We start from the raw sequence: 57,671 nt of genomic DNA, 5'->3' as shown, positions 1-57,671 counted from the left end.
AGCGAAACTGCTCGCCGGGACGAATCCGACGCTGGCACCGGATATGAAAGGTGATTTGCTGAAGTTGATCGCGCAACTGACACCGGGGTTGCCGGCCAACACCAATCTCAATGCGATCATCGCTGCCAACACGCTGGCCCAGACCATGCCTAGCTTTGTGCGTAGCGCCTTGGGCATGCTCGGCCAGGTCAGCGCCAAACCGCAGCCGACCAGCTTTCCTTTGCCGGAGCGCTTCCTGCAGAGCGCGGACGGCGAAGGTGATCTGGAGCACTTGCTGCGTCTGGCGGCAGCGGCGGTTTCACGCCTGCAAAGCCATCAGCTGTCGAGCCTGGAGCAAACCGGCGTCACAGACGACGGTCGGCTGATGAGCACCTGGCAGCTGGAAATCCCGATGCGCAATATGCAGGACATCGTGCCGTTGCAGGTCAAGTTCCAGCGCGAGGAAGCACCGGAGAAAGAACACCCCAATGAACGCCGTGACGAACGCGAGCCCAAGCAACAACTGTGGCGCGTCGAGTTGGCGTTCGACATGGAGCCGTTGGGGCCGTTGCAGATTCAGGCGCAGTTGATCAACGGCAGCCTGTCCAGCCAGCTGTGGGCCGAGCGGCCGTACACCGCGAGTCTGATCGAGAGCAATCTTGTCGGGCTGCGCGAACGCTTGCTGGCATCTGGCCTGAATGTCGGCGATCTCGATTGCCACCTTGGCACACCGCCGCAAGGTCCTCAAACCCGTCTGGAACAACGCTGGGTCGACGAAACCGCATGAGAAATCCCGATACTCCACGCCAGGCCATCGCCCTCAAGTACGACGGCACCCACGCCCCTACCCTCACGGCCAAGGGCGACGAGGAACTGGCGGAAGAAATCCTCAAGATTGCCCGCGATTATGAAGTACCGATCTACGAAAACGCCGAGCTGGTGAAATTGCTCGCGAGGATGGAGCTTGGGGACAGCATTCCGGAGGAGTTGTATCGCACGATCGCCGAGATCATTGCGTTTGCCTGGAATCTGAAAGGCAAGTTTCCGGCGGGGCATGACCCGAATGCGCCGATGATCGAGAAGGACATCACCGATCGCGGGGATGATTACTGAGGTTTCGAAGACGCCATCGCCAGCAAGCCGGCTCCTACAATTTTTTGTGGTGTAGCACGAACCTGTGAACACCACTGACCTGTAGGAGCCGGCTTGCTGGCGAGGTGCCCCTGAGGCTTGCACCGCCCTTTCGGACGCCATCGCTCGCAAGCCAGCTCCTACAGTTTCTTGTGGTGTAGCACGAACCTGTGAACACCACTGACCTGTAGGAGCCGGCTTGCTGGCGAGACGGTCCTGAGGCTTGCACCACCCTTTCGGACGCCATCGCTGGCAAGCCAGCTCCTACAAGTGCGCTGTCGTGTGAAAAATCCGGGAACACACCAAATTCTGTAGGAGCCGGCTTGCCGGCGAAGCGGCCTTGAGTCTTGCAGCGCCCTTTGGCCACCATCGCCAGCAAGCCGGCTCCTACAAAAGCTATGTCAGTTCTTGTGCAGCTTGCTCATCAACTCCGCCTCAGCCTGGGTCAAGCCGCAGGACTGAGTCAGTTCATCGACGCTCGCGCCCATTCCGACCAGGCGCGCTGCCTGGGCAAACGACAGGCTCGACGGGTCGCGCTGTTCAAGCTGAGCCAGCTTGTCCGGCAACGGCCCGACCACCGCGCGCAGCTCGTGCAGGTCTTCACCCATGCGCACGCTGCCGTTCTGGTAGTTGTCAACGCGTTTGCCCAGGTCCTTGATGCGCTGATCGCGCAGCGCATCGCCCTCGGCCTGTTGCGCAGCGATCCGCCGCTGAGCGCGAATGTACGCCAGAAACATTGCCAGCGTGCCTGCCCAGAAGAGGAACAGGACAATGACCGCAACCTCAAGAATCAATCAGATACTCTCCAGTTCCGACCATTCTTCTTCGCTCATCATCTTGTCCAGCTCGACCAGGATCAGCAATTCGTTGTTCTTGTTGCACACGCCTTGAATGAACTTGGCGGACTCTTCGTTACCCACGTTCGGCGCGGTTTCGATTTCCGACTGACGCAGGTAAACCACTTCAGCCACGCTGTCGACCATGATCCCGACCACTTGCTTGTCGGCTTCGATGATAACGATCCGGGTGTTGTCGCTGATCTCGGCATTCATCAGGCCGAAGCGCTGACGAGTGTCGATTACGGTCACCACATTGCCGCGCAGGTTGATGATGCCCAGCACGTAGCTCGGGGCACCCGGGACCGGGGCGATTTCGGTGTAGCGCAGGACTTCCTGAACGCGCATCACGTTGATGCCGTAGGTTTCATTGTCCAGCTTGAAGGTTACCCATTGCAGGATCGGATCTTCGGAACCTTTTGCAGACGACGCCTTATCATTCATACCCTGACCCCTCGAAAAACCGCCCTAGCGGTGTGTGTTCAGTGCGATGGCAAGTCACTTGCCCCGCGTGTTTTTTATGTCGGTTTGTGGGACGGCTTGCCGCCGCCCATGTGCTTCGCCCCACCGCTGGCGATCAGCTCGGCCAGTTCGGAAACGTCGAGCAACGCACACATGTGTTCAATCACCGTGCCCGCCAGCCATGGTCGTTGACCCCGGTGGGTGCGCCATTTGATTTCGTTCGGGTCCAGGCGCAACGAGCGGCTGACCTGATGCACGGCCAGCCCCCACTCGTAGCCCTGAACCGAAATAACGTATTGCAGGCCCTGACGGAAGTCATCGCGATAGCGGTCGGGCATGACCCAACGGGCGGTATCGAGCACTTTCAGGTTGCCGGCCTGGCTCGGCAGGATTCCGAGGAACCATTCCGGCTGACCGAACAGCGGTGTCAGTTCCTGACCGGCCAGGGAATAAATCGAGCCCAGGCACACCAGCGGCACCGCCAGGGTCAACCCGGCGACATCGAACAACAGGCATTCGAACGGCTCGGCGGCCCACGCAGGACGGCCGTTGGTTTCCACTGGCGGCGGCGTGTTGCTCGGCGGCAGATGGACTTCGACGATCGGCGGCACGAGCGCTTGCAGCTGCGGTGCTGTCGGCGGTACCAGCTCTTGCAGCAGCGGAGCGGTCGGCGGTACCAGCGCTTGCAGCAGCGGAGCGATGGTCGATACCGGCGCCAGAGCCGGCGCTTCCATCAGCGCCACCGGGGTTTTCACCACAGGTGCGGTGACCGGCGCGGCAACGGCTGGCGGTTTCTCGGCCGGCTTCTGCGCATCGCGCGCCTGCTCTTCAAGCACCGCGGCCTGGAATTCGTCCAGCGCCGCTTCAACCTCGACCACCTCGGGAATCGCTTCGATTTCCGGCGGCAACTCTTCGGTCGCGTCCATCAACAAGCTGTCCAGATAGGACTGGAGCGCAAGTTGCGGACGGGAAGTGATTTTTACCGGGCGATTCATCTCACGCCACCTGCGCAACGGATTGCTGCGTCAGCAAGTGCTTGAGCAGTGCGCGATAGGCCAGCACGCCGCGGCTCTTGCCGTCGAATTGCGAAGGCGTCACGCCGGCACGGCTGGCGTCGCGCAAACGCGTATCGACCGGGATGTAGCCTTGCCAGATTTCTTCCGGGTACTTGTCGCGCAACACCCGCAAGGTCCCGAGCGACGCCTGCGTGCGCCGGTCGAACAGGGTCGGCACGATGTTGAATGCCAATGGCTGCTTGCGCGAACGGTTGATCATCGCCAGCGTATTGACCATGCGCTCCAGGCCTTTGACTGCCAGGTGCTCGGTCTGCACCGGAATCACCAATTGCTGACTGGCCGCCAAGGCATTGACCATCAGCACGCCGAGCAACGGCGGGCTGTCGATCACCGCGTAATCGAAGTCCTGCCACAATTGCGCCAGGCTCTTGGCAATCACCAGGCCCAAACCACTCTGCCCCGGCGACTGGCGCTCAAGCGTCGCCAGCGCAGTGCTCGACGGCAACAGGGAAATACTCGCGTGACTGGTGGGCAACAGCAACTGACCGGGCAAGCCTTGCGGCACGCTGCCCCGGTGCAGGAACAGGTCGTAGCTGCTGTGTTCCAGGCTGTCGGGGTCGTAACCGAAGTAGCTGGTCATCGAGCCGTGGGGATCGAGATCGACCACGACCACGCGCTTGCCCGCCTCAGCCAGCAACCCGGCTAAAGCGATAGAGGAAGTGGTTTTACCAACACCACCCTTTTGATTGGCAACGGCCCAGACTCTCATTCGGATTGTTCCTCCCGGTCGATTCGACCGGGAAATAGCTCAACGTGTTAATGCGGGTGACGGAGAATTGACGGCGCTCTCTCGTCCCGGCGACTTGACTGGTGCAGGTGCAGTTTGTGTGCCAGCACGCTTCAACGCGGCATCCGGTTGCGCATGAGCGGTTCCGGTGCCTGTGAGGCTGCGACGGACATCAAGATTTCGCGACACCACCAACACCACACGACGGTTGCGCGCACGGCCTTCGGCGGTCGCGTTGTTGGCCACCGGCTGGAATTCGCCGTAACCCACCGATGCCAACCGACCAGGATTTACCCCCTGCATCGCCAGCATCCGCACGATGCTCGCCGAACGGGCCGAGGACAGCTCCCAGTTGGTCGGGTATTGCGCGGTGCGGATCGGTTGATCGTCGGTGAAACCTTCGACGTGAATCGGGTTGTCGAACGGCCTCAGGATCACTGCGACCTTATCGATGATGTTGAATGCCATGTCGCTGGGCATGGCGTCGCCGCTGCCGAACAACAGGCTGGAATTGAGTTCGATCTCGACCCACAACTCGTTGCCGCGAACGGTCATCTGGTTGGAGCTGATCAAGTCGCCGAACGCGGCGCTGATGTCATCGGCAATGCTTTTCAGCGGATCGCTGGCACCGGCGATGCCGGCGTCGACCTGTTCGCTGTCCTTGACCAGCGGCTTGGCCGGGGTCACGGTTTTCGGACGCTCTTCACCGATAGGGATCGGCTGGAGCGAACGATCCGAATCGGTGAACACGCCGATCAACGCTTGCGAGATGATCTTGTACTTGCCTTCGTTGATCGAAGAGATCGAGTACATCACCACGAAAAAGGCGAACAGCAACGTAATGAAGTCGGCATAGGAAACGAGCCAGCGTTCATGGTTTACATGTTCTTCAGGTTGTCGACGGCGTGCCATAGTCCATGTCTCCCATCAATCCATGAAGCCCTGAAGCTTCAACTCAATAGAGCGAGGGTTTTCACCTTCGGCGATCGACAGGATGCCTTCCAGCAACATTTCGCGATAACGCGACTGACGCATTGCAACGGATTTGAGTTTGGCGGCAATCGGCAACAGCACCAGGTTGGCACTGGCGACGCCGTAGATCGTGGCGACGAAGGCCACGGCGATGCCGCTGCCCAGTTGCGACGGATCGGCCAGGTTGCCCATGACGTGGATCAGGCCCATCACCGCACCGATGATGCCGATGGTCGGCGCGTAGCCGCCCATGCTTTCGAAGACTTTGGCGGCTTCGATGTCGCGGCTTTCCTGTGTGTAGAAATCCACTTCCAGAATGCTGCGAATCGCTTCCGGCTCAGCGCCGTCCACCAACAGTTGCAGGCCTTTGCGCGAGTAGGCGTCGGGTTCGGCGTCGGCGATACCTTCCAGACCGAGCAGACCTTCCTTGCGGGCGGTCAGGCTCCAGTTCACCACGCGGTCAACACCGCCGGCCAGGTCCACGCGCGGCGGGAACAGGATCCAGCCAACAATCTGCATGGCGCGCTTGAACGCGCTCATCGGCGATTGCAGCAGCGCCGCGCCGACGGTCCCGCCGAGCACGATCAACGCTGCCGGACCGTTGGCCAGCGCGCCGAGATGGCCGCCTTCAAGGAAGTTGCCACCGATGATGGCGACGAACGCCATGATGATCCCGATAAGGCTGAGTACGTCCATCAGATGCACGCCTCGACCAGGTGCTTGCCAATGTCATCGAGACCGTACACCGCATCGGCGAGTTCGGCTTTGACGATGGCCATCGGCATGCCGTAGATCACGCAGCTGGCTTCATCCTGAGCCCAGATCGAGCTGCCGCCCTGCTTGAGCAGGCGCGCGCCTTCACGACCGTCGGCGCCCATGCCGGTCAGTACCACCGCCAGAACTTTGTCACCGTAGGACTTGGCAGCCGAACCGAACGTGATGTCCACGCACGGCTTGTAGTTCAGACGCTCGTCGCCCGGCAGGATTTTCACCGCGCCACGGCCGTCGATCATCATTTGCTTGCCACCCGGCGCCAGCAGCGCCAGGCCCGGACGCAGGATGTCGCCATCCTCGGCTTCCTTGACGCTGATGCGGCAGAGCTTGTCCAGACGCTCGGCGAACGCCTTGGTGAAGGCGGCCGGCATGTGCTGGATCAACACGATCGGGGCCGGGAAATTGGCCGGCAACTGGGTCAGAACCCGTTGCAGGGCAACCGGGCCGCCCGTGGACGTACCGATGGCAACCAGTTTGTAGGCTTTGCGTTTCGGCGCTGGCGACGACGGGCTGGCTGCGAATGTGCGAGCCGGGATCGGTGCCGGTGCCGGACGAGCAGGTGCGCTGCTGCCATAACTGCCGATGCTGGAAGGCGCAGGTGTCGGCGCGGGGGCTGCGACCGGTGCCGGCGCGCTGTAGGCGCTGACACGACGGTTACTGCGCGAGATGCTGAGAATCTTCTCGCACAGCAGTTGCTTGACCTTCTCGGGATTGCGCGAGATGTCTTCGAAATTCTTCGGCAGGAAATCCACCGCGCCGGCATCCAGCGCGTCCAGGGTGACCCGGGCGCCTTCGTGCGTCAGCGAGGAGAACATCAACACCGGGGTCGGGCAGCGCTGCATGATGTGCCGCACTGCCGTGATGCCATCCATCATCGGCATCTCGTAGTCCATGGTGATCACGTCCGGCTTGAGGGCCAGGGCCTGATCGATCGCCTCTTTTCCGTTGGTCGCCGTACCGACGACCTGGATATTCGAATCCGCTGAAAGAATTTCCGAGACGCGGCGGCGGAAAAACCCCGAATCGTCCACCACCAGGACTTTGACTACCATAAACACTCCGTTAGGCGGGGGCGAGGCTTCGTCGCCCCGCTCCCCCAGAATCAAATACGCCGTGCGGCGTAACGCTTGAGCATGCTCGGAACATCGAGAATCAGCGCAATGCGACCGTCACCGGTGATGGTGGCGCCCGACATGCCCGGGGTTCCCTGGAGCATTTTGCCCAATGGCTTGATGACCACTTCTTCCTGGCCGACCAGTTGATCGACAACGAAGCCGATCCGCTGGGTGCCCACCGAAAGGATCACCACATGGCCTTCGCGCTGCTCTTCGTGAGCGGCGGAGCTGACCAGCCAGCGCTTGAGGTAGAACAGTGGCAGCGCCTTGTCCCGCACGATCACCACTTCCTGGCCGTCCACCACGTTGGTGGTCGACAGGTCGAGGTGGAAGATCTCGTTGACGTTCACCAGCGGGAACGCGAACGCCTGGTTGCCGAGCATGACCATCAGCGTCGGCATGATCGCCAGGGTCAACGGGACCTTGATGACGATCTTCGAGCCCTTGCCCTTGGTCGAGTAGATATTGATGGTGCCGTTGAGCTGGGCGATCTTGGTTTTCACCACGTCCATGCCCACGCCACGACCCGACACGTCGGAGATCTCGGTCTTGGTCGAGAAACCCGGTGCGAAGATCAGGTTGAAGCAGTCGGACTCGCTGAGGCGGTCCGCCGCATCCTTGTCCATCAAACCTTTCTTCACCGCGATGCCGCGCAACACGTCGGCGTCCATGCCCTTGCCGTCATCGGAGATGGACAGCAGGATGTGGTCGCCTTCCTGTTCAGCGGACAAAATCACTTTGCCGCTGCGCGGTTTGCCCATCGCTTCGCGATCGGCCGGCTCTTCGATACCGTGGTCGACCGAGTTGCGCACCAAGTGGACCAGCGGGTCGGCCAGGGCCTCGACAAGGTTTTTGTCGAGGTCGGTTTCTTCGCCGACCAGCTCCAGGTTGATCTCTTTCTTGAGCTGGCGAGCCAGGTCGCGAACCAGACGCGGGAAGCGCCCGAAGACTTTCTTGATCGGTTGCATCCGGGTCTTCATGACCGCGGTTTGCAAGTCGGCCGTGACCACGTCGAGGTTCGACACGGCTTTGGACATGGCTTCATCGGCGCTGTTGGCACCCAGGCGAACCAGGCGGTTACGCACCAGTACCAACTCGCCGACCATGTTCATGATTTCGTCGAGACGCGCGGTGTCGACCCGCACGGTGGTCTCGGCTTCGCTGGCCGGTTTTTCCGCAGGCGGCGCGGCCGCTGCACGGGCAGGTGCCGGTGCAGCAGCGGCGGCGGCAGGTTTCGGTGCAGCGGCGGCAGCAGGCTTCGCTGCTTCGGCTTTTGGTTCGGGCGCCTTGGCGACAGGTGCCGAGGCCTTGGCGACGGGCGTTGCTACCGAAGAGGCGGCGGAACCGGTGCCGACTTCAGTGAACTTGCCTTTGCCATGCAATTCGTCGAGCAGCGATTCGAACTCGTGATCCGAGATCAGATCGCCGCCAGCCGCTGCTGCGGTTGGCGCAGCCGGGGTCGGTACCGAGGCAATGGCCGATTCCAGCGCGTCGACGGCAAAGTTGCCCTTGCCGTGCAGCTGATCGAGCAGTGCTTCGAACTCGTCGTCGGTAATGTCGGAACTGTCACCTGGCGCTTTCGGCGCAGCCGGTGCGGCAGGCGCAGCGGGTGTTGCCACCGCGTCGACGGCGAACTGGCCTTTGCCGTGCAACTGATCGAGCAACGACTCGAACTCGGCATCGGTGATTTCATCGCTGGTCGCGGCATCGCCGGCCGGCAGCGGAGCAGCGGCCGGGGCCTCAGCCTGAGCCTTGACGGCGTTCAGCGAGTCCAGCAGTTGTTCGAATTCGTTATCGGTGATGTCGCCTGATTCGGCTTCGGCAGCCGGCTCTTCCACCACTTCAGCCACAGGTGCGGCTTGATCGGCGGTTTGCGGCTCGGCCAGACGGGCCAGGGCTGCAAGCAATTCAGGCGTGGCAGCCGTTATCGGGCCACGCTCGCGGACTTCGCTGAACATGCCGTTCACCGCGTCCAGCGCTTCGAGAACCACGTCCATCAATTCCGAATCGACGCGACGTTCACCCTTGCGCAGGATGTCAAACACGTTCTCGGCGATGTGACAGCACTCCACCAGCTCGTTGAGCTGGAGGAAGCCGGCGCCCCCTTTTACAGTGTGAAAACCGCGAAAAATTGCATTGAGCAAGTCCGCATCATCCGGTCGGCTTTCAAGCTCGACCAGCTGTTCGGACAGTTGCTCTAGAATCTCGCCGGCCTCAACCAGGAAATCCTGAAGGATCTCTTCATCGGCGCCGAAGCTCATTAAGGGGGTGCTCCTAAAGGTCTAAAAACCTAAAAAACCTAAAATGCTAAAAAATCTAAAATCCTAGGCTGGATAACAAATCGTCCACATCGTCCTGACCGGACACAACGTCTTCTCTTTTATCGGCATGAATCTGCGGACCTTCACCCTGAGAGAGATGTTTTTGCGGATCTTTTTCTGCAAGCATCGCTTCACGGTCATGTTCGATGCCCGCAAAGCGGTCCACCTGACTGGCCATAAGCACGAGCTTGAGCAGGTTGCTTTCAACTTCGGTGACCAATTGGGTCACACGCTTGATCACCTGACCGGTGAGGTCCTGGTAATCCTGAGCGAGCAGAATGTCGTTGAGGTTGCTCGACACCGCACGGTTGTCCGCGCTGCTGCGTGCCAGGAAACCATCGACACGCCGTGCCAGTTCACGAAACTCCTCAGCCCCGACTTCGCGACGCATGAACCGCCCCCAGTCCGTGCTCAGCGCCTGAGCTTCATCGCTCAGGCTGTTGACCAGCGGCGTGGAGTTTTCGACCAGATCCATGGTGCGGTTGGCTGCGGCCTCTGTCAGCTTGACAACGTAACCCAGACGCTCGGTGGCATCTGTGATCTGGGACACTTCCTCGGCTTGCGGCATGTGCGGGTCAATCTGAAAATTGACGATCGCACTGTGCAGCTCGCGGGTGAGCTTGCCCACTTCCTGATACAGGCCGCGGTCACGGGTCTGGTTGAGCTCATGGATCAGTTGCACAGCGTCGCCGAACTTGCCTTTCTCAAGGCTTTCGACCAGTTCGACCGCGTGTTTTTTCAGGGTCGATTCAAAATCGCCCTGTGAAGATTCGTTTTGGTCCATAGCTTCCCCGTGGCGCAGTTTCTCAACCGATGCGTTCGAAAATCTTCTCGATTTTTTCTTTCAACGCCTGGGCCGTGAAGGGTTTGACCACATAGCCGTTTACGCCGGCCTGGGCCGCTTCGATGATCTGCTCGCGCTTGGCTTCAGCGGTCACCATCAGCACTGGCAGGTGCTTGAGCTTTTCATCGGCGCGCACGTGGCGCAGCAGATCGATACCGGTCATGCCAGGCATGTTCCAGTCCGTTACCAGAAAGTCGATGCTTCCGCTGTTGAGAACCGGAATGGCAGTAATGCCATCGTCAGCCTCGACCGTGTTGGTGAACCCAAGGTCACGCAACAGGTTTTTTATGATCCGCCGCATCGTTGAGAAGTCATCAACGATGAGGATTTTCATGTTCTTGTCCAATTCGACCTCCAAGCAGTCTTAAACGCGCCCAGCACCTGGACGCGCCATTTCAATCAATCCGGCAAAGCACTCAATGACTGTCTGGAGCACAACAGATCGAGACCGGCGCAGTTCAACACCACACCAGCCAAGTTCGCAGTGTCCCCACACTGCCTTCAGCGCGCTCGCCACTCCCCCAAACGCCCCCGCAAACGGGCCGCGCACTGGCTGTGTAACTGGCTGACCCGAGATTCGCTGACCCCCAGGACCTCACCGATTTCCTTGAGATTCAACTCTTCGTCGTAGTACAGCGCCAACACCAGTCGCTCACGCTCCGGCAAATTGGCAATCGCGTCCGCCAGCGCTGCCTGGAAGCGTTCATCTTCCAGATCGCGCGACGGCTCGAGATGAGCACTCGCGCCATCCTCATGCAGCCCTTCGTGTTCGCCGTCCTGCAACAGGTCGTCGAAACTGAACAAGCGGCTGCCCAGGGTGTCGTTCAAAATCCCGTAGTAATCGTCGAGACTCAATTGGAGTTCGGCCGCAACTTCGTGATCTTTAGCGTCACGGCCGGTTTTAGCTTCAATCGAGCGAATTGCGTCGCTGACCATGCGGGTATTGCGGTGGACCGAACGTGGTGCCCAGTCCCCTTTGCGCACTTCATCAAGCATGGCGCCGCGGATCCGGATGCCCGCGTACGTCTCGAAACTCGCGCCTTTGCTGGCGTCATATTTGGTGGATACTTCAAGCAGGCCGATCATCCCGGCCTGGATCAGGTCTTCGACCTGGACACTGGCTGGCAGTCGCGCCAGCAGGTGGTAAGCAATGCGTTTGACCAGTGGCGCGTAACGCTCGATCAGCTCGTACTGCGCGTCACGCGCCGACTTCTTGTAGAGGTTGTAACCGCTGGCTGTCATAGCACGGGTCCTGCCGTTTGTTGCACGAGGCGCTCGACGAAAAACTCCAGGTGCCCGCGCGGGTTGGCAGGCAGCGGCCAGGTATCGACCTTTTGTGCGATGGCCTTGAAAGCCAGGGAGCACTTGGAACGAGGGAAGGCTTCATAGACCGCGCGCTGCTTCTGCACAGCCTTGCGCACGCTTTCGTCGTACGGCACCGCACCGACGTATTGTAAGGCGACGTCGAGGAAGCGGTCCGTGACCTTGGTCAACTTGGCGAACAGGTTGCGGCCTTCCTGCGGGCTCTGGGCCATGTTGGCCAGGACGCGGAAGCGGTTCATGCCGTAGTCGCGGTTGAGCAATTTGATCAGGGCGTAGGCATCCGTGATCGAAGTCGGCTCGTCGCAGACCACCAGCAAGACTTCTTGCGCGGCGCGAACAAAACTGACTACCGAGTCACCAATACCCGCAGCGGTGTCGATCACGAGCACGTCGAGGTTGTCGCCGATATCGCTGAACGCCTGGATCAGGCCAGCATGCTGGGCCGGACTCAGATGAACCATGCTTTGTGTGCCGGACGCGGCCGGGACGATGCGGATGCCGCCTGGCCCCTGCAACAATACGTCGCGCAGCTCACAGCGGCCTTCGATGACGTCGGCCAGGGTACGTTTGGGTGTCAGTCCCAACAGGACGTCGACATTCGCCAGCCCCAGATCGGCGTCCAGCAGCATGACGCGCCGGCCGAGCTCAGCTAGAGCCAGGGACAAGTTCACTGACACATTAGTCTTCCCGACGCCACCTTTGCCGCCGGTCACCGCGATCACCTGTACGGGATGCATGCTGCCCATGTTATTTCTTTACCTTGTCTTGCATAGACGGAGGCCACATTACTGGCTGCGCGTTCATCAACTGAACAATGCATGGCAGACCATCGATGTAGGTACAAAAACTGTTCATTAATACCTCAGCCAACCTGCTTGGTCGGGCTGTGATAAATATCAGCGAACATGTCAGCCATGGCTTCTTCGCTGGGTTCTTCCTGCATTTGCACGCTGACGGCGCGACTGACCAACTGATGACGACGCGGCAGATGCAGATCATCCGGAATACGCGGTCCATCAGTCAGGTAAGCCACCGGCAATTCATGACTGATCGCCAGGCTCAACACCTCGCCCAAGCTTGCCGTCTCATCCAGTTTAGTCAGGATGCAGCCAGCCAGCCCGCAGCGCTTGTAACTGTGATAAGCGGCGGTTAGAACCTGTTTTTGGCTGGTGGTTGCCAGAACCAGATAATTTTTTGATTTGATGCCACGACCGGCCAGGCTTTCGAGCTGCATGCGCAATGCCGGATCGCTGGCCTGAAGGCCCGCGGTATCGATCAGCACCACGCGCTTGCGCAGCAAAGGATCCAGCGCCTGCACCAGGGACTGGCCCGGATCGACGTGCGTCACCGACACATTGAGGATCCGGCCGAGGGTCTTGAGTTGTTCCTGGGCACCGATGCGGTAGCTGTCCATGCTCACCAGCGCGATGTTCTGCGCGCCGTACTTGAGCACGTAACGGGCCGCGAGCTTGGCCAGGGTGGTGGTCTTGCCCATGCCGGCAGGGCCGACCATGGCAATCACGCCGCCCTCTTCCAGTGGCTCGACTTCCGGTGTGGCGATCATCCGCGCCAGGTGCGCCAGCAACATGCGCCAGGCCTGACGAGGTTCATCAATGTCGGTAATCAGTTCCAGCAGATCGCGGGACAACGGACCGGACAAACCGATGCGTTGCAGGCGGCGCCAAAGGTTGGCCTGGGCCGGGCGGCTGCCTTGCAACTGATTCCAGGCCAGCGAACCGAGTTGTACTTCCATCAGTTCGCGCAGGCTGTTGAGTTCGAAACGCATCGAGTCGAAGGCACGCGGATCAACACCGGTCGCGGCAGGCGCAGGGGCCGGTGCCGGGCGACGAGGTTCAGCGTAGGTCGGCTCGATCAGCGGCTCGGCGGCAGTCAGCGGCAGGCCGGCGAACAACTGGCGATTGGTGGACTTGTCGCTCTCGCCATCGCTGCGCAGGCTCAGTTCGGCCTGGGCGGTGACGATCCGCGACTGGGTCTTGCGCAGCTCATCCTCGAGTTCCATGTTCGGAACACGCGGGGCCAGCGCCGACAGTTTGTAATCCAGAGCGGCCGTCAGCTCGACACCACCGGCGATCCGGCGGTTGCCAATGATGGCGGCATCAGCGCCCAGCTCATCACGAACCAGCTTCATGGCCTGACGCATATCGGCGGCGAAAAAACGCTTAACTTGCATAAACCACTACCTCAGCCGTTGGGCCCTACTGTCGCAACGATGGTCACTTGCTTGTTGTCAGGGATTTCCTGGTAAGCCAACACATGCAAACCCGGGACTGCCAGTCGGCCGAATCGCGACAGCATCGCGCGAACCGGGCCGGCCACCAGCAGAATCACCGGCTGACCTTGCATTTCCTGACGCTGCGCCGCATCGATCAACGAGCGTTGCAGTTTTTCAGCCATGCTTGGCTCCAGCAGAACGCCCTCTTCCGAGCCTTGTCCTGCCTTCTGAAGACTATTGAGCAATATTTGTTCCAACCTTGGCTCCAAGGTGATAACTGGCAGCTCCGACTCAGTCCCCACAATGCTTTGGACGATTGCACGAGATACGCCGACGCGGACGGCGGCCACCAGCGCGGCAGTATCTTGACTCTTGGCGGCATTGTTCGCGATCGCCTCGGCGATGCTGCGAATGTCCCGTACGGGCACTTGTTCGGCCAGCAACGCCTGGAGCACCTTGAGTAGCTGCGACAACGAAACCACGCCGGGCACCAGCTCTTCCGCCAGTTTTGGCGAGCTTTTGGCCAGCAATTGCATGAGTTGCTGCACTTCTTCGTGGCCAATCAGCTCACTGGAGTGCTTGTACAGAATCTGGTTCAAATGGGTTGCCACTACCGTACTGGCATCGACCACGGTGTAACCGAGGGATTGTGCCTGTGCGCGCTGACTCACTTCGATCCAGACCGCCTCCAGCCCGAAAGCCGGATCTTTGGCGGTAATACCGTTGAGCGAACCGTAGACCTGACCAGGGTTGATCGCCAGCTCGCGGTCCGGATAAATCTCCGCTTCGGCCAGGATCACCCCCATCAGGGTGAGGCGATAGGCGCTCGGCGCGAGGTCGAGGTTGTCACGGATATGCACAGTCGGCATCAGGAAGCCCAGATCCTGGGACAGTTTTTTACGCACACCCTTGATCCGCGCCAGCAGCTGACCACCCTGATTGCGGTCCACCAGCGGAATCAGACGATAGCCGACTTCCAGGCCAATCATGTCGATCGGCGTCACATCGTCCCAGCCAAGCTCCTTGGTTTCCTGAGCGCGAGCCGGCGATGGCAGCAATTCCTGCTGACGCTTGACCTCTTGCAGGGCCTGAACCTTGACGATGTTCTGCTTCTTCCAGAACAGGTACGCGCCACCGGCCGCCAGGGCCGCCATGGTCAGAAAGGAAAAGTGCGGCATGCCGGGCACCAGGCCCATCACTGCCATCAGGCCCGCTGCCACGGCCAGCGCCTTGGGCGAGGCGAACATCTGGCGATTGATCTGTTTGCCCATGTCTTCCGAACCGGAAGCACGGGTCACCATGATCGCTGCAGCTGTAGATAACAACAGTGATGGCAATTGCGCCACCAAACCGTCACCGATGGTCAGCAACGCGTAAACCCTGCCCGCATCACCGAAGGTCATGCCGTGCTGGAAGATACCGACCGCCATGCCGCCGATCAGGTTGATGAACAGAATCAGCAAACCGGCGATGGCATCGCCACGCACGAACTTGCTGGCACCGTCCATGGAACCGTAGAACTCGGCTTCCTGGGCCACTTCCATCCGGCGCATCTTGGCCTGGTTCTGATCGATCAGGCCGGCGTTCAAATCGGCGTCGATCGCCATTTGTTTGCCGGGCATCGCATCGAGGGTGAAACGTGCGCTCACCTCGGAAATCCGCCCGGCACCCTTGGTTACCACGACGAAGTTGATGATCATCAAAATCGCGAAAACCACGATACCGACCACGTAGTTACCGCCGATCACCACCTCACCGAACGCCTGGATCACCTTACCGGCGGCGGCGTGGCCGTCCTGCCCGTGAAGCATCACCACTCGTGTGGAGGCCACGTTCAGCGCCAGTCGCAACAACGTTGCCACCAGCAGAATGGTCGGGAACACCGCGAAATCCAGCGGCCGCAACGCGTAGACGCAGACCAGCAGCACGACGATCGACAGCGCGATGTTGAACGTGAAGAACACGTCCAGCAGGAACGGCGGCACCGGCAGCATCATCATGGCCAGCATGACCAGCAGCAACAACGGCACGCCCAGATTGCCCCGACTTAAGTCGGCAACGTTTGTGCGGGCACTGTTGAGTAACTGAGAGCGATCCACCGGTTTTCCCCGTTCCTTTAAAGCAAACTTTTGACGCCTGAAGCAGACGCAGGGCGGCTACTGCAAGAAGCCTTCCAACTTTTGCCGGGAGCTTGGAACAGAGGGGTTTCTGGGGGGAGTTGTGTCGTCCGGGCTGACGCTTTCGCGGGCAAGCCTTGCTCCTACAGGACGGATGGCACAGATGTTTTTGTGGACGACGCAAACCCTGTAGGAGCGAGGCTTGCCCGCGAAGGCGTCGGCACGACTAGCGCAAACCTCAGGAATCGCGGCGCAGATCCGGTGGAATCGGCAAGTCATCCTTGAGCGGATCCGGCCGCTTGCCCTTGCCCGCGCGGTGCTGTCGGATCTGGTAGACGTAGGCCAATACCTGAGCGACGGCCAGATAAAGCCCGCCAGGAATTTCCTGCTCCAGCTCTGTGGAGTAATAGATCGAACGCGCCAGGGCCGGAGACTCCAGCAGCAGCACCTCGTTGGCCACGGCGATTTCACGGATTTTCAGGGCCAGGAAATCACTGCCCTTGGCAATCAGCATCGGCGCCGCGCCCTTGTCCGGGTCGTATTTGAGCGCCACGGCATAGTGAGTCGGGTTGGTAATGACCACATCGGCCTCGGGGATGGCCGCCATCATCCGGCGCTGGGACATCTCGCGCTGCAACTGGCGAATGCGCTGCTTGACCTCCGGCCTCCCCTCCTGATCCTTGTGTTCGTCGCGCACTTCCTGCTTGGTCATCAGCAGCTTCTTGTGGCTTTCCCAGAGCTGCACCGGCACGTCGACGGCAGCGATGATGATCAAGCCGCACGCCATCCACAGGGTGCTCCAGCCGACCACTTGCAGGCTGTGAATGATCGCCATTTCCAACGGCTCGTGCGCAATGCGCATCAGGTCGTCGATGTCGGAATTCAACACCGCCAACGCGACGAACAGCACAATGAAAAACTTCGCCAGGGCCTTGAGCAGCTCCACCAACGCCTTGGCCGAGAACATCCGCTTCAGCCCCGCACCGGGGTTCATGCGACTGAATTTCGGCGCCATCGAGCCTGCCGCGAACAACCAGCCACCGAGGGAAATCGGACCGAGAAATGCCGCCAGCAGCAAGGTGATCATCACCGGCTGAATCGCCAACAGGGCAATCTGCCCCGAGTGCAGGAGGAAGGTGCCCATGCTGCGCTGATCCAGAATCACTTCCCGCGACAGCGTGAAGTTCATGCGCATCAGCTCCATCATGTCCTGCGCCAAAGCCCCGCCGAAAATCAGCAGCGCACCGGCACCGGCAAGCATGATCGCCAAGGTGTTGAGCTCTTTGGAGCGCGCAATTTCGCCCTTGTCCCTGGAGTCCTTTTTACGTTTCTCCGTGGGGTCTTCTGTTTTGTCCTGACCGCTTTCGCTCTCAGCCATGACTCAGCGCGCCCGTACCAGTTCGCGCAACCACTGCAAGGCCTCGGTAGCCAGCGGTTGGTACTGATTGATGATGTCCGCCAGCCCGACCCAGACAATGAACAGCCCGAGCACCAGGGTCAGCGGGAAGCCGATGGAAAAGATGTTCAGTTGCGGCGCGGCGCGGGTCATCACGCCAAATGCAATGTTGACCACCAGCAGCGCGGTGATCGCCGGCAGCACCAGCAACAATGCCGCACCCAGCACCCAACCGAGCTTGCCGGCCAGGTCCCAGAATTGTGAAACCATAAAGCCGCTACCGACCGGGAGTGTGGTGAAACTTTCAGTGAGAATTTCGAAAACCACCAAGTGGCCATTCATGGCCAGGAACAACAGCGTCACCAGCATGGTGAAGAACTGCCCGATCACCGCCACCGACACGCCGTTGGTGGGGTCGACCATCGACGCGAAGCCCATGCCCATCTGAATCGAAACGATCTGCCCGGCGACCACGAAGGCTTGGAAGAACAGTTGCAGGGCGAACCCCATCACCGCGCCGATGAGGATCTGCTCGGCAATCAGCAGCAACCCGCTCAAGTCCAGCGCATTGACCGGCGGCATTGGCGGCAACCCGGGCGCAATCACGACCGTGATCGCGAGGGCGAAATACAGACGCACCCGCTGGGGCACCAGGGTCGTACCAAAAACCGGCATGACCATCAGCAAGCCACCGATGCGAAACAGGGGCAACATGAACGTCGCCACCCAGGTGCTGATCTGGGTATCGGTCAGCTGCAGCAGTGACTGCATGGCTTAGCCGATGACCCGAGGAATATTGCCGTACAACTGCAGGATGTATTCCATGAACGTCTGCACCAGCCACGGACCGGCAACGATCAGCGTCACCAGCATGACCAGCAGGCGCGGCAAGAAGCTCAGGGTTTGTTCGTTGATCTGCGTGGCCGCCTGGAACATCGCGACCAACAGGCCCACCAGCAGACTCGGAATCACCAGCACGGCGACCATCATGGTGGTCAGCCAGAGCGCTTCACGAAAGATGTCTACCGCGACTTCCGGCGTCATGGCGAAACACCGCCGAAGCTACTCGCCAATGTCCCGATGATCAGCGCCCAGCCATCCACCAGCACGAACAGCATGATCTTGAACGGCAGGGAAATGATCAGCGGCGAGAGCATCATCATACCCATGGCCATCAGCACACTGGCGACGACCAGGTCGATGATCAGGAACGGAATGAAGATCATGAAGCCGATCTGGAACGCGGTTTTCAGCTCGGACGTGACGAAGGCCGGCACCAGAATGGTCAGCGGCGCCTGATCCGGCGTGGCGATGTCCGTGCGCTTGGACAGGCGCATGAACAGCTCCAGATCGCTGCTGCGCGTCTGCGCCAGCATGAAGTCCTTGATCGGCACCTGAGCCTTGGCCACGGCATCCTGCGCGGTGAGTTTTTCCGCCAGATACGGCTGCAAGGCATCCTGGTTCACCCGGTCAAACACCGGCGCCATGATGAACAGGGTCAGAAACAGCGCCATGCCCGTGAGGATCTGGTTCGACGGCGTCTGCTGCAGGCCCAGGGCCTGACGCAGGATCGAGAAGACGATGATGATCCGCGTGAAACTGGTCATCAGCATGACGAACGCCGGAATGAAACTCAGCGCGGTCATGATCAGCAGGATTTGCAGGCTGACCGAATATTCCTGAGCGCCCTGTGCGTTGGTGCCCAGGGTGATCGCCGGGATCGACAACGGATCGGCGGCGAAGGCCAGCGGCGCGGCCAGCATCAGGGCCAGCGTCAAGATGATGCGTAGCGCACCCATTACTTCTTATCCTTCTGATCCTTGCCCATCAGTTCCATCAGGCGCAGGGCAAATTCCGGGGTCGCTTTCTCGGTGACCGGTACGTGCACCGGCTCCTTGAGCACATGCAGCGCGGTGATGGTGCCGGGGCTCAAACCGAGCAGGATCTGCTCATTGCCGACCTGCACCAGCATCAATCGGTCACGCGGACCCAGCGCCCGGGAACCGATCAACTCGATCACCTGCGCCTTGCCCGCAGGCCCGGCCTGCTGGACCCGGCGCAGAAGCCAGGCGAGGAAGAAGATCAACCCCAGCACCAGCAGCAGACCGAGCACCAATTGCGTCAACTGGCCCGCCACACCGCTACTGACAGCAGGTGCGGCAGCCACGGCAGCATTAGCAACCGGTTCGGCCGCCAACGCACTGAACGGCAAGGCCAGTAACAACCCCAAAAGCTTTTTCACTCAGCGCAGCTTCTTGATGCGTTCGCTTGGGCTGATCACGTCGGTCAGGCGGATGCCGAACTTCTCGTTGACCACCACCACTTCACCGTGAGCGATCAACGTACCGTTGACCAGCACGTCCAGCGGCTCACCGGCCAGGCGATCGAGCTCGATCACCGAACCCTGGTTGAGCTGCAGCAGGTTACGGATGTTGATGTCGGTGCTGCCGACTTCCATGGAAATCGACACCGGGATGTCGAGGATCACGTCCAGGTTCGGACCGTCCAGGGTTACCGGATCGTTGTTTTTCGGCACGCTGCCGAATTCTTCCATCGGCAAACGGTTCGACGACGAACCAGCAGCGTCAGCCGCCAGCAAGGCGTCAATGTCGTCCTGCCCGGCATCACCGGTTTCTTCCAGGGCCGCAGCCCATTCGTCAGCCAGCGCCTGGTCGTCCTGGGTATTCATATCGTCAGCCATCATGTGTCCTCGGCGGGCAACCCATCAGAGGGCAGCCGTCAGTTAAAAGCGAATATGTAGAGGCGCCGGTCAACGGCGCTCGATCGGCTCGATCACTTGCAACGCGAGGTTGCCTTTGTGCGAGCCCATCTTGACCTTGAACGCAGGCACGCCATTGGCGCGCATGATCATTTCTTCCGGCATTTCGACCGGGATAATGTCCCCCGGCTGCATGTGCAGAATGTCGCGCAGGCGCAACTGGCGACGGGCAACCGTAGCGCCGATCGGCACGTCGACGTCGAGCACGTCCTGGCGCAGGGCATTGACCCAACGCTCGTCCTGATCGTCGAGGTCCGACTGGAAGCCGGCGTCGAGCATTTCGCGTACCGGCTCGATCATCGAGTACGGCATGGTCACGTGCAGGTCGCCGCCACCGCCATCGAGTTCGATGTGGAAGGTCGACACCACAATGGCTTCGCTCGGGCCGACGATGTTGGCCATGGCCGGGTTCACTTCCGAGTTGATGTACTCGAAGTTCACTTCCATGATCGCCTGCCAGGCTTCCTTCAGATCGACGAAGGCCTGCTCCAGCACCATGCGCACCACACGCAGTTCGGTCGGGGTGAATTCACGCCCTTCGATCTTCGCGTGACGGCCGTCGCCGCCGAAGAAGTTGTCCACCAGTTTGAACACCAGTTTGGCGTCGAGGATGAACAGCGCCGTGCCGCGCAACGGTTTGATCTTGACCAGGTTGAGGCTGGTCGGCACGTACAGCGAGTGCACGTATTCGCCGAACTTCATCACCTGCACACCACCGACGGCAACGTCCGCCGAGCGGCGCAGCATGTTGAACATGCTGATGCGGGTGTAGCGGGCGAAACGCTCGTTGATCATTTCCAGGGTCGGCATGCGTCCACGGACGATGCGATCCTGGCTGGTCAGGTCGTAGCTTTTGACACTGCCGGGTTCGGCAGCGGTATCGGTCTGTACCAGACCATCGTCGACACCATGCAACAGCGCATCGATCTCATCCTGGGACAGCAGGTCCTGCACGGCCATGTCGTGTTCCTACTGCAGTACGAAATTAGTGAAAAGCAACTGTTCGATGACCACTTTGCCGAGCTCTTTCTGCGCCACTTCCTGGACGCTGGCCGTGGCTTTCTGGCGCAGCATTTCCTGACCGACCGGCGACGCCAGGGTCGCGAAATCCTGCCCGGAGAACAGCATGACAAGGTTGTTGCGGATGACCGGCATGTGGACTTTCAGGGCTTCAAGATCAGCCTGATTGCGGCCCTGCATGGTGATGCTCACCTGCATGAAGCGCTGGCGGCCGTTCTGGTTGTAGTTGGCCACGAAGGCCGGCGCCATTTGCTCGAAAACCGCTGGTTGCTTGCCGGCCGGGGCAGTTTCAACCACGGCGGCAGGCTTGCTCTGAGCGCTGTGCATGAAGAACCAGGTCGCTCCCACGGACAAGCCGATCGCCAGCAGCAGGGCCACCACGATCACAATGATCAGCTTGATTTTGCCTTTGGTTGCGGGGTCTTTTACTACTGCTTCGCTCTTCGCCATGCCAATAATCCGTCACTATTCGGGTTTTCACAGTCGCACGGCAAGGCAAGAGCAAGTGTTATGCCAGAAGTGTCGGGAGACAGGGGACGGCGGATGACGATTCACCACAAAACAAATGTGGGAGCGAGCCTGCTCGCGATTGCGGTGCAACAGTCGATGAAGATATTGACTGTCAGTGCCTCATTCGCCGGCAAGCCGGTCTCGCTCCCACAGGGTTTGGTGCCTGACTAATTCAGGCGTAGTAGTCGACGGCGCTGGAGCCGATGACACTGGTGGTGCTGGCCGCGACTTCGGCAACGGTCGGCGCGAGCTCTTCATCCACGCCATCGAGGCGACCACCGCTGGCGTTACTGCGCCCGCCCTGCCCCTGCTGAGCCTGTTGTTCCTGACCCTGCCCCTGCCAGCCACGCGACTGATCGGACACGTTGACATCGACCTGCCCCATGCCCTGCTGCGCGAACATGTCACGCAAGCGGTGCATCTGACCATCGAGCGCTTCGCGAACGCTTGGATGCGCGCTCATGAAGGTCACTTGGGTCTGCTGGTCCGGCACCATGTTCACCCGAATGTCGAGGCGCCCCAGTTCGGCCGGTTGCAACTGGATATCGGCCGCCTTGAGATTGGCGCTGGACAGGTACATGACCCGGTTCACGATTTCTTCGGTCCAGCCGCTTTGATTCATCGTGATCGGCTGATTCACCGGTACCGCGTTGGCGGTTTTCGGTGTAGCTGCCTGAGTCAGCGCCGCCAGACGGTTGGCGAAGTCGTCGACGCGGGTATCGCTGCTCGCCGATTTCAAGTCCTTGAGGCCGTCATCGATCAACCCACTGAAGGTTTTCTCACCGCCCTGGCTGGTACTGTCCTTGTCCGCCTGCACATCGAGCATGCCCGCCATGCCGGCGGCAAAGTTCTGTGCCGAGGTGGGTTCGCCATCAGCCTGGGCCTGAGCAGCCGTTGGCGCTGCCTTGGGTTGCGCCTGACTGGCAGCGGAAATATGACCGCCCTGTTCCATGGCCATACGCACGGCCGGCAGCGCATCCAGCGGATCGGCTTCAGGATCGAACGCGTCATCCGCCGGTGCGGCAACCTGTACCGCCGCCACTGGCGCAGCAACAGGAGGCGCCTGCACTTGCGGCTGCTCAGTGACCACCACTGGCGGTGCTTGCGGAACCGGAGCTGCCACCACGGCTTGCAACGCTGGCAGCAATGACGGATCGAGAGCCGGATCAACCGGCGCCGTGTCGACGACTACCGGGGTTTCTGCGGTATCCGCGGCAGCTGCGGCATCATCGCTGGCAGCCTTGTCGTCGTCCGGCGCCGGTTTATCGGCGGGCAAGGTTTTGCCGCTATCGGCAACCGTCGGTTCCGGGGCGGCAGCATTGTCGTTGCCGACGCTCTTTTTATCGGGGCTGTCCGGGGCTTTATCGCGCACCGGCTTCGGCGTTCCATCGGTGGCCGCCGAGGGCTTGTTCTGGGCTTGATTGGCGTAGACCTGAGCGAAGCTGGAGGCTTTGTCCCCGGGCTCAGCGGCCAGCGCCGGTGGATTGGCGGAGGCGGCTTGAGTCTTGGCCTGAGCGGCGGCCTGAAGAAGAATATTGGGGGTAACGGGCATGAAACGGTCTCCGCTGCACTGGGATCGTAGGTACAGTTGCGGAGATTGCTGCAAGGGTTGCGCCAGTTTTGTTCGAACGGTGCTAAAAACGCCGGACGGTCGCACTGCCAGCGAGAGAGCGCTGGCGCTCTGCTTCGTAGAGGGTGCGGATAATCGCGAATTCACTATCGATTTCGCTGATCAGTTTCTCGATGCCTTCCAGCGACTCCTGCTTGCTTCGCTGCTCAAGCTCATTGCACAACTGCGCAAGGCGAATGGCGCCCATGTTGCTGCAACTGCCCTTGAAACTGTGCGCAGTGGCACCGAGCGTCTCGGCATCGTCAGCCTTGTGCAGCTGACTCAAGCGCTCTATGGAATCGGCAAGAAAAGTACCCAGCAACATCGGATACTCATCCTCCATGACTTCTTGCAACGCGCTCAGCACGTCGCGATCCAGATGTGTGTCAGCCACTTGCTCACTCCTTGATCAAGAATGCGCGGATTATGCCAGAGCCTCCCAGAAAAATTCCACGCGGGCACTACGACCATCGTCGGACCAGTTGGCGTTACGGCTCAACTGGCGGATCAGACTGACCCCGCGTCCCGACAGACGGGCACCATCGAGGGGGCGCGCCATCACCCTGTCGACATCAAAACCCTTGCCACTGTCTTCGACACGAATCGTCAGGCAACCACCCTCGCCTTTGGGCGCGACCTGCAAATGCAGCCGCACATAGCCGTCCTGCAGCTCGTCCAGACGTGCATTGCGTTGTTGATAATAGCGGGCAAAACCCGAGGCATCGCGTTTCAGGCTTGAGTCCAGCCCCAGCACGCCGTGCTCCAGTGCATTGGAGTACAACTCCGCGAGCACACTGTAAAGCGCACCGCTCTGGGCGCGCAAACCATGCACTTCCAGCAGCAACTGCAAAAGATACGGCAATGGATTGAAGCGCTTGAGGGTGGCCGCACGAAACTCGAAACTCACCGACCAGTCCAGCGGGCAGGACTGACCGCTGTCGGAATACACCAGGGCCGGCGGACTCAGCTGCGCAGCCTCCACCAGGCTGACTTCGACCATGCTGACATCGTCGCGGGCCTCACCGCGAAAATCCCGCAGCGCCTGCTCGATCTCCTCGAACAGCTGATCGGGCCGACGATTGGCCGCAAACACCCGCTGCAATCGCTCGACGCCGAACAACTGCTCATTGGCATCGCACGTATCAATCACCCCGTCAGACAACAGGAACACCCGATCCCCGACCGCCATCGGAAACACTTCGGTGCGATCATCGAACGTCTGCGGGCTCAGCACGCCAAGCGGCAAATGCCGAGCCGTCAGCTGTGTGCGCTCGCCACTGGCGAAACTGTGTAGGTAACCGTCCGGCATCCCGCCGTTCCAGACCTCCACCGAGCGCCGCTGAAAACTCAGGCACAGCAGCGTCGCACAACAGAACATGTCCACCGGCAGGATGCGCTTGAGCTTGGCGTTCATCTCGCGCAGGGTTTCCGACAGGCCGTAACCCTTGGCAGTCATGCCGTAGAAGACCTCGGCCAGCGGCATCGCCCCGACGGCGGCCGGCAAGCCATGGCCGGTAAAATCGCCGAGCAGCACGTGCATGTCGCCGGCCGGCGTGAACGCCGCGAGCAGCAAATCACCATTGAACAGCGCATAAGGCGATTGCAGGTAGCGGATGTTGGGGGCGTTCAGGCAGCCGGAATGGGCGACCTTGTCGAACACGGCCTTGGCCACACGCTGCTCGTTGAGCAGGTAATCGTGGTGCCTGGCAATTTGGTCGCGCTGCTCCAGCACGGTGGCCTGCAACCGGCGCAAACGGTCCATTGCCTTGATTTTGGCGGCGAGGATCACCTGGTTGTAGGGTTTTGCCAGAAAGTCGTCACCGCCAGCCTCCAGACAGCGCGCCAAGGCTTCGCTTTCGCTCAGCGACGTCAGGAAGATGATCGGCACCAGGGTTTCCCCGGCCAGTGCCTTGATCTGCCGTGCTGCCTCGAAACCGTCCATCACCGGCATCATGGCGTCCATCAAGACCAGTTGCGGTCGTTGTAAGCGAAACGCTTCAACCGCTTCGGCACCGTTGGCCGCCGTCAGGACTTCATGACCCTGGCGACGGACGATACTCGACAGCAGCATGCGGTCGGCCGCGCTGTCTTCGGCAATCAGGATCGTCAGCGACTCGAGTGGCTGCACGTTGGTCAACTGATGTCGAACAGTTTGTCGAAGTTGGAGATGGCGAGAATCTTTCGAACATCCGAATTACTGTTGATCACCCGCACATCGGAATCGTCGCCACCCGCGTGATCGCGCAACAGCAACAACATGCCTAGCGCCGAACTATCAAGATAAGTGGCGTCTTTAAGATCTACGACTATGGAGTCGGGCTTCTTGTTGAGTCGCTCGTAGGACTCGCGAAACTCTTGATGCCGACCGAAATCGAATCGTCCTCTGATCGATATAGTCAGTTTTTGCCCATCCGGAGAGACTTCTGTAACGACTGACATTGAACGGCATCCTTGTCATTGGTGAACATACTTGTACAAGGTTTAGCACTTGACGGAGATGGGGGCAAGGCTGGAAAGGGGCGGAGTTTTTGAGGACGCCTTCGCGGGCAAGCCTCGCTCCTGCGGGATTTGTGCCGTTCACGAAATCATGGACGATGCGAAACCTGTAGGAGCGAGGCTTGCCCGCGAAAAACGATAACGCGGCCTGACTGATTCAGTACGGACTCTCACGCGGCAACCGCTGGGACAACTCGTCCATCAGCTTCTGTTCGCGCCTGTCTTCCAGCTGTCGCGCCTCGTCTGCGTAACGCTGAACCAGTTTGCGCAAGCCTTCGACCCGGGCAAATGCCTGCTGCCAGGTTTCCCGTGCCTTGTTCAGATTGTTCTGATGCCACGCCAGGCTTTGCCGCTGCTGATCGATGGCGGTGCCCAGTTGCGCGAGGAAGCCCTGATAACCCAGCAGCCACTGGCCCGAGACGCCGCTGCTGCCGCGCACGATCCATTGCTCCTGATAGTCGAGTCGAAAGGCTTCAAGGTCGGCGAGCTTGCTTTCTGCCACGCGAACCTGGCCCTGAAAATGGCCTAACCGCTGAGCGGCGGTTTTCTCGGCCTTTTCGGCCATTTCGACCACCGGCGCCAGACGCCCTGCCCGACTCTGGGCCATGATCGATTAACCGCCAGCCGCAGGCGCGAAGATCGAGCCCAGATAGGATTCGCTTTCGCCCAGGCTGATGCTGTCGTTCAACCCTTGGCGCAGGTATTTGGCCAGCTGCGGCTGCAGGGAAATCGCCAGGTCGGTCTCGCGATCACCGCCAGCGACGTAGGCGCCGACACTGATCAGATCGCGGCTCTGCTGATAGCGCGACCACAACTGCTTGAAATACTGGGCGCGGGCCATGTGTTCCGGCGACACCACCGACGGCATGACCCGGCTGATCGACGCTTCGATGTCGATGGCCGGGTAATGCCCTTCCTCAGCCAGACGTCGGGACAGGACGATGTGCCCGTCAAGCACACCCCGCGCCGAGTCGGCGATCGGATCCTGCTGGTCATCGCCTTCGGACAACACGGTATAAAACGCGGTGATCGAACCGCCGCCCTTTTCAGCGTTACCCGCCCGCTCCACCAGTTTCGGCAACTTGGCGAACACCGATGGCGGATAACCCTTGGTCGCCGGCGGCTCGCCAATGGCCAGGGCGATTTCCCGCTGGGCCTGGGCGAAACGAGTCAGCGAGTCCATCAGCAACAGGACATTCTTGCCCTTGTCGCGGAAATACTCGGCGATCCGCGTGCAATACATCGCGGCGCGCAGACGCATCAGCGGCGCATCGTCCGCCGGGGACGCCACGACCACCGAACGCTTGAGCCCTTCTTCACCGAGGATGTGCTCGATGAATTCCTTAACTTCTCGACCCCGTTCACCGATCAGCCCGACGACGATAATGTCGGCCTCGGTGAAGCGGGTCATCATGCCCAGCAGCACACTCTTGCCGACGCCGGTACCGGCGAACAGCCCGAGCCGCTGACCGCGACCGACCGTCAACAAACCGTTGATGGAACGAATGCCCACGTCCAGCGGCTCGCTGATCGGGTGACGCTTGAGCGGGTTGATCGTCGGGCCGTCCATCGGCACCCAGTCTTCAGCCTTCATGCCGCCCTTGCCGTCCAGCGCACGACCGGCGCCGTCGAGCACCCGTCCGAGCATGCTCATGCCCATCGGCAGACGACCGGTATCGGCCAACGGCACCACACGGGCGCCGGGCGCGATGCCGGCGACACTGCCGACCGGCATCAGAAAGACTTTGCTGCCGGAGAAGCCCATGACTTCGGCTTCGACCTGCACCGGATGGTAACTGTCGTCGTTGATGACCATGCAGCGGCTGCCCATGGCGGCGCGCAGGCCTTCAGCTTCGAGGGTCAGGCCGACCATGCGCAGCAAGCGGCCTTCGAGGATCGGTGCGCCGGCCAGCTCCGTTGCCTCGGCGTAACTGCCCAGGCGCTTGGCGAAGCTGGTGCGATCAAGGCGCATCGGGAACGTCCGGCTCGGCTTCGACCGCAGGTTTGGCCTCGATCGGCAGCTCCAGGCTCAGGTCCGGCGCGGCCGGGTGCAGGGCCTGCTCGTGCAACTGATCGAACAGCTTGTCCATGACTCGGGCGATGCGCGTTTCAACGGTGGCATCGATGCGACTGTGCTCCGTCTCGACCCGGCAACCACCAGGCAACAAGGCTTCGTCCTCGACGATGCGCCAGGTTTCTTCATGGCGCTCGCGCAGGGCTTTGACCTGTTCGAAATCCTGCGGATTGATGTACAGCCGCACATTGCCCACGCCCAGCGGCAACAGCTTGAGGGCGTCGCGCATGACGTGTTCGATCTGCGTCGAGTCGATGGCCAGCTCCCGCTGAATCACCTGCTTGGTGATGTGCTGAACGAGGTCGACCAGCGACTTTTCGATCTGGGTGTCTTGCTCGGCGATAGGCTCGAACAGGTTGGCCATCAGTTGCTCAAGCGCGGCGACTTTCGGCGCCAGGACCGCCTCTGCTTCCTGACGGACCTTGAGCGTGGTGCTGTGAAAACCTTCTTTCTCGCCCGTGGCGAAGCCTTCGTTGTAGGCCTCCTGGCGAATGCTTTCGAGTTCTTCGAGGGTCAGTGGCTGGACTTCTTCCAGCGGCACTTCCTCCATTTCCGGCGGCTCGGGCTCAGGTTCCGGCTCGGGCTCCGGTGCAGGCGGGTCGAAACTGGGCAGCGACCAGGTGTCGAAACCCGCGACGTCCTTGGCGCGGATCAGGTCGGTCTGGGACTCATCATGTTTGGACGACATAGTGACCTTAGATCATCTCTTCGCCGCCCTTCCCGCCGAGAACGATTTCTCCGGCTTCGGCCATACGGCGAGCAATGGTGAGGATTTCTTTCTGTGCGGTTTCCACGTCGCTGACGCGCACCGGGCCTTTGGCCTCGAGGTCGTCGCGCAACAGTTCGGCCGCCCGTTTGGACATGTTCTTGAAGATCTTTTCCTTGACGCCTTCGTCCGAGCCCTTGAGGGCCAGTACCAGTACATCGGAGGAGACTTCACGCAGCAACGCCTGAATCCCGCGGTCATCGACATCGGACAGGTTGTTGAACACGAACATGAGGTCTTCGATCTGACCGGACAGGTCTTCGTCGACTTCGCGGATCGAGTCCATCAGCTGACCTTCGATCGAGCTGTCGAGGAAGTTCATGATGTCGGCCGCACGCTTGATGCCACCCAGGGTGGTGCGCGAGGCATTCGAGTTGCCGGAGAACTGCTTCTCGAGAATCTGGTTGAGTTCTTTCAGTGCGGCTGGCTGCACCGTGTTCAGCGAGGAAACCCGCAGAATGATGTCCAGTCGCACCTTGTGGTCGAAGTTACCCAGCACTTCGCCGGCCTGGTCCGGGTCGAGATACGCCACGACGATCGCCTGGATCTGCGGGTGCTCGTAACGGATCACGTCGGCGACGGCGCGCGGTTCCATCCACTTCAGGCTGTCGAGGCCACTGGTGTTGCCGCCCAGCAGGATCCGGTCGATCAGGCCGTTGGCCTTGTCCTCGCCCAGCGCCTGAGTCAGCATTTTGCGCACGTAGTCGTCGGAGCCGACGCCCAGGCTGGTCTGATCGCCGACGATGTCGACGAACTCGCTCATCACCTGCTCGACCTGCTCGCGGTGCACGTTACCCATCTGCGCCATGGCCACACCCACACGCTGGACCTCTTTGGGCCCCATGTGGCGCAGCACCTGGGCGGCATCGGTAGAACCGAGAGACAGCAGCAGGATTGCGGCTTTATCGACCCGGGACAGTTTGGCGACGGCGGCTCGGTTATCACTCATCTGCGTTAATCCACTCTTTCACGACCTGGGCCACGCGACCCGGATCTTCTGCCACCAGACTCTTGATTGCGTTCAACTGTGCGTCATAGCCTTCGCTCGGGCTCGGCAGCAGGATGCTGGTCGGGCCGCCGAGGCTGACGCGATCGTTGGCCAGTTCGCCGTCCAGGCCGCCCATGCCACCGAGCTCCACGTCGCCGCCAAAACCGGCCAGCTGTTTGCCTTTGCCGCCATTGGTGATGTTGTTGAGCACCGGACGCAGCACACCGAACACCAGTATCAGGATGAACAAGACACCCAGCACTTGCTTGACGATGTCCCAGAACCACGGCTGGGAGTAGAACGGAATATCGGCAATCACTTCACCGCGCTCGGCGGAGAACGGCATGTTGATCACGCTGACGCTGTCGCCACGACTGGCGTCGAAACCGACGGCGTCCTGTACCAGACGGGTGAAGCGCGCCAATTCGTCGGCGCTCCACGGTGCACGGGTGGTTTCGCCGTTGGCTGCGTTGATCTTGACCTGATCGTCCACCACTACCGACACCGACAGGCGGTTCAAACGCCCTTGCTGTTGTTTGGTGTGGCTGATGGAACGGTCGAGCTCGAAGTTCTTGGTGGATTGTTGACGCTTGTCCGCCGGGTACGGTGCCAGCATCGGTTGGCCGGTGGCCGGGTCCATGATTTGCTGACCGTTGGCATCCAGCAGTGGCTGGCCTGGCTGCACCATGCCGGCCGACGCGGTAGCGCCACCGGTGGTTTGCGGCGCCGAGGCAGGCGATGGCGGCTGGTTGCTCAGAGCACCCGGTACGCCTTGCGGGCCATTGCTGGCGGTGCGTTGCTCGTTGACCGACTGCTCGCTGCGCAACGCCGGCTGATCCGGGTTGAATTGCTCGGAGGTCGACTCGACAGCACTGAAATCCACGTCCGCCGAGACTTCGGCTTTATAGCGGTCGTTGCCCAGCACCGGTTGCAGGATGTTGTGCACGCGCTGAGTGAGCATGCTTTCCATGCGACGGCTGTAATCGAATTGCTTGCCGGCCATGGTCAGCTCGGAGTTCTCCGCCTGATCCGAGAGCAGGTTGCCCTTCTGGTCGACGACGGTGATCTGCGATTTGCTGAGTTCTGGAACGCTGGTCGCGACCAGGTTGATGATCGCCACCACCTGACCCGGCTCCAGCGAGCGACCGGAATACAGCTCTACCAGCACCGAAGCGCTCGGCTTGCGCTCGTCACGTACGAACACCGAGCTTTTCGGAATCGCCAGGTGCACGCGGGCACCCTTGACGTTGTTCAGGCTGGAGATGGTCCGGGCCAGTTCGCCTTCGAGGCCGCGACGATAACGGGTCGCTTCCATGAACTGGCTGGTGCCGAGCCCCTGATCCTTGTCGAGAATCTCGAAACCGATGTTGCCGTCGCTGGGAGTGACACCAGCGCCCGCGAGCTTCAGTCGCGCACGGGACAGGTCATCGGCCTTGACCAGCAAGGCACCGGAGTTCGGTTCAACGGTATAGGGAATGTCTGCGGCAGCCAGGGTATCCATGACTTGCTTGGCGTCCATACCGGCAAGGCTGCCGTACAGAGGCCGGTAGTCCGGCTGTTGGGACCACAACACCACGGCGAAGCCAATCGCCACGCTCGCAGCCAGGCCGACCAACAGGCCCACCTGACGCAACATGGTCATCTCGGAGAGGTTTTCCAGGAAGGACAAGCCGAACAGCGGCGGTTTGCCGTCTATCGGTGTGGCCTTGGCCGGAACATTATCGGCGACTGCTTCTGCCATGACTCAATCTCGTCCTTAAACCGGCATCTGCATGATGTCTTGGTATGCCTGAACCAGCTTGTTACGCACTTGGGTCAACGCCTGGAAAGACACGCTGGCCTTCTGCGAGGAAATCATCACGTCCGTCAGGTCGACACCGCTCTTGCCGATCTCGAAGGCACTGGCCAACTGACTGGAAGCCTGCTGGGTGTCGCTCACTTTATTGACGGCCTGACCGAGCATGTCGGAAAAGCTGCTGCCGCTCAATTCAGGGACGGCGGCAGTCGATTTCGGCGCAGACATGGCATCCATTTGCATGGAACGCATGTCCAGCATCAACCGATTGAATTCAATACCTTGGCTCATGGTCTACTCTCATTGACGACCCGCAATTTTTTGACACTCACTCGGCGGGTAGTGAGGTGTTAGCAACAAGGGTGCCATCTCCGTGGCCGCCCAGAACAAAAGCCCTTTATCAGCTCACAAACTTCTGCAGGAGCGAGCCTGCTCGCGATGGTCGTGAACGATAACGCGTCGCTCCTGACTCCACCGCGAGCAGGCTCGCTCCCACAAAGTAAAATCAGGTGGCGAACAGGTACGCTTCCACATCCATTCCGGCATCACGCATTTGCGCCAGTTTGTAGCGCAGGGTGCGAGGGCTGATGCCCAGACGCTCTGCCGCTTCCTTGCGACGCCCCCGCTCAGAGCGCAAGGTATCGATGATCATCTGGAATTCGCGGCGACGCAGGTCATCACCCAACGCACCGGCAGACTCGGACTCCACGTCAGCAACCCGCACCGGCACGGCGGTCAATACCGGCAACGGCGCACAGGCGACCGGCCCGGCCAGGCAGAAATCCTGCGGCTGGATCACACCGCCCTGCTGCAGGATCAATGCACGCTGAATCGCGTTATCCAGCTCCCGCACATTGCCCGGCCATGGATAGCCGATCAGGCACGCCTGCGCCTCCGGCGACAGTCGCGCCGCCGCATGCTTCATTTTATTGACGTGCTTGGTCAGCAGCCGCTCGGCCAGCGGCAGGATGTCGGCGGTGCGTTCGCGCAACGGACGCCAGGCCAAAGGAAATACGGACAGGCGATAGTAAAGGTCTTCACGGAAACGCCCTGCCGCCACTTCACCGGCAAGGTCACGGTTGGTGGTGGCGACGACCCGAATATCCAGCGTGATCGGCTTGCGCGCGCCGACCCGCTCAACTTCGCGCTCTTGCAACACGCGCAGCAACTTCGCTTGAAGACCCAGGGGCATTTCGGAAATTTCGTCGAGCAGAATGGTTCCGCCGTCGGCCTGCTCGAACTTGCCGGCCTGCGCCGCGATGGCACCAGTGAACGAACCCTTTTCGTGACCGAACAGCGTTGCCTCGAGCATGTTGTCGGGAATCGCCGCGCAATTGATCGCAATGAACGGCTGGCTGGCGCGATGAGAATGCTGATGGATGTAACGCGCCAGCACTTCTTTACCGGTCCCGGACTCACCGGAGATCAACACCGTAGAATCACTGCGCGCCACCCGTGCGGCCAATTCCAGCAACTGCGCACTGGCCGGCTCGAACGCTACAGGCCCCTCGCTGTCGGCAGCGCCGAGGCTGCCCAGCGCATGCCGCGCAACCAGATCCAGCAAAGCCTTGGGCTCGAACGGCTTGACCAGATAATCCGCCGCGCCCTGACGCATCGCATCGACCGCGCGTTCTACGGCGCCATGCGCCGTCATCAGCAGCACCGGCAACTGCGGCTGGCGAGCGCGCAGCAATCCGAGCAACTGATGGCCGTCCATGCCCGGCATGTTCACGTCACTGAGCACCAGGTTGAACGCCTCGGCTCCGACGGCATCCAGCGCTTCTTCGGCCGACCCCACGGCTGTGTAGTCATGCCCTGCGAGCAACAGCGTATCGGTCAGTGCTTCGCGTAATGCGCGGTCATCCTCGACCAGTAAAACCTTGATCCCCATGTCGTTCACTCCACTCCCTGAGCACTGCGCTTTTCATCAGAAAACAGCGGCAGAATCACCTGCGCGCAGGTGCCGCGACCCAACCGCGAGTGCAGTTGCAATTCTCCCTGATGGGCACGAGCCACGGCCTTGACCACGGTCAGGCCAAGGCCGGTCCCGGTGGTTTTAGTGGTAAAAAATGGCTCACCTAAACGCGCCAGCACTTTCGTATCGATGCCGCTGCCGCTGTCACTGACGCAGACACGCAGGTTGTTGTCGCGGGTGTAGAGATGGACTTTCAAGCGAACGTCGCCGGCACTGGCCTGGATCGCGTTCTCGATCAGATTGAGAATCGCCCCGACCAACGTGTCGCGATTGCACAGCAACTCACCCGCATGACTGTCGCACTGCCAGCGAACCGGCAAATCCTGCACATGGGTCAGCGCCGCTGCCTGCAAGGATTGCATCAGCATTTTCGGCGTGACGCGATCGGTCAGCGGCAGCTCGCCACGAGCAAACACCAGCATGTCGCGCACTTGATGCTCCAGCTCATGCAAACGCTCTTTAAGGCGCCCGGCAAAACGTTGCTGCGTGGCAACCGGCAGTTCTTGCTCGGTCAAATGACTGGCGTAAAGCAATGCGGCGGACAACGGCGTACGAATCTGGTGAGCCAGCGACGCGACCATTCGACCGAGGGAAGACAGGCGTTCGTGGCGAGCCAGTTGATCTTGCAGATGACGGGTTTCGGTCAGGTCATTGAGCAATACCAACTGGCCGGGCTCGGCATCCAGCGAGCGGGTGGCGATCGACAGACGCCGACCGTCCTTGAGCGAGATTTCGTGGCCGTCGTCTTCGCGCGGCGCAAAGCATCGGGCAATGACATGACGCCACAGCTCGCCTTCGAGAGGCAGGCCGAGCAATTCACAAGCAGCGGGGTTGGCTTCACGCACGATGCCCTGAGCGTCGATGACGATAACGCCGCCGGGCAATAGATCGAGGAGGTTTTGCAGGCGGTTGGCCAGGCGTTCTTTTTCCGCCAGTTCCTGCATGCGCTGAGCGCTGACCACCGCCAGCTCGCCCTTGAGCTCGGTGACCCGGGCTTCGAGCATGCTGTAGGAGTCGGTCAACTGGCTGGACATCTGGTTGAACAACGCGAAAGCCTGCTCAAGGCCAAGCCGGCTTGCCTGCTCTACGGACGACGTTTGTCCCGAAGCATCAGGGACAGGAGACATCTGGGCGGCTTGGGGCATCGGGCTCTCTCGCTTGGCTGACCGTCAGTTAAACGGAACGTTGCGAGGGATGTAGCAATACCCGTGCCTAAAAAAAACCGCCTACAAATGAACGACTTGAAAAACAGGCGTCAATCATCCGCCTGTTCATCACCATCGCGACGGCTCATGCCGTACTTGCGCATCTTCTCTACCAGCGTGGTACGACGGATCCGCAACCGCTCGGCAGCGCGCGCCACGATGCCATTGGCATCATCCAGCGCCTGCTGGATCAGGCCCTGTTCCAGACCACCGAGGTAGTCTTTCAGGTCCAGGCCTTCCGGCGGCAGCATGGCGTTGGCGGTGAAGTCCGGAGTGTGACCGTTGATGGCCACGCGCTCTTCAAGATCGCTGCGCAGGCTATCGACCAGTTGCTCGTCTTCGTCATCGACGTAGCGGAATTTCTTCGGCAACTCGACCACACCGATCACCCCGTACGGGTGCATGATCGCCATGCGCTCCACCAGGTTGGCCAGTTCGCGGACGTTGCCCGGCCAGCCGTGACGGCACAGCGACATGATCGCTGCGGAGTTGAAACGGATCGAACCGCGCTTCTCGTGCTCCATGCGCGAGATCAACTCGTTCATCAGCAGCGGAATGTCTTCGACACGTTCGCGCAGCGGTGCCATCTCGATCGGGAACACGTTCAGGCGGTAGTACAAATCTTCGCGGAAAGTGCCGATCTCGATCATGCTTTCGAGATTCTTGTGAGTCGCCGCGATGATGCGCACATCGACGCTTTGGGTCTTGTTGCTGCCCACGCGCTCGAAAGTGCGTTCCTGAAGCACGCGCAACAGCTTGACCTGCATCGGCAGCGGCATGTCGCCGATTTCGTCGAGGAACAGCGTACCGCCGTTGGCCAGCTCAAAGCGCCCGGCGCGACTGGTGATCGCCCCGGTGAACGCGCCCTTCTCATGGCCGAACAATTCGCTTTCCAGCAACTCGGCCGGGATCGCCCCGCAGTTGACCGGGACGAACGGCGCGTCACGACGCTTGGAATGGTAGTGCAGGTTGCGCGCGACCACTTCCTTGCCAGTCCCCGACTCGCCGAGGATCAGCACGCTGGCGTCGGTATCGGCAACTTGCTGCATCATCTGACGGACGTGTTGAATCGCCCGGCTGGTGCCGACAAGACTGCGGAAAAGGTTGGGCTCGCGATGACGACCGCGCTCGCGGGCCTGGTCGTACATCTCTCGATAGACCTGGGCACGGTGCAGCGAATCGAGCAGTTTGCTGTAGCTGGGTGGCATTTCGAGGGTCGAAAGCACTCGGCGACGCTGGTCTTCTGGCAAGTCAACGGAAGAATTATCGCCCATTAACAAAACCGGAAGGAACTCATCCCAGGTAGAGAGTGTCTTTAACAAGCCCGGAAGTGCACCAGGAGCATTGACCGTCCCGATGAGGACACAGATCACTTCACGACTTGATGACAAAGAGCCGACAGCCTGCTGCCAGTCATGGCTACCGCAGGGTAAATTTTCTTCGCCAAGAAAATTTAAAATCACCGCCAGGTCGCGGCGGCGGACGCTATCGTCATCAATCAGCAGAATTTTGGTTTCACGCCACATGCAATAGCAACTTCCCTAGTCAACTCAATGCCCGAAATGATGGGGCAAGCTAGACGCTTGCAGACACGTTATGCCTGTAGACGCCTGAAATCTGGAACCAGCCACTAGTTAAGTCAAAAAACCGTGCACAGTCAAATTTATGGCGCACTATGTTTGGATTAACTGAGGATTAATTAACCAAACAGATGGTAAACCTTTGCAGCGTTCTGTGCTTGATGGATCTGCGACATCTCATCAACTATTGCTTGTCGCTCCCCTGTCGCCGCCTCCAGAAGCTGCTTATACACCCCCAGCAACTCTTCAAGATTGTCACGCAAGGCGGCCTCGTCTACCGAAGCTTCACTCAAGACGTCTTCCATGCAGGAACGACAAGCCAGATCCAACTCACCGATGGCTTCCCAATTGCGCTCGGCCAAGGCACCGACGAGGGCATCACGGGTGTGTTCGATACGCTGCAATACAAGACTCATGGTGATCTCCTTAAAACTGCGGACCCGGCGCGGCGATAGCATCCCAGCCTTCTTTGACTGTGCGAAGCAAATCGGCGACTTCGTCGAGAATCTTTGGATCGGTTTTGACGTTGGCTTCTGCCAGGCGCTTCATCATGTAGGTGTACAGCTTGTCCAGCTCACCTACAGACTCAATCGAATTTTCCAGGTCCAGGCCTTCACGCAAGCCACCGACGATCGCGATTGCCTTGCCGATGAAAATGCCTTTGTTGGGAATATCCTTGCGCTCCATGGCACCCTTGGCCTGAGCGATGCGATCCAGCCCACCTTCCATGAGCATTTGCACCAGGCGATGGGGGCTGGCTTCGGAAGTCTGGGCCTGAGCACCAATCTTCTGGTACTGCCGAAGGGCTAACATCGGGTTCATGCTGTACCTCATCAAAACTTTGTGATTCGTATAGCCAGTGTATCGACACCGCGTCAAAAATCTTTAGATCGAAACAAAAAAAGCCCGACAAGCGGAATTCGCTGCCGGGCTTTTGGCGCCTACGCGCTATCAGCCTTTTTTCTGTGCGTTCATCGCCTCAAACATCGAGGTAATGTTGCTCGCCGTTGCCTTGAGCTTGCCGACAAGAGTGTCCATGTCGTTGTACTTCTTGGTCAGCACGGTTGTCAGAGTCGCGACCCGACGATCCAGTGCTTCCTGCTGGCTGGCCAGGTTGGTTTTAACCTTCGCCAGGCTGGCCGAACGCGCATCGAGGATGCCTTCGTTGCCAGTAACGGTATAAGGCGTAATCGCCGAATTCATTCGTTCCAGCAGCCCCTTGGCCGCATCGCCAGTCGCCGCAGGATCACCCAGGAACAGCTTCTGAATCTCACCACCCAGTTTCTGCGTATCCATCGCCGCAGTGAACTTGGTGCTGTCAAAATCGAGCGCACCGGTTTTCTGGTTAGTGGTAATACCCAACTGCGAAAGCACGGTCAGTTTGTCGCCAGCACCGGTACTTGCCAACGGCTCACGGATCGACGCCAGAACACTGCGACCCAGCGAGTCACCGGTCAATGCCGCGGGAATGGTTGGCTTGCCATCTTTATCCAGGGAAGGCTTGCTCAGCGTGCTGACGGTGCTGACCACCTGGTTGAAAGCGTCGACAAAGGCCTGGATCGATTTTTTCAAACCGTCACTGTTCGGCCCGACCGTCACAGTGGAAGTACCCGTCGTCACCAGATTCAGTGTCAGGCCGGAAATGGCGCTATCCACAGTGTTGGATTTGCTGGAGATAGCCAGCCCGTCAACCGTAAAGCTGGCATTCGCAGCGAGTTCGCCGATGGCACCCGCCGAAGTCCCATCAGGCGTGGGACCCATTTTCTGGCCCGCGGTAATTTCCAGGCCCGGAATACCACTGAGCGTGATATCGGAATTCAAACCGGTCGCGGTAGACCCCAGGACCAGACGCGAACCGAAGGAGTCAGTGACAATGTTGGCACTGAAGCCATTGGCGCCTTGCTGGGTGTTGATCGCATCCCGCACCGTCTGCAACGTAGCACCAGGAGGAATGGTGACCGGTCGGGCAATGCCATTTTGAGTGATATTGAGCGTACCGTCCTGAATGGCACTGGTAGGGCCAAGGGGAAACGCAGCGGTCGCCACCTTGGATGAAGTCGCAAGGGAGTTGACCTTGATGACATACGTGCCATTGACCGCCGAGTTGCTGGCGACAGAGGTCAGCACTTTGGGATCGGAACTCGTGGCGTTGTAACCCAGGAACTGAGGGGTCTTGGTATCACCAAGGTTTTTGATCGCGGCCTGGAAATTCGCCAACACACTCTTGAGGGTCCCGACACCGGAAATCTGCGATGTATTGGTGTTCGTCTGCCGGTTGATCTGGGTTTGCTTGGCCGATTTATCAGCATCAACCAAAGCTTTGACGATAGCCGTGGTGTCAAGGCCGGAGCCTAACCCCAGACCCGGTAGAATTGGACTTGCCATGTGGGACTCCCTTCAGTGTGTCGCCGGCCTTTTGACCATTACAACGCCCAAAAGAACATAGCAACAAAATTCGTGCCAGCTGTCAGACTTTAGCGCTGAACAACAGGCTGCTTGCATCATTCAAACTATTGGCCAGTTTGAGCACTTCTTCGTTGGGGATCTGGCGAACCACTTCACCCGACTCACTGGCGATCACTTTAACGATAACCTTGCCTGAAGGTTCATCGATCGAGAACTCCAGATTGCGCTTGATCGATTGAACGAACTTTTCGATTTCCTGAACGGCCATCTTCAGTTTGTCCTGCTCGCTTTGCGCGTCTTTTGATTCATCCTTGACCGTTGCCACGGTGGCAGCATCGGCTCGAGGCTTTTCCACCGATTGTTCAGCAACAGTCGTCGCCGGCTTCGCGGCAGGATAAGACAAGTTCAGCTTCACGCTCATATCCATGTCCATCACCTCTTAAATTGAAAAAGCGAGAGAGCGCGCGTGCGCACTCCCCCGCCAAAACTTACCCAGCTATTACTGAAGCAGTTTCAGTACAGCGGATGGCAGTTGGTTGGCCTGGGCCAGAACCGAAGTGGAAGCTTGTTGCAGGGTGTTTTGCTTGGTCAGCTGTGCAGTTTCAGCAGCGAAGTCGGTATCTTGTACGCGGCTCAGTGCAGCACTGGCGTTTTCGTTGATGTTCTGCAGGTTGGAGATCGTGGTGGAGAAACGGTTCTGAGCAGCACCGAGGTCAGCACGAGTGGAGTTGATTTTGTCCAGGGCAATGTTGATGGCCGAGATCGCGGACAATACAGAGTTGTGGTTACCCGAGTTGGAAGTACCGGAGATGGTAGTACCGGTCATGCCCAGGGCGCTGGCGTCGAAGCTGGTCGACAGGGTCAGAGTGATCTGGTTGTCGGAAGTAGTGTTCGAACCTACCTGGAATTCCATCGCGCCAGCAGTACCGTCGATCAGCGCTTTGCCGTTCAGGTTGGTGGACTGAGCAATACGGGTCAGTTCTGCAACCGACTGTTGGTATTCTTTGTCCAGAGCGGTACGGTCAGCAGTGCCGTTGGAGTCGTTTCGCGATTGCAGTGCAATTTCACGCATACGTTGCAGAATGTTGGTCGACTCTTGCAGAGCGCCTTCAGCGGTCTGAGCGATCGAAACACCGTCGTTGGCGTTTTTGATAGCCATGGTCTGACCACGGATCTGCGAGGTCATACGGTTAGCGATTTGCAGGCCGGCGGCGTCGTCTTTGGCGCTGTTGATTTTCAGGCCGGAAGACAGGCGAGTCATCGAAGTCGAAAGCGCGTCGGAAGCACGGTTCAGGTTCTTCTGAACGTTCAGCGACGTAGTGTTGGTGTTTACTGTCAAAGCCATGACGAATTCCTCGTTGGTTGGGTACTGCGGCTTCCGGCCCTGGCAACCGCCGGGTATGGCCTAGAGAACCTTCGTAATAGTTATCGTCGCGAATGCAGGTTGCTTTAGGCCATTTTGAAAAAAATTTGCCATCACACTGCCACCCCCCATAAAACAAGGGCTTGGCGGCAAGCCAATCCAAAAAAGTGACGTCAGGGAAATGCCGGTAACGGGACAGCGAGGACTCGCCTGTACCGGCACATTGTCAAAAGCCTTGACCGGCCGTGGTCGCTTCCAGCAATTGGGGCAACTCATAATCAAGATAATCGGCCAGCGCCAACCAGTCCTGCGCCTCCTGACAGGCCTGCATGTCGGTGAGCAACGCCGTCCAGCGGGATTGGACCTCGACAGTCTCGTGCCCCATTGCGGATTGCACATCACTGCAAATCTGGACCATGAGCAGCGCCGCTTCGACATCTCGCCCCAGACGGAACAAAACAGAACACTGCAGCGCCTCGGCAATCAGGGAGGATTCAGTCATCGCGTGAGCTCCGGATGAAACGTCGTGCCGACGATCATCGCCCCTGCCCGACTGCTGTTATAGAAAGCCATCTGAGGATGCCCGGCGATGTACCGTTCCAGCTCGCACAAGTAACTGCGGAAATTGAGCTGCGTCTTGACTCGCTGACCGTGGCCATCGAGCACCCAGTGCCGGGCGGCGCCCACGTTCGGCCCAAGGTCACCGTCATTCCAGCCGGCGTGGGTCTTGTTGTTCGGAAAAGCAAAATCGGCGCCGAACAGCGTGATCTGGCTGGCCCCCATGTGTACCGCCAGGTCCACCGCCGGGTGAATCACACTGCCACCGACAAACAGTTGGGCCTTGGGCAACTGCTCGCGCATGTCCCTATAGACAGGGCTGGCGGAATAGGCCACGTAACGCTTGCCCTGCCAACCTCCCAAGACCTCAGGATCAACCATGGGCATGTAGACCAGCGTGATATCGCGCGAGACATCGCACGGCAAATGTCGCGTCGAGATACGCTGATCAATCGTGACCACCACATCCGGCTTGATCCCATGCTCGATAAGCGGTCGGTAGGCCGTATCGACGCAAATGAACAACGGCCGCTGCGCCTGTTCGCGTACCGCGCGCAGCGTGTCGAAGTGCTGTTCCAGGCTGGGTCCGGTGGCAATGACAAACACTTCCCTGCCGGAACAGGTGGCAAACAGCTCCGCAGCATCGGCATCGGCGCGAACACGCTCGACACTCGCCTGCAAACGCTCGGCAATCTCCGGATTGTCGGCATTGAATTCGCGATTGTTGAAGGTCAAATGGGTTTCGCTGATCAGCCGGTCGCGGATCTTGGCGTTGTAGTCGTCCGCCAGCACCAGCTCCGAAGGCAGCGCGAAGTACGGCAACTGGATTTCCGCCAGATCGCCGGCGTACAGCAGCACCACTCGTGAATCGGCGAGCCACGACTGTTGATCGAGCAGTTGCAGCACCAGGGAAAACACCGCGCCGTTCAGAATGTGCACGTACAACCGTTCAAGCCCGGTTCGCTCCAGCAATTGCAGCTGCAAATCCCCCAGCCCGGTGCCATAGACATGCACCACCGGACTGTCGACAGGCAGGCTGCCGGCCTGAAGCAACGCTTCGCGAGTGCGGTCATGGCGACTGGTCAACTGAATGCCATTGATGCTCAATGTCGAGCCCTGGCCATCCACCAGATCAGCGCGCAACTCGGCGCTGTTCTCCACCGACAGTCGATGCCAGACCTTGGGCCAACGCCGCTGAATCAACTCGCCGTTGCGCTCAAACAACTCGCTCATGGAGCCTCGCTTTTCATTCGGGCAAAAAAAAAATAGCGCTCAAGGTTACACCTTGAACGCTATTTTTATGCCTGGCTTTTGAAGGATCAAGGGCGATAGATAATCGCCGAGCCCCATGACAAACCAACGCCGAAACCGCTCAACGCCACACGTTTCCAGGTGGAGTCCAGTACGTGTTTCTCCAGCAGCAACGGGATACTCGACGAAACGGTGTTGCCGGTCTCGACCATGTCCTTGATGAACTTCTCCGGCTCGCCTTCGAAGCGTCGCGCTACGGCGTCGACAATCGCGGCACTGCCCTGGTGAATGCAGAACGCATCGATATCGTCAGCGGTGAGCTGCGAATCGGTCAGCAGTTCGTGCAAGTGCGCCGGGACTTTCAGCAGCGCGAAGTTGAACACCTGACGGCCGTTCATGAAGAACACCCCGTCGGTCACCTTCAGGTGCGGCGCACCGGAACCATCGGTGCCGAACTTGGCCTTGCCCAGTTGCCATGGCGCGTTTTCGCCCATCCAGGTTGCAGTGGCGGCATCGCCAAACAGCATGGTGGTGTTGCGGTCTTCCGGGTCGACGATCTTCGAGTACGGATCTGCGGTGATCAGCAGGCCATTCTTCAAGCCTGCGGCTTCCATGAAGCCCTTGATGGCGTAGATGCCGTAGACGTAGCCCGAGCAGCCCAGGGAAATATCGAACGCGGCGACGGTGGTCGGCAGGCCCAGTTTGTCCTGAACGATGGCGGCGGTGTGCGGCAGGCCTTCTTCGTCGCCGTTCTGCGTGACGACGATCAGTACGTCGATGTCTTCACGTTTCAAGTCCGGATTGTTGGCGAACAGCGCATTGGCTGCTTCGACACACAGGTCCGAGGTTTCCTGACCAGCGTCTTTGCGCGGCAGGAAGGCCGAACCGATCTTGCCCAGGATGAATTCTTCATCCTTTTCGAATTTTGCACCTTGTGCGTAATTGTCCACGCCGGCTACAGGAACGTAGCTCGCAATGCTTTTTATGCCAATCATTACGGCTTCCCAATAATAAACAGCCCAATACCACCGCTCGTAATGATTCGAGGGGCGCCGACAAACGGAGAAAAACGCCGCCTCATTGAGGCGACAGCGGGAAGAATAAAAGGCTATCACTGGGCCAAAAACAGGCCAGGCGCCACCTTCCCGATTAATACAATACAGTGAAGATGCGCGTTATGACTCGCAGGTCACTCTATTTTGCCGAATCGGCACCATAAGGGGTTATTCGACCAACGACCAGTCCAGCGGCGTTCCGCGCGGGATAGCCTTACGGGCACGGCGGCCCAGAAGGGTTTCCGCGTGTTTTGGAGCCAACCCCAGCCCCGGACGAATGGCTCGCAGATTAGCGACAGAAAAGGGCTCGCCGGCAGCCATGTCCTGAGTCACGTAGAGCGAGCGGCGGTACATCAGAGACTTGCGCTCGGCGTCCGTCACACCGTAATGCACATGCCCCATGGCCTGCCACGCGCGTTCGGTTTCTATCACCAGGCTGGCGAGCTCCGCCGGCTCCAGCGAAAAACTGGCGTCCACGCCACCGGCGCTGCGGTCGAGGGTGAAGTGCTTTTCCACCACCGTCGCCCCGAGAGCCACCGCGGCCACAGACACACCGACGCCCATCGAGTGGTCAGACAGCCCGACTTCACAGCCAAACAATTCGCGCAAATGAGGAATCGTCCGCACGTTGCTGTTGGCGGGCGTCGCCGGGTAGGTGCTGGTGCACTTGAGCAACACCAGATCCTTGCAACCGGCTTCGCGGGCGGCACGCACGGTTTCGTCGAGTTCAGCGATGCTGGCCATGCCGGTAGAAATAATCAAAGGCTTGCCGGTCGCAGCGACCCGACGAATCAACGGCAGGTCCGTATTCTCGAAACTGGCGATCTTGTAGGCCGGCACGTCGAGACTTTCGAGGAAGTCCACTGCGGTGTCATCAAACGGCGTGGAGAACGCGAGCATCCCCAGCGCCTTGGCGCGGGCGAAAATCGGCGCATGCCATTCCCACGGCGTATGCGCTTTTTCGTAGAGCGCGTACAGGGAAGATCCGACCCACAGACTGTTCGGGTCCTTGATGAAGAACTCGCCCTCGGACAGGTCCAGGGTCATGGTGTCGGCTGTGTAGGTTTGCAGCTTCAAGGCGTGCGCACCCGCCTTGGCCGCGGCATCGACGATTTGCAGGGCCATGTCCAGTGACTGGTTATGGTTGCCACTCATCTCGGCGATGATGAACGGCGGCGCATCGGCCCCGATCAAGCGGTCGCCAATTTTGAAGCTAGTCATTGCAGTGATCCTTTAATACGCGCGTGAACGCGCAAGCATTCTGAGTGAAACCGGCTTCGCGAAATACCTTCAGCGACGGCTGGTTCTCTGGCACCACTTGAGCGGTGATAGTCCGCAGTTGCGGCCAATGGGTGGTCACGAAAGCCTCGCCCCGAGCCAGCAGCGCCCTGCCCCAGCCCAGGCCGATGCGATCTTCAAACAGATAAATCGAGACTTCAGCTACAAATTCGCTCAAGTCATAACGCAACACGCCCACCGGGCCGTCATCGGCCTCGGCGATCAACAGCAGACGCTGTGCATTGTTCAAACTGGCGGCCAGCCAGTTTTGATGCGACGACCATTCGATCAGCCCGGTCTCCCGCGACCAGCGCCGTACCGCTTCGGCATTACGCCCGTCGAACAGAAGCTGCGCATCGTCGGTGGTCGCGGGGCGGATCAGCAACACCGCGCCGGCCAGGGCGGCCGCCACCCGCTGTGCGCCCCGACCATCCACCAACTGGCGCGAATGCTCGGCCAGACTCTGGCGTATCCCAGGATTGCCCGCGACAAAACCGATGGCCTGACGCAATTGTTCGACGCTCACCTGCTCACGGGCGCCCAGGTACACATGGGCGCCCGAGGCCGCCATGACCTCGCCGTTGGCCTGCTGATTATTCGAGACCGCAATGCAAATCGTCGGCAACCCCAGGGCCGCCCGCTCCCAACTGGTTCCCCCACCGGCGCCGACGAACAGGTCGGCCTCGATCATCAGGCGGTAGAAGTCGCTGACAAAACTGTGCAAGCGCCAGTTGGGATGACTCGCCGCCATGGCCATCATCTTGTCCCATGCCGGGTTATCGGCACCGGCCACGAAATCAACTTCCAGCGCATGGAAATCGGCCATCGCCAACATCGCGTGATAAGTCTGCATCGCCGCATCGAAACCGCCGAAATTGACCAACACCCGTTTCACCTGGGGCTTGATCGCAATTGCCGGGCAGCAGAACTCATCGCGCAGCATCGCGAATCGCGGGCCGAACAACGTCTGGCAACCGGGCTCAAGCAGCGAACCATAAGCCTCTGGTGTACCCGACAGGTTCTGGTTGAGCAGCAGGTCGACGGCGTACTGGCGAGTGGCGAGATCGTCCACCGCGGCGATCCGTGGCGCCCAGCGCCGGGCCGCCATCTGCCATTGATGATCGAGCCCATAGTGGTCGACGATGATCCAGTCGTATGCAGGATGGTTTTCCAAGGCGTGCGCCAGCGCGTCGATGTCCGCCTGCCACGGCAGCATGGATTCGATGGCTTGTTGCGGGTCTTCGTCGGGATAACGATCGGGCAGCGCAAAGGTTTCGAAACCTTCGGCTGCCAGCATGTCCAGCCGATGCCCCGGCAGTTGGCGGCATGCAAAAGCAACATGCGAGCCCTGTTTGCGCAAAACCCTGGCCAACGGCAACAAACGAGCGATGTGCCCGCTGCCAATGGTGGGCGACGCGTCGGAGCGAATCAGCACTCTCATTGCAACTCACCACCTGCCTTCAGCGCAGCGTACAAGTATTCGGCGCGCGTCCAGTCTTCGAGGGTGTCGATGTCCTGCACCAGATGCCGCGGCAGGATCACCGGCAGGCTCACCGGGGAAAACAACACGTCGCCGCGAAACCAGGCCTCGCTGCGTCCCCAGTAGAACTGGCCGGCGTCCTGAAAGGCTGCGGGCAGATCCTGCGACCGGGTGTTGCGGAACTCGGGGTACAACGATGTCAGCGCGCCCTGCTCGTCGAGGGTCAAGGCGCGCTGCACGGGAAAGCCGAAATCGGTCACGGAAAACGCGAAGGATTTTTCCGGATGCTGCTCCAGCAGTTCAAGTCCCTGGCGCAGAAACCGTACCTGCAACAGCGGTGCGGTTGCGTAGATGCAGCAGGCATAGTCGAACGCTGGTAATTGATTCAAGGCATGAACGATCACCGCGGCGGTGCCGGTGAAATCGTCGGCCAACGACGCCGGACGCAAGAACGGCACCTGAGCCCCGTTAGCCCGCGCGACCTCGGCGATTTCTTCATCGTCGGTGCTGACGATCACCTGGTCGAACAGTTGCGACTCCAGCGCGGTGCGAATCGAACGAACGATCATCGGCACGCCGTCGAACGGCTTGAGGTTCTTGCGCGGGATTCGCTTGCTGCCACCGCGGGCCGGAATGATCGCAACGCTGCTCACAACACTACTCCTCAAGAACCAGGCGCCGCAGTTGCGCCACCACATAGTCCTGCTGCTCATCGCTCAGCAAAGGAAACATCGGCAGGCTGATGGCCTCGGCGTAATAACGTTCGGCCTGCGGGAAGTCACCTTCGGCAAACCCCAGGTCACGATAGTACGGCTGCAAATGCACCGGTATGTAGTGCAGGTTCACACCGACACCCGCCGCTCGCAAGCCTTCGAACACCTGGCGATGAGTGAGGTTGATCCGGTCGGTGTGCAACCGCACCACGTACAGATGCCACGCCGATTCGGCCTCGGGCTGCGCACCGGGCAAGGTCAGCGGCAAGTACGCCAGCGAGCGATCATAACGCGCCGCCAGTTCACGGCGACGCGCGATGAAGCCATCGAGCTTGTCCAGCTGCGACAGACCGAGTGCCGCCTGCAGATCGGTGATCCGGTAATTGAAGCCCAGTTCCACCTGCTGGTAGTACCAGGGGCCGTGACTGGCTTCGGTCATCTGTTGCGGATCGCGGGTCATGCCGTGGCTGCGCAGACGCTGCAAGCGCTCGGCCAGTTCAGGGCGGTTGGTCAACACCATGCCCCCTTCGGCGCTGGTGATGATTTTCACCGGGTGAAAACTGAACACCGTCATCGCCGCAAATTCGCCGCAGCCCACCGGGCGTCCGGCATAGGAAGCACCGACCGCGTGGGACGCATCCTCGATCACCGTAAAACCGTAACGTTCGGCCAGCCCGGCGATCATGCGCATGTCGCAGCTCTGCCCGGAAAACGCCACGGCCACCAGCACCTTCGGCAGCGTGCCAGCGCGCTCGGCGGCCTCAAGCTTCGATGCCAGTGCGTAAGCGTCGAGATTCCACGTCAGTGGATCGATGTCGACAAAATCCACCTCGGCGCCGCAATAGCGACCACAGTTGGCCGAAGCCAGAAACGTATTCGGCGTAGTCCATAGCCGATCGCCCGGGCCGAGTCCGGCCGCGAGGCAGGCAATGTGCAACGCCGCCGTGGCATTGCACACCGCCACGGCGAAATCAGCCTGGCAACGTTGCGCCAATGCCTGTTCGAAGCGTTCGATGGTCGGCCCTTGAGTGAGCCAGTCCGACTGCAACACGGCGACCACCGCATCGATATCTGCCTGATCGAGGCTCTGCCGACCGTAGGGAATCATGCCGGCAGTTTCGCGTGCAGATCAGCAATCTGTCCGACCGACAGGTAGTGCGGATTGGTGTCGGACCGGTACTCGAAGTCTTCACTGACAGGCCTGCCCTGCTCGCCCAGTTTGTCGACGGCAAAATCCACGTCGACGCTGGTGAAACGAATCGAAGGTTGAATGGTGTAGTGATCGGCAAACTCCAGGGTCATCCGCGCGTCGTCCAGCGGCACCATCAACTCATGGAGTTTTTCTCCCGGACGAATGCCGACGTTCTTGTGCGGCAAATGTTCAGCCATGCCCAGTGCCAGATCGACGATACGAATCGACGGGATCTTGGGCACAAACACTTCACCACCGTGCATGCGGGCGAAGCTGTCGAGCACAAACTGCACACCGTGATCGAGGGTGATCCAGAAACGCGTCATGCGCTCATCGGTGATCGGCAGCTCCGTGGCACCCTCGGCGATCAGCTTGCTGAAAAACGGCACCACCGAGCCACGCGAACCGGCAACGTTGCCGTAACGGACCACCGAAAAACGGGTGTTCTGGTCGCCGGCAATATTGTTCGCGGCGACGAACAACTTGTCCGACAGCAGCTTGGTCGCGCCGTACAGGTTGATCGGGCTGGCAGCCTTGTCGGTGGACAGCGCGACGACTTTCTTCACGCCGTTGTCGATGGCCGCGGCAATGATATTTTCCGCGCCGTTGACGTTGGTGCGGATGCATTCGGTCGGGTTGTACTCCGCCGCCGGCACTTGTTTCAGTGCCGCGGCATGCACCACGTAATCGATGCCACGCATGGCCTGGCGCAGACGATCAGCATCGCGCACATCACCGAGGAAGTAACGCATGCACGGCGCGTTGAACGTCTGCTGCATCTCGTACTGTTTGAGCTCATCGCGCGAGAACACCACCACCCGCTTCGGCTGATATTGCTCCAGCAGCCGGCGGATGAAGTTGCGCCCGAACGAGCCGGTGCCGCCAGAGATGAAAATCGATTTACCGTTGAACATGCCTTGAGTCCTTGTACCTGTCAGTCAGGCTTATGCGAGCAACTGCGCCCAGTTCACCGGGGCCGGTTCACTCAGGGCAAAGCCCTTGCCGGTCAAGGCCAGGTTGTTGTTGTAAGCCTCGTCGTGCGCGAAGCGCGCCTGCCACTTGTCGCGCAGGGCCGCCACTGCCTGGGGAGCGTCCGGCAAGGTGCCCGGGTGGGTAACTTGCACTTGCGGCGTCCACACCGTGAGCAACCCGGCGTCGGCGACTTTCAGGCACAGATCGACATCGGCGTACACGTCATCGAAATGCTCCCGATCCAGACCGCCGAGCGCGTCGAATACTTCCTTGCGAATCATCAGGCATGCACCGCTGACGGCCGCGTAATTCTGCTCGACGAGCAGTCTGCGCATGTAGCCCGACGCATCCTTCTTCTCACCGATGAAGGGCGAAACAATCCCGCCGTTGAGCCCCAGAATCAACCCGGCACCGGTCACGCTGCCTTCGCGGTCCACCAGCTTGGCACCGACCACGCCGACTTCGGGACGCTGGGCCTGATTGAGTAGCGCCTCGATCCAGTTGGCGTTGACCACTTCGGCGTCCGCCGCCAGCAGCACCAGGTATTCGCCTTGAGCCTCGCCGGCTGCGAGGTTGATCAGGGCCGACGTGCTGAGACGCTGTTCAGCCTTGACCAGACGAATCCGGCCCCGTCCGTTTCGTTCCAGGCTGTCCAGCCAGGTGTGAAGCTCGGCGGACTGGCTGTGGTTATCGGCAATGATAACTTCGTTGTTTTGATAGCGCGTGCGCTGCAAGACACTGACCAGGCAGCGCTGCAAGTGCTCCAGGTTGTCCTGGCTGTGGATGATGACCGATACCTTCGGACGCCCCGCATGGCGGTATTCGATACGCAAACCGGCCGATGCTTCGGCACTGACCTGGGCTTGATAACCGCGGGTCACCAGATGACGGACCAACGTCTGACGCTCGTGTTCGTTGGCTGTCGGCTCAGGAGCGGCGGTGATCAGCAACGGCTCGGCCAAATGGGCAAGGCCGGCCAGGCCACCGGTTTCGATCAGGCGCAGCAGCAGGTCGAACTCGAGCGCCGAGGCGAACTCGCGGGCAAAACCGCCGACTTCCACCAGCGCTTCGCGGCGAATCAGCCAGTGCCGTGCGATGAGTGACGGCAGGCTCTGCAACAGGTCGAGGTTGAAGGCTGGCCGGAACACATCGACCAGCGTGCCATTCTCCTGGCGATGAATTTCGTCCATCGCCACCGCACGGCAACCCTCGGCGTCTTGCAACTCGAGGCTGGCACGCAAGAAGCCGGCAGTGGTGAACTCGTCACCCGCCTCGGCCAGCAGCAACCAGTCCGAAGTCGACTGACGAGCGATCTGGTTCAGCTTGTCGACGTAATTGGCCGCCGTGACCTTGACGAAATGCAGGGTGTTTTGTGCCGTGGTGACTGCCGGCAAGTCGCCCGTGGTGAAGATCACCACCTTGAACGCCCGGAACGCACTTTCCATGAGGCTGTCCAGGGTGACCTGAAGCTTGTCCATGTCTGCGTCCAGATCGAGCAGCAGAATGCCGAACTGAGGGCCCCCTTCGTTGGCCGCCAGGTGCTGGTTGATTTTGCGCACCGCGGTATCGTTCGGTTGCCGGGCCTGCAGCCAGTTTTGCAAACGTCCCGACGGCATTGTGTCGAGCAACTGACGGCTGTCGAAGGTTGGCACGCTGTCCAGACGTTCAACCCAGTCGGTCAGTATCCGGGCATCAGCGGCTTCATCCATATCCAACAGCTGCTGCGCCAGTTTCTGCATCACCCGACGGTTGAACGCTCCCAGGCCAACGGCTTCAATCAGACGGGTCTGGATGGTCGCCGGAGTGTCATTGGAATAGGTGCGCTGCAACGCTTCCTGCTTGAGCAACGCGCCTTCCATTTCTTCGAGTTGCAAGCGCCCCGCCGGCATCGAATGAAGCAGGAATTCGCACTGCGTCAGTTGGTCGAAGAAGGCACTGTTATAGAACGGCATTTCAACGTATTGCTGAGGGCCGAAGACCCGCTTCGGCCCTATCGTCGGATCCGTCCAGTAAGACTCGAAAATCGGCTCGATGGTCAGCGCGTTGCGTTTCGTCAGGCTCTCGGCGAGGGCGGCAAAACTTTGCAGCGCGACCTGCGCGGTCTGGTGTTCATCCAGACCTTTGATGCCGGTCGGCAGCGATGCCAGGAAGCCGGCAAAACGCTCACGGTCGGCGACAGACCGGGCGTCCTTGAGGGCCAGGGTCGTCATGATCTCGGTGTTGTGATCCGAGCGGCCATAGTTGACCTCACGCACCACGTAAGGAATTGGAAGAATCCGCGCCTTGGCCCGGGCGAGCATGTAGTAGACATGCCCGATCTCCTGCCACTGGAAGATCGTTCCTTCAGGCATCGCGGCATACCAGTCACGCAGCAGCGAAGTCCGATGGACCGCATAGAACGGGGGAATGTACTGGCTCACGTAATCGAGTACACGATCCTGACCGAGCTCGGCGTTGTAGTCCTCGTTTACTTTCTTGTCACGAAGGTAGTACTGCACATAGTTGGAGTGGGTCAGGTACATCAGGCAATAGCCATGGCACAGACCGTAGTCGGGGTTGGCTTCGAGGAAGTTCACCGACTCGGTGAGGCCACCGTGCATCAGGAAATCATCGTCGGAGGCGAAGACCATGTAGGGCGTGGTGACCTGCTCGACGCCGTACACCAGTTTGGCCTGGATTCCCCAGTAGCCGAATTGCGGCAAATGCCGATAGTCGATGGTGTCCGCAACCGTCGCCGCGCCCTCCAGTGCGATGGCCGACGAATCGAGAACCAGGATCTTGCAAGGCAACGTGCTGTAGTACTGCAATGCCCTGCGCAGGAACGTCGGGCGATTGTGTGTAATCAGCACCAGAGTGAACAGTTCACTCAAGGGCTGCATGTTTTCAGAACCGTAAATGCCTTGCATATCCTTCCCCACCACAGACCGATTGCCTGATTAACGCTTGAATAGAGGTGTCGCTTAACGTACTCGGCGCAGGTAGCCATCCGGCGCGACAGTGATCAGCAGCTTGCTGTGAATGGCCTGGTCGATCTCGAAATCACGGTTCTCTTCCAGGTAGGCCCAGACCGCGGTTTTCGGGTTGTCACCCTTGCCCCATGGACGGTCCGGGAACGCATCTTCCGGCATGTCTTCGACCACGGTGTCCATGACCACGCAATAGCTGCCCACCGAGACCATCGGTGCATACAGGCGCAGCTCTTCGAGCACGTGTTCGTGGGTGTGATTGGAGTCCAGGACCACCAGCACTTTCTTGCCCTGGATGCGCTCGCGCACCTGGTCGACGATGGCCGTGTCGATGCTCGAACCCTGGATCATCTGGATGCGTTTGCTCATCGGGTGAGCTTCGATCGCTTCGCGGTTGTGCTGGCGGATATCGATGTCGACACCCAGCACTTCGCCATGGCCCATCAGTTCCAGGATCGAGGCGTAAAACACCAGCGAACCGCCGTGGGCGATGCCGGTTTCAACGATCACATCCGGACGCAGGTTCCAGATGATTTCCTGCATGGCGACCATGTCCTGTGGGAACTGAATGATCGGCCGGCCCATCCAGCTGAAGTTGTAGGTGTACTTGTGTTTGGCCGTGGTGCCGACCCAGCCCAGCGACTCGGCTTGCAGCGCCTTGTCCTGCTTCAGGCCTTCGATGTTGTCTTTTACTTCTTCGCGAAACTGCTCATGGGGATTCATTGAAACGCTCCAAAAAAAATAGGCAAACGGGTTAGTTGAAGACCTTACCGTCGGGGTAAGGCACCACGTTGGTCTTTATGATCCTGGCGGGATTGCCCGCCACGACTGAATAATCCGGGACATCTTTGGTGACGACGGCGCCGGCGCCGATGGTCACCCAGCGTCCGATACGCAAGCGCGGCAGAATCGTGGCGTTGGTGCCGATGAACGTGCCGTCGCCGATCTCCACGCAACCGGCGATGCATACGCCGGGCGCCATGAACACCGAGTGGCCGATTTGCCCTTCATGCCCCACCACGCTGCCGGCGCTGATGCTGGTGTTGTCGCCCAGCGTCACCTCGGCCTGCATGATTACGCCTTCCTGCAGATAACTGCCCTGCCCCATGCGAATCATGGTCAGGTCAATGCCGGGGTGGATGAACTGGCCCAGCGTTGCACCGGCCTCGACCAGCTGGCGGGTGGTCTCGTAGCGCAGTCGGGTGCTGCCGGTGATCAGGTTGACGAAACGTACGTCCGGCCCCTTGAGCTCACTGACCAACGCCGAACCGCCAATGACCGGAACACCAAAAAACGGTGTCCCGTGTTTGTTCGGGTCATTGTCCAGAAACGCAAACTCGACGTTCGGTGTGCTGCGTTTCACCGCGTGCAGCATGCGCACCGCTTCCGGGTTGGCCGCGCCCAGCAAGTACATCTTCACAGTGATTGCCTTTTTGCCAGCAGTGTACGCACCACATCCACCACCCGTGCCTGATCGGCGTCAGTCATGTCGTGATAACTCGGCAGGTTGAACGCACGCTCCGGCAAGGCAAACGAAACCGGTGTGTCGACCACGTGCTCACTGAACATGGGCAACGAAGACAGTGGCCAGAAGAACACCCGGGCGTCGATATCGGCGGCCTGGAACGCGGCGATCATCTCGTCGCGATGTATCCCGGTCCCGGCATCGAATACCACCGTGGGCATCCAGTAACCGTTGCGGGCATGGGCAGGTTCTGGGTTCAGCGAAACCCCCGGCAGCGATGACAGCGCGCGGGCGTAATTGGCGAATATCGTCCGCTTGCGTTCGATCAGCTCTTCGATCCGCTCAACCTGGGCGCAGCCGACGGCCGCCTGCAAGTTGCTCATCTTGTATTTGAAGCCAATGAACTCTGGCCAGAATTGTTTGGTGCTGCCCGCGACACGACCATGGTTGGACAACGTCAGGACGCGCTCATACAAGGCTTTATCCGAGGTGACGAAAATGCCGCCCTCGCCGGTGGTCATGGTTTTGGTGCCATGGAATGAAAACGCACCGAACGCCCCCATCGAGCCGGCAGCCTTGCCGCGCCACTGCGAGCCGATGGCTTCGGCGGCGTCTTCGATGACCGGGATACCGTGTTCGCGACCGATCGCCAGCAATGCGTCCATGTCACACAGGTTGCCGTAAAGATGGACCGCGAGAATGGCTTTGGTCTTCGGGGTAATTGCCTGCCTGACGAGCTCCGGATCCAGGCACCAGCTATCCGGCAGAACATCGACAAACACCGGCGTAGCGCCCAGATAGGTAATCGGTGCCGCCGAAGCGATCCAGTTGGTGTTGCCCAGGATCACTTCATCACCCGCGCCGATGCCCAGCGCCGCCATGCCCATGTGCAGCGCGCCGGTGCAGCTCGACGTCGCGATGGCGTAGGTCGCACCAAGGTGCTCGGCAAACCCGTGTTCGAAACGCGTCAGGTATTCGTAGCAACGCGCGCCCCAACCGTTCTGCACGGCATCCAGGGCATACCGGGCTTCCAGTTCGCCGACACTCGGTTTGGTGTAGTGAATTCTGCTCATTGAATACTCAACTCCGGAACGGCAACGACAAACTGTGCGCCCCACTCTTTGACCGAGGCGAATTGCTGGGTGATTTCAGGCAACAGGTTCCATGGCAGAACCAGGATGTAATCGGGTTGTTCGAGGGCGATACGCTCGGGCGACACCACCGGAATCCGGCTGCCAGGCAAGAACTTGCCCTGTTTGTGCGGATTGGCGTCGGCGACCCAGGCCAACAGATCAGGCTTGACCCCGGCGTAGTTGAGCAACGTGTTGCCCTTGGCGGCGGCGCCGTAACCGACCACTCGTTTGCCATCGGCTTTCGCCTGCAACAAGAAGCGCAGCAATTGGTGCTTGATGCCCTCGGCGGCTGGTGCGAGGGTCGCGTAGTACTCGGGGGTTTTTACACCGGCGGTGATTTCGGCTTGCAGTTGCTGAGCAACCGCAGGCTGCACGTCACGACGAACGCCATCGGCACGCTGGACGAAAACCCGCAGCGAACCGCCGTGGGTCGACAGCTGACTGACGTCGAACACTTCCAGGCCGTTGCGTTCGCACAATGTCTGCACGGCGGTCAGGGACAGGTAGGAATAGTGCTCGTGATACAGCGTGTCGAACTGTTGCCCGGCCATCAGTGTCAGCAGTTGCGGAAACTCGAACGTCGCCACGCCGGTCGGCTTGAGCAGGGTCGCAAAGCCGCCGAGGAAATCATTGATGTCCGGCACGTGGGCCAACACGTTGTTGGCAGCCATCAGGTCCGCGGACCAGCCTTCGCTGACCAATTGCGCAGCGGTGTGACGGCCGAAGAACAACTCGCGGATCTCCAGGCCTTTTTCCCGCGCCGCTTGCGCGGTGCTGCGGGTTGGCTCAACGCCCAGGCAAGGAATGCCGCGACCGGCGACGTACTGCAACAGGTAACCGTCGTTGGCAGCGATTTCCACTACACGACTGTCGGCGGTCAGGCCGAAGCGCTCGACCATCTCGGCGACGTAGCGATCGGCATGCGCCAGCCAGGTGCTGGAGAACGAACTGAAATACGCATACTCAGCGTCGAACAGGCTGTCGGCGCTGGTGTAATCCTCGGTTTGCACCAACCAGCACTGCTGACACACCGCAACCTTGAGTGGCACCCACTGTTCGGCCTGTTCCAGCTGATCGGCACGAACGTAGGCGTTCGACGGCGGCGAGGTGCCGAGATCGATCAGCGGCAAGGCCAAAGGAGTACCGCAACCACGGCAGTTCATAGACGCACTCCAGCGAAACGTTCATCGAGCAAGGGATGGCTGGCGTCCCTGGCTGACAGATTATTGACAGGCAACGGCCAGGCAATCGCCAGCCGTGGATCGTTCACCGACAAGCCGCCTTCATGCTCCGGCGCGTAATCGGCGCTGTGCAGGTAAAGCAATTCGGCGTCGTCGGTCAGGGTCTGGAAGCCGTGGGCAAAACCGGCAGGAATGAGCAGGCTGCGACCGTCACCGGCCCGCAGGTGTTCGGCGTGCCAGTGCAGGAACGTTGCGGAGTCGGGCCGCAAGTCCACCGCCACATCCCAGACTTCACCGCGCAGGCAGGTGATCAGCTTGGCTTCCGGCGCGTTGGCATTCTGGTAATGCAGGCCACGCACACTCGCGCGTGCGCGGGTGCAGGAATGGTTGATCTGGCGAATGGAAAACGCTTGGCCGAAGGCGCTCAGGCTGCCCTCGCAGAACAACCGGGCGAAGTGCCCGCGATCGTCTTCGAAGCGTTTGTGCTGCACGCTGAACAAGCCCGTCAGCGGCAGCGCCTTCAACGAAAACTCGCTCACAGCGCGCCTCGGTACAGGTTCAACTGACCCAACGTGATGCCACGCATGTCGTCGCCGTTTTGCCAGGCCAGATGCCAGTCGAGGGTCTGGGTCAGGCATTGTTGCAACGACCAGCGCGGCTGCCAGGCCAACAGTTGGCGAGCGCGGCTGCTGTCCAGGCGCAACAGGCCTGCTTCATGCAGTTCACTCGGTTCGATGCGCAATCCGCGCGCTTGTGGCCAGCGGTTGGCGAGCAGTTCGACCACTTCGCCGACGCTGCACATGTCCGCTTCGCTCGGGCCGAAGTTCCACGCACCGGCGAACTCGGGGCCTCGCTCGTAAAGAGCGGCGGCCAGCTGCAGGTAACCGGCCAGCGGCTCCAGCGCGTGTTGCCACGGGCGGACCGCTTGCGGGTAGCGCAGGGTCACCGGCTCGTCGGCAGACCAGGCTTTCAGGACATCTGGAATCAGACGTTCAGGGGCAAAATCACCGCCGCCCAACACGTTGCCGGCTCGGGCCGTGGCCAGGGCCAGACCGTGTTCGGCATACTTCTCGGCTGGGAAAAACGATGCCGCATACGACTGCGCCAGCAACTCGCAGCAGGCTTTGCTGCTGCTGTAAGGATCGTGGCCGCCGAGGGCTTCGTTTTCACGGTACGGCCACAACCATTCCTGATTGGCGTAGACCTTGTCGGTGGTCACCAGCACGCAGGCGCGCACGCCGCCGACCTGACGGATCGCTTCAAGCAGGTTCAGGGTGCCCATGACGTTGCTGGAGTAAGTCCCCAGCGGATCGCGATAACCCTCGCGCACCAGCGGCTGGGCCGCCAGGTGCAGGACGATTTCCGGTTGGGTGTCGGCGATCAGTTCAAGCAGGGCCCCCAGATCACGCAGGTCACCGCGCTGATCGTTGATGTCTTCGTGGACACGCGCCAGTTCGAACAGGCTCGGCTCGGTGGACGGATCTAGGGAAAACCCGCTGACTTTCGCGCCGAGGCTTTGCAGCCACAACGTCAGCCAACTGCCTTTGAAACCGGTGTGGCCCGTCAGCAGAACTCGCTTGCCGCGCCAGAATTCCGGGCTCAGTCCCATTGCTTCCATGGGGCCTCCCCGCTCTGCCACAAATGCTCCAGATGGTTTTTATCGCGCAGGGTGTCCATCGGGTGCCAGAAACCATCGTGCTGGTAGGCAGCCAGTTGACCGCTGCTGGCCAGGCCAACCAAAGGCTCGGATTCCCAAACCGTCTCGTCGGCGGTAATCAGCGGCAGGACCTTGGGTGACAGCACAAAGAAGCCACCATTGATCCAGCCTCCGTCACCGCGCGGCTTTTCAGTAAAACCGCGGACCAGGTGACCGTCGCGTTCCAGCGCGCCGTAACGGCCAGGCGGCTGAACCGCCGTGACCGTGGCGAGCTTGCCGTGGGACAGGTGGAAGTCCACCAGGGCACCGATGTTCAAATCGGACACGCCGTCGCCGTAGGTGAAGCAGAACGCGTCTTCGTTTTCCAGGTAGCGGCTGGCCCGACGCAAGCGCCCGCCGGTCATGGTGTCTTCACCGGTATCGATGAGCGTGACGCGCCATGGCTCGCTGTAGTTCTGGTGAACGTCCATGCGGTTATTGCACATGTCGAACGTGACGTCAGAGGTGTGCAGGAAGTAGTTGGCGAAGAAGTCCTTGATCGCGTAGCCCTTGTAGCCCAGGCAAATCACGAAGTCATGGATCCCGTGAGCGGAGTACTGCTTCATGATGTGCCAGAGAATTGGCTTGCCGCCGATTTCAATCATCGGCTTGGGTTTGAGGTGCGACTCCTCACTGATGCGCGTGCCCAGGCCGCCCGCCAAAATAACTGCCTTCATCGTCTCCCCTCTTGTTCGTCACAGGGCTCAGCCAAGCTGTATCAAGCTTTTGCAGGCCTTCTGGATAAAACCTTCAATGCCGCTCAGGGCGCTTCTGGATTCACCGGAAGTGCTCGTTTTATGGCGATATCGGGGGGGCTTGCAGGAAACGCGCCAGCTCTTTCGCTGGGGTGGGTGGGCTC

Annotated in this window: 58 protein-coding genes (1 of these 58 running past the window's edge); 2 read left to right on the top strand and 56 right to left on the bottom strand. The window is 60.1% G+C overall.

Annotated features, from left to right (window positions below):
• Positions 1-766 carry the 3' portion of a flagellar hook-length control protein FliK gene (locus KGB27_RS11895; protein ID WP_223554584.1) on the top strand. It extends 809 nt beyond the left edge of the window, so only the last 766 of its 1,575 coding nucleotides appear in the window; its start codon lies beyond the left edge, outside the window; its stop codon occupies positions 764-766.
• Positions 763-1,092 carry an EscU/YscU/HrcU family type III secretion system export apparatus switch protein gene (locus KGB27_RS11890; protein ID WP_223554582.1) on the top strand — a complete coding sequence of 110 codons (330 nt, stop codon included), beginning with the start codon at positions 763-765 and terminating at the stop codon, positions 1,090-1,092. Before KGB27_RS11895 ends, KGB27_RS11890 begins: the two co-directional genes overlap by 4 nt.
• Before the next feature lie 419 nt (positions 1,093-1,511).
• Here the strand turns inward: KGB27_RS11890 and KGB27_RS11885 are convergent, their stop codons facing one another.
• The 56 genes from KGB27_RS11885 to rfbF all read right to left on the bottom strand — a co-directional run bounded on the left by KGB27_RS11885 (position 1,512) and on the right by rfbF (position 57,489).
• Entirely contained in the window at positions 1,512-1,904 is a 393-nt protein-coding gene (locus KGB27_RS11885) for a DUF2802 domain-containing protein (protein ID WP_207285365.1), read from the bottom strand.
• Complete coding sequence (locus KGB27_RS11880) at positions 1,905-2,390, bottom strand: chemotaxis protein CheW (protein WP_008024622.1); 486 nt, start codon at positions 2,388-2,390, stop codon at positions 1,905-1,907.
• Between the two features lie 74 nt (positions 2,391-2,464).
• The gene (locus KGB27_RS11875) at positions 2,465-3,403 is read right to left on the bottom strand and encodes a CheW domain-containing protein (RefSeq protein WP_223554580.1); all 939 of its coding nucleotides are present in this window, start codon (positions 3,401-3,403) and stop codon (positions 2,465-2,467) included.
• Between the two features lies 1 nt (position 3,404).
• Positions 3,405-4,193 (bottom strand): ParA family protein, encoded by a 789-nt coding sequence (locus tag KGB27_RS11870; RefSeq protein ID WP_008039835.1) that lies wholly within the window; start codon positions 4,191-4,193, stop codon positions 3,405-3,407.
• 39 nt (positions 4,194-4,232) lie between these two features.
• A complete protein-coding gene (gene motD / locus KGB27_RS11865; protein ID WP_008024618.1) occupies positions 4,233-5,123 on the bottom strand; it encodes a flagellar motor protein MotD in 891 nt (296 codons plus the stop codon).
• A gap of 15 nt (positions 5,124-5,138) precedes the next feature.
• Entirely contained in the window at positions 5,139-5,879 is a 741-nt protein-coding gene (locus KGB27_RS11860; protein ID WP_008039834.1) for a flagellar motor protein, read from the bottom strand.
• Entirely contained in the window at positions 5,879-7,009 is a 1,131-nt protein-coding gene (locus KGB27_RS11855) for a chemotaxis response regulator protein-glutamate methylesterase (protein ID WP_008024614.1), read from the bottom strand. The genes KGB27_RS11860 and KGB27_RS11855 overlap by 1 nt, the downstream gene beginning before the upstream one ends.
• A gap of 50 nt (positions 7,010-7,059) precedes the next feature.
• A complete protein-coding gene (locus KGB27_RS11850) occupies positions 7,060-9,333 on the bottom strand; it encodes a chemotaxis protein CheA (RefSeq protein WP_223554578.1) in 2,274 nt (757 codons plus the stop codon).
• Positions 9,334-9,388: 55 nt separating this feature from the next.
• Complete coding sequence (locus KGB27_RS11845) at positions 9,389-10,177, bottom strand: protein phosphatase CheZ (RefSeq protein WP_008039817.1); 789 nt, start codon at positions 10,175-10,177, stop codon at positions 9,389-9,391.
• Positions 10,178-10,199: 22 nt separating this feature from the next.
• Positions 10,200-10,571 carry a chemotaxis response regulator CheY gene (locus KGB27_RS11840; RefSeq protein ID WP_008006721.1) on the bottom strand — a complete coding sequence of 124 codons (372 nt, stop codon included), beginning with the start codon at positions 10,569-10,571 and terminating at the stop codon, positions 10,200-10,202.
• Between the two features lie 167 nt (positions 10,572-10,738).
• A complete protein-coding gene (gene fliA / locus KGB27_RS11835; protein ID WP_007894214.1) occupies positions 10,739-11,479 on the bottom strand; it encodes an RNA polymerase sigma factor FliA in 741 nt (246 codons plus the stop codon).
• Positions 11,476-12,306, bottom strand: a complete 831-nt coding sequence (gene fleN, locus KGB27_RS11830) for a flagellar synthesis regulator FleN (RefSeq protein ID WP_008001746.1) — start codon at positions 12,304-12,306, stop codon at positions 11,476-11,478. Before fleN ends, fliA begins: the two co-directional genes overlap by 4 nt.
• 116 nt (positions 12,307-12,422) lie before the next feature.
• Complete coding sequence (gene flhF, locus KGB27_RS11825) at positions 12,423-13,751, bottom strand: flagellar biosynthesis protein FlhF (protein ID WP_008024604.1); 1,329 nt, start codon at positions 13,749-13,751, stop codon at positions 12,423-12,425.
• Between the two features lie 11 nt (positions 13,752-13,762).
• Positions 13,763-15,892 carry a flagellar biosynthesis protein FlhA gene (gene flhA, locus KGB27_RS11820; RefSeq protein ID WP_008039816.1) on the bottom strand — a complete coding sequence of 710 codons (2,130 nt, stop codon included), beginning with the start codon at positions 15,890-15,892 and terminating at the stop codon, positions 13,763-13,765.
• A 256-nt stretch (positions 15,893-16,148) separates the two neighbouring features.
• Positions 16,149-17,288, bottom strand: coding sequence for a flagellar biosynthesis protein FlhB (flhB, locus tag KGB27_RS11815; RefSeq protein WP_192419620.1), 1,140 nt, complete (start codon positions 17,286-17,288; stop codon positions 16,149-16,151).
• A 3-nt stretch (positions 17,289-17,291) separates the two neighbouring features.
• Positions 17,292-18,077, bottom strand: a complete 786-nt coding sequence (gene fliR / locus KGB27_RS11810) for a flagellar biosynthetic protein FliR (protein WP_223554576.1) — start codon at positions 18,075-18,077, stop codon at positions 17,292-17,294.
• Between the two features lie 3 nt (positions 18,078-18,080).
• A complete protein-coding gene (gene fliQ, locus KGB27_RS11805; protein WP_008024593.1) occupies positions 18,081-18,350 on the bottom strand; it encodes a flagellar biosynthesis protein FliQ in 270 nt (89 codons plus the stop codon).
• Positions 18,347-19,105, bottom strand: a complete 759-nt coding sequence (fliP, locus tag KGB27_RS11800; protein WP_008039813.1) for a flagellar type III secretion system pore protein FliP — start codon at positions 19,103-19,105, stop codon at positions 18,347-18,349. Before fliP ends, fliQ begins: the two co-directional genes overlap by 4 nt.
• Positions 19,105-19,548, bottom strand: a complete 444-nt coding sequence (gene fliO, locus KGB27_RS11795) for a flagellar biosynthetic protein FliO (protein WP_008039812.1) — start codon at positions 19,546-19,548, stop codon at positions 19,105-19,107. Before fliO ends, fliP begins: the two co-directional genes overlap by 1 nt.
• Positions 19,549-20,007, bottom strand: coding sequence for a flagellar motor switch protein FliN (gene fliN, locus KGB27_RS11790; protein WP_008039811.1), 459 nt, complete (start codon positions 20,005-20,007; stop codon positions 19,549-19,551).
• 69 nt (positions 20,008-20,076) lie between these two features.
• On the bottom strand, positions 20,077-21,045 hold the full coding sequence (gene fliM / locus KGB27_RS11785) for a flagellar motor switch protein FliM (protein WP_008024584.1): 969 nt from the start codon (positions 21,043-21,045) through the stop codon (positions 20,077-20,079).
• Positions 21,046-21,054: 9 nt separating this feature from the next.
• Complete coding sequence (gene fliL, locus KGB27_RS11780) at positions 21,055-21,555, bottom strand: flagellar basal body-associated protein FliL (protein ID WP_008039807.1); 501 nt, start codon at positions 21,553-21,555, stop codon at positions 21,055-21,057.
• A gap of 232 nt (positions 21,556-21,787) precedes the next feature.
• On the bottom strand, positions 21,788-23,167 hold the full coding sequence (locus tag KGB27_RS11775) for a flagellar hook-length control protein FliK (protein WP_008039805.1): 1,380 nt from the start codon (positions 23,165-23,167) through the stop codon (positions 21,788-21,790).
• An 82-nt stretch (positions 23,168-23,249) separates the two neighbouring features.
• Positions 23,250-23,618 (bottom strand): Hpt domain-containing protein, encoded by a 369-nt coding sequence (locus KGB27_RS11770; RefSeq protein ID WP_008039803.1) that lies wholly within the window; start codon positions 23,616-23,618, stop codon positions 23,250-23,252.
• A 30-nt stretch (positions 23,619-23,648) separates the two neighbouring features.
• Positions 23,649-25,352, bottom strand: coding sequence for a SpoIIE family protein phosphatase (locus tag KGB27_RS11765; RefSeq protein ID WP_223554574.1), 1,704 nt, complete (start codon positions 25,350-25,352; stop codon positions 23,649-23,651).
• 5 nt (positions 25,353-25,357) lie between these two features.
• The gene (locus KGB27_RS11760) at positions 25,358-25,663 is read right to left on the bottom strand and encodes an STAS domain-containing protein (protein ID WP_008039800.1); all 306 of its coding nucleotides are present in this window, start codon (positions 25,661-25,663) and stop codon (positions 25,358-25,360) included.
• A 214-nt stretch (positions 25,664-25,877) separates the two neighbouring features.
• Positions 25,878-26,327, bottom strand: coding sequence for a flagellar export protein FliJ (fliJ, locus tag KGB27_RS11755; RefSeq protein WP_008024572.1), 450 nt, complete (start codon positions 26,325-26,327; stop codon positions 25,878-25,880).
• A 6-nt stretch (positions 26,328-26,333) separates the two neighbouring features.
• Positions 26,334-27,692: a flagellar protein export ATPase FliI gene (fliI, locus tag KGB27_RS11750; RefSeq protein WP_192226042.1), complete on the bottom strand. Its 1,359-nt coding sequence runs from the start codon at positions 27,690-27,692 to the stop codon at positions 26,334-26,336.
• Positions 27,682-28,482: a flagellar assembly protein FliH gene (fliH, locus tag KGB27_RS11745; RefSeq protein ID WP_192226040.1), complete on the bottom strand. Its 801-nt coding sequence runs from the start codon at positions 28,480-28,482 to the stop codon at positions 27,682-27,684. The genes fliI and fliH overlap by 11 nt, the downstream gene beginning before the upstream one ends.
• A gap of 7 nt (positions 28,483-28,489) precedes the next feature.
• Complete coding sequence (fliG, locus tag KGB27_RS11740; protein ID WP_003184041.1) at positions 28,490-29,509, bottom strand: flagellar motor switch protein FliG; 1,020 nt, start codon at positions 29,507-29,509, stop codon at positions 28,490-28,492.
• Positions 29,502-31,289: a flagellar basal-body MS-ring/collar protein FliF gene (gene fliF / locus KGB27_RS11735; RefSeq protein ID WP_008044586.1), complete on the bottom strand. Its 1,788-nt coding sequence runs from the start codon at positions 31,287-31,289 to the stop codon at positions 29,502-29,504. The genes fliG and fliF overlap by 8 nt, the downstream gene beginning before the upstream one ends.
• A 15-nt stretch (positions 31,290-31,304) precedes the next feature.
• Positions 31,305-31,634, bottom strand: coding sequence for a flagellar hook-basal body complex protein FliE (fliE, locus tag KGB27_RS11730; protein ID WP_008044594.1), 330 nt, complete (start codon positions 31,632-31,634; stop codon positions 31,305-31,307).
• 214 nt (positions 31,635-31,848) lie between these two features.
• Complete coding sequence (locus KGB27_RS11725; RefSeq protein WP_192226038.1) at positions 31,849-33,234, bottom strand: sigma-54-dependent transcriptional regulator; 1,386 nt, start codon at positions 33,232-33,234, stop codon at positions 31,849-31,851.
• A 5-nt stretch (positions 33,235-33,239) separates the two neighbouring features.
• Positions 33,240-34,463, bottom strand: coding sequence for a sensor histidine kinase (locus KGB27_RS11720; protein ID WP_404943246.1), 1,224 nt, complete (start codon positions 34,461-34,463; stop codon positions 33,240-33,242).
• 110 nt (positions 34,464-34,573) lie between these two features.
• Positions 34,574-36,049: a sigma-54 dependent transcriptional regulator gene (locus KGB27_RS11715; RefSeq protein ID WP_008044600.1), complete on the bottom strand. Its 1,476-nt coding sequence runs from the start codon at positions 36,047-36,049 to the stop codon at positions 34,574-34,576.
• A gap of 173 nt (positions 36,050-36,222) precedes the next feature.
• Positions 36,223-36,519, bottom strand: coding sequence for a hypothetical protein (locus KGB27_RS11710; RefSeq protein ID WP_008044601.1), 297 nt, complete (start codon positions 36,517-36,519; stop codon positions 36,223-36,225).
• A gap of 10 nt (positions 36,520-36,529) precedes the next feature.
• Positions 36,530-36,925 (bottom strand): flagellar export chaperone FliS, encoded by a 396-nt coding sequence (gene fliS / locus KGB27_RS11705; RefSeq protein ID WP_008044602.1) that lies wholly within the window; start codon positions 36,923-36,925, stop codon positions 36,530-36,532.
• A 129-nt stretch (positions 36,926-37,054) separates the two neighbouring features.
• Positions 37,055-38,488: a flagellar filament capping protein FliD gene (gene fliD, locus KGB27_RS11700; RefSeq protein WP_223554572.1), complete on the bottom strand. Its 1,434-nt coding sequence runs from the start codon at positions 38,486-38,488 to the stop codon at positions 37,055-37,057.
• 82 nt (positions 38,489-38,570) lie between these two features.
• Positions 38,571-38,936, bottom strand: a complete 366-nt coding sequence (locus KGB27_RS11695) for a flagellar protein FlaG (protein WP_008044605.1) — start codon at positions 38,934-38,936, stop codon at positions 38,571-38,573.
• A 72-nt stretch (positions 38,937-39,008) separates the two neighbouring features.
• Positions 39,009-39,854, bottom strand: coding sequence for a flagellin domain-containing protein (locus KGB27_RS11690; RefSeq protein WP_008044606.1), 846 nt, complete (start codon positions 39,852-39,854; stop codon positions 39,009-39,011).
• Between the two features lie 244 nt (positions 39,855-40,098).
• Positions 40,099-40,374: a hypothetical protein gene (locus KGB27_RS11685; RefSeq protein WP_223554570.1), complete on the bottom strand. Its 276-nt coding sequence runs from the start codon at positions 40,372-40,374 to the stop codon at positions 40,099-40,101.
• The gene (locus KGB27_RS11680) at positions 40,371-41,663 is read right to left on the bottom strand and encodes a motility associated factor glycosyltransferase family protein (protein WP_223554567.1); all 1,293 of its coding nucleotides are present in this window, start codon (positions 41,661-41,663) and stop codon (positions 40,371-40,373) included. The genes KGB27_RS11685 and KGB27_RS11680 overlap by 4 nt, the downstream gene beginning before the upstream one ends.
• 86 nt (positions 41,664-41,749) lie before the next feature.
• Entirely contained in the window at positions 41,750-42,676 is a 927-nt protein-coding gene (locus KGB27_RS11675) for a ketoacyl-ACP synthase III (protein WP_008035244.1), read from the bottom strand.
• Positions 42,677-42,904: 228 nt separating this feature from the next.
• A complete protein-coding gene (gene pseI / locus KGB27_RS11670) occupies positions 42,905-43,957 on the bottom strand; it encodes a pseudaminic acid synthase (protein WP_192226030.1) in 1,053 nt (350 codons plus the stop codon).
• A complete protein-coding gene (gene pseG, locus KGB27_RS11665; protein WP_223554565.1) occupies positions 43,950-45,455 on the bottom strand; it encodes a UDP-2,4-diacetamido-2,4,6-trideoxy-beta-L-altropyranose hydrolase in 1,506 nt (501 codons plus the stop codon). The genes pseI and pseG overlap by 8 nt, the downstream gene beginning before the upstream one ends.
• Positions 45,452-46,147 (bottom strand): pseudaminic acid cytidylyltransferase, encoded by a 696-nt coding sequence (gene pseF / locus KGB27_RS11660; RefSeq protein WP_223554563.1) that lies wholly within the window; start codon positions 46,145-46,147, stop codon positions 45,452-45,454. Before pseF ends, pseG begins: the two co-directional genes overlap by 4 nt.
• Before the next feature lie 4 nt (positions 46,148-46,151).
• On the bottom strand, positions 46,152-47,315 hold the full coding sequence (gene pseC, locus KGB27_RS11655; protein ID WP_223554561.1) for a UDP-4-amino-4,6-dideoxy-N-acetyl-beta-L-altrosamine transaminase: 1,164 nt from the start codon (positions 47,313-47,315) through the stop codon (positions 46,152-46,154).
• Positions 47,312-48,313, bottom strand: a complete 1,002-nt coding sequence (gene pseB / locus KGB27_RS11650) for a UDP-N-acetylglucosamine 4,6-dehydratase (inverting) (RefSeq protein ID WP_008044619.1) — start codon at positions 48,311-48,313, stop codon at positions 47,312-47,314. The genes pseC and pseB overlap by 4 nt, the downstream gene beginning before the upstream one ends.
• A 30-nt stretch (positions 48,314-48,343) precedes the next feature.
• Positions 48,344-51,277, bottom strand: a complete 2,934-nt coding sequence (locus tag KGB27_RS11645) for a glycosyltransferase family 2 protein (protein ID WP_223554559.1) — start codon at positions 51,275-51,277, stop codon at positions 48,344-48,346.
• Between the two features lie 54 nt (positions 51,278-51,331).
• On the bottom strand, positions 51,332-52,060 hold the full coding sequence (locus KGB27_RS11640) for a cephalosporin hydroxylase family protein (protein WP_223480767.1): 729 nt from the start codon (positions 52,058-52,060) through the stop codon (positions 51,332-51,334).
• 31 nt (positions 52,061-52,091) lie between these two features.
• On the bottom strand, positions 52,092-52,757 hold the full coding sequence (locus KGB27_RS11635) for an acetyltransferase (RefSeq protein ID WP_192226018.1): 666 nt from the start codon (positions 52,755-52,757) through the stop codon (positions 52,092-52,094).
• A complete protein-coding gene (locus tag KGB27_RS11630) occupies positions 52,754-53,875 on the bottom strand; it encodes a DegT/DnrJ/EryC1/StrS family aminotransferase (protein ID WP_192419585.1) in 1,122 nt (373 codons plus the stop codon). The genes KGB27_RS11635 and KGB27_RS11630 overlap by 4 nt, the downstream gene beginning before the upstream one ends.
• On the bottom strand, positions 53,872-55,098 hold the full coding sequence (locus KGB27_RS11625; RefSeq protein WP_192226014.1) for a class I SAM-dependent methyltransferase: 1,227 nt from the start codon (positions 55,096-55,098) through the stop codon (positions 53,872-53,874). Before KGB27_RS11625 ends, KGB27_RS11630 begins: the two co-directional genes overlap by 4 nt.
• Positions 55,095-55,655, bottom strand: a complete 561-nt coding sequence (locus KGB27_RS11620; protein WP_192226012.1) for a dTDP-4-dehydrorhamnose 3,5-epimerase family protein — start codon at positions 55,653-55,655, stop codon at positions 55,095-55,097. The genes KGB27_RS11625 and KGB27_RS11620 overlap by 4 nt, the downstream gene beginning before the upstream one ends.
• Complete coding sequence (gene rfbG, locus KGB27_RS11615; RefSeq protein ID WP_223554557.1) at positions 55,652-56,734, bottom strand: CDP-glucose 4,6-dehydratase; 1,083 nt, start codon at positions 56,732-56,734, stop codon at positions 55,652-55,654. Before rfbG ends, KGB27_RS11620 begins: the two co-directional genes overlap by 4 nt.
• Positions 56,716-57,489 carry a glucose-1-phosphate cytidylyltransferase gene (gene rfbF / locus KGB27_RS11610; protein WP_008044636.1) on the bottom strand — a complete coding sequence of 258 codons (774 nt, stop codon included), beginning with the start codon at positions 57,487-57,489 and terminating at the stop codon, positions 56,716-56,718. Before rfbF ends, rfbG begins: the two co-directional genes overlap by 19 nt.
• Positions 57,490-57,671 lie beyond the last annotated feature (182 nt).

This window comes from Pseudomonas sp. BF-R-01 (assembly GCF_019946615.1).
Lineage (GTDB): Bacteria > Pseudomonadota > Gammaproteobacteria > Pseudomonadales > Pseudomonadaceae > Aquipseudomonas > Aquipseudomonas migulae.
Note: the sequence above shows the minus strand (reverse complement) of the source record. Positions and strands in the feature narration are given on the sequence as shown.

Bases quoted from the DNA above. Each gene is read 5' to 3' on its own strand.
- KGB27_RS11890 (WP_223554582.1), top strand. From the start codon at position 763: ATGAGAAATCCCGATACTCCACGCCAGGCCATCGCCCTCAAGTACGAC.
- KGB27_RS11880 (WP_008024622.1), bottom strand. From the start codon at position 2,390: ATGAATGATAAGGCGTCGTCTGCAAAAGGTTCCGAAGATCCGATCCTG.
- KGB27_RS11875 (WP_223554580.1), bottom strand. From the start codon at position 3,403: ATGAATCGCCCGGTAAAAATCACTTCCCGTCCGCAACTTGCGCTCCAG.
- KGB27_RS11870 (WP_008039835.1), bottom strand. From the start codon at position 4,193: ATGAGAGTCTGGGCCGTTGCCAATCAAAAGGGTGGTGTTGGTAAAACC.
- motD (WP_008024618.1), bottom strand. From the start codon at position 5,123: ATGGCACGCCGTCGACAACCTGAAGAACATGTAAACCATGAACGCTGG.
- KGB27_RS11860 (WP_008039834.1), bottom strand. From the start codon at position 5,879: ATGGACGTACTCAGCCTTATCGGGATCATCATGGCGTTCGTCGCCATC.
- KGB27_RS11855 (WP_008024614.1), bottom strand. From the start codon at position 7,009: ATGGTAGTCAAAGTCCTGGTGGTGGACGATTCGGGGTTTTTCCGCCGC.
- KGB27_RS11850 (WP_223554578.1), bottom strand. From the start codon at position 9,333: ATGAGCTTCGGCGCCGATGAAGAGATCCTTCAGGATTTCCTGGTTGAG.
- KGB27_RS11845 (WP_008039817.1), bottom strand. From the start codon at position 10,177: ATGGACCAAAACGAATCTTCACAGGGCGATTTTGAATCGACCCTGAAA.
- KGB27_RS11840 (WP_008006721.1), bottom strand. From the start codon at position 10,571: ATGAAAATCCTCATCGTTGATGACTTCTCAACGATGCGGCGGATCATA.
- fliA (WP_007894214.1), bottom strand. From the start codon at position 11,479: ATGACAGCCAGCGGTTACAACCTCTACAAGAAGTCGGCGCGTGACGCG.
- fleN (WP_008001746.1), bottom strand. From the start codon at position 12,306: ATGGGCAGCATGCATCCCGTACAGGTGATCGCGGTGACCGGCGGCAAA.
- flhF (WP_008024604.1), bottom strand. From the start codon at position 13,751: ATGCAAGTTAAGCGTTTTTTCGCCGCCGATATGCGTCAGGCCATGAAG.
- flhB (WP_192419620.1), bottom strand. From the start codon at position 17,288: ATGGCTGAGAGCGAAAGCGGTCAGGACAAAACAGAAGACCCCACGGAG.
- fliR (WP_223554576.1), bottom strand. From the start codon at position 18,077: ATGCAGTCACTGCTGCAGCTGACCGATACCCAGATCAGCACCTGGGTG.
- fliQ (WP_008024593.1), bottom strand. From the start codon at position 18,350: ATGACGCCGGAAGTCGCGGTAGACATCTTTCGTGAAGCGCTCTGGCTG.
- fliP (WP_008039813.1), bottom strand. From the start codon at position 19,105: ATGGGTGCGCTACGCATCATCTTGACGCTGGCCCTGATGCTGGCCGCG.
- fliN (WP_008039811.1), bottom strand. From the start codon at position 20,007: ATGGCTGACGATATGAATACCCAGGACGACCAGGCGCTGGCTGACGAA.
- fliM (WP_008024584.1), bottom strand. From the start codon at position 21,045: ATGGCCGTGCAGGACCTGCTGTCCCAGGATGAGATCGATGCGCTGTTG.
- fliL (WP_008039807.1), bottom strand. From the start codon at position 21,555: ATGGCGAAGAGCGAAGCAGTAGTAAAAGACCCCGCAACCAAAGGCAAA.
- KGB27_RS11775 (WP_008039805.1), bottom strand. From the start codon at position 23,167: ATGCCCGTTACCCCCAATATTCTTCTTCAGGCCGCCGCTCAGGCCAAG.
- KGB27_RS11760 (WP_008039800.1), bottom strand. From the start codon at position 25,663: ATGTCAGTCGTTACAGAAGTCTCTCCGGATGGGCAAAAACTGACTATA.
- fliJ (WP_008024572.1), bottom strand. From the start codon at position 26,327: ATGGCCCAGAGTCGGGCAGGGCGTCTGGCGCCGGTGGTCGAAATGGCC.
- fliI (WP_192226042.1), bottom strand. From the start codon at position 27,692: ATGCGCCTTGATCGCACCAGCTTCGCCAAGCGCCTGGGCAGTTACGCC.
- fliH (WP_192226040.1), bottom strand. From the start codon at position 28,482: ATGTCGTCCAAACATGATGAGTCCCAGACCGACCTGATCCGCGCCAAG.
- fliG (WP_003184041.1), bottom strand. From the start codon at position 29,509: ATGAGTGATAACCGAGCCGCCGTCGCCAAACTGTCCCGGGTCGATAAA.
- fliF (WP_008044586.1), bottom strand. From the start codon at position 31,289: ATGGCAGAAGCAGTCGCCGATAATGTTCCGGCCAAGGCCACACCGATA.
- fliE (WP_008044594.1), bottom strand. From the start codon at position 31,634: ATGAGCCAAGGTATTGAATTCAATCGGTTGATGCTGGACATGCGTTCC.
- KGB27_RS11725 (WP_192226038.1), bottom strand. From the start codon at position 33,234: ATGGGGATCAAGGTTTTACTGGTCGAGGATGACCGCGCATTACGCGAA.
- KGB27_RS11720 (WP_404943246.1), bottom strand. From the start codon at position 34,463: ATGCCCCAAGCCGCCCAGATGTCTCCTGTCCCTGATGCTTCGGGACAA.
- KGB27_RS11715 (WP_008044600.1), bottom strand. From the start codon at position 36,049: ATGTGGCGTGAAACCAAAATTCTGCTGATTGATGACGATAGCGTCCGC.
- KGB27_RS11710 (WP_008044601.1), bottom strand. From the start codon at position 36,519: ATGAGTCTTGTATTGCAGCGTATCGAACACACCCGTGATGCCCTCGTC.
- fliS (WP_008044602.1), bottom strand. From the start codon at position 36,925: ATGAACCCGATGTTAGCCCTTCGGCAGTACCAGAAGATTGGTGCTCAG.
- fliD (WP_223554572.1), bottom strand. From the start codon at position 38,488: ATGGCAAGTCCAATTCTACCGGGTCTGGGGTTAGGCTCCGGCCTTGAC.
- KGB27_RS11695 (WP_008044605.1), bottom strand. From the start codon at position 38,936: ATGGATATGAGCGTGAAGCTGAACTTGTCTTATCCTGCCGCGAAGCCG.
- KGB27_RS11690 (WP_008044606.1), bottom strand. From the start codon at position 39,854: ATGGCTTTGACAGTAAACACCAACACTACGTCGCTGAACGTTCAGAAG.
- KGB27_RS11685 (WP_223554570.1), bottom strand. From the start codon at position 40,374: ATGACTGAATCCTCCCTGATTGCCGAGGCGCTGCAGTGTTCTGTTTTG.
- KGB27_RS11680 (WP_223554567.1), bottom strand. From the start codon at position 41,663: ATGAGCGAGTTGTTTGAGCGCAACGGCGAGTTGATTCAGCGGCGTTGG.
- KGB27_RS11675 (WP_008035244.1), bottom strand. From the start codon at position 42,676: ATGATTGGCATAAAAAGCATTGCGAGCTACGTTCCTGTAGCCGGCGTG.
- pseI (WP_192226030.1), bottom strand. From the start codon at position 43,957: ATGACTAGCTTCAAAATTGGCGACCGCTTGATCGGGGCCGATGCGCCG.
- pseG (WP_223554565.1), bottom strand. From the start codon at position 45,455: ATGAGAGTGCTGATTCGCTCCGACGCGTCGCCCACCATTGGCAGCGGG.
- pseC (WP_223554561.1), bottom strand. From the start codon at position 47,315: ATGATTCCCTACGGTCGGCAGAGCCTCGATCAGGCAGATATCGATGCG.
- pseB (WP_008044619.1), bottom strand. From the start codon at position 48,313: ATGTTCAACGGTAAATCGATTTTCATCTCTGGCGGCACCGGCTCGTTC.
- KGB27_RS11645 (WP_223554559.1), bottom strand. From the start codon at position 51,277: ATGCAAGGCATTTACGGTTCTGAAAACATGCAGCCCTTGAGTGAACTG.
- KGB27_RS11640 (WP_223480767.1), bottom strand. From the start codon at position 52,060: ATGAATCCCCATGAGCAGTTTCGCGAAGAAGTAAAAGACAACATCGAA.
- KGB27_RS11630 (WP_192419585.1), bottom strand. From the start codon at position 53,875: ATGAGCAGAATTCACTACACCAAACCGAGTGTCGGCGAACTGGAAGCC.
- KGB27_RS11625 (WP_192226014.1), bottom strand. From the start codon at position 55,098: ATGAACTGCCGTGGTTGCGGTACTCCTTTGGCCTTGCCGCTGATCGAT.
- rfbG (WP_223554557.1), bottom strand. From the start codon at position 56,734: ATGGAAGCAATGGGACTGAGCCCGGAATTCTGGCGCGGCAAGCGAGTT.
- rfbF (WP_008044636.1), bottom strand. From the start codon at position 57,489: ATGAAGGCAGTTATTTTGGCGGGCGGCCTGGGCACGCGCATCAGTGAG.